The organism is Amycolatopsis sp. NPDC000009 (assembly GCF_055563465.1).
The window spans coordinates 156,384-213,655 of sequence record NZ_JBVHDI010000014.1 but is presented as its reverse complement, the minus strand read 5'-3'; the positions used below and the strand labels follow the sequence as shown (position 1 = coordinate 213,655).

Annotated in this window: 50 protein-coding genes and 1 riboswitch (2 of these 51 cut by a window edge); of the genes, 11 read left to right on the top strand and 39 right to left on the bottom strand. The window is 69.4% G+C overall.

Going from position 1 to position 57,272, the window contains the following annotated elements:
* The 8 genes from lspA to ileS form a co-directional block, all read right to left on the bottom strand.
* On the bottom strand, positions 1–407 hold the 5' portion of the coding sequence (gene lspA / locus ACZ3HL_RS30965) for a signal peptidase II (RefSeq protein WP_034319164.1). The gene continues 157 nt to the left of window position 1, outside the view; 407 of the gene's 564 nt are visible here — the first part of the coding sequence; the start codon lies at positions 405–407; its stop codon lies off the left edge, out of view.
* 24 nt (positions 408–431) lie between these two features.
* The gene (locus ACZ3HL_RS30960; RefSeq protein WP_465535024.1) at positions 432–1,064 is read right to left on the bottom strand and encodes a hypothetical protein; all 633 of its coding nucleotides are present in this window, start codon (positions 1,062–1,064) and stop codon (positions 432–434) included.
* A 19-nt stretch (positions 1,065–1,083) separates the two neighbouring features.
* Positions 1,084–2,439, bottom strand: a complete 1,356-nt coding sequence (locus ACZ3HL_RS30955; protein ID WP_465535023.1) for an aminotransferase class V-fold PLP-dependent enzyme — start codon at positions 2,437–2,439, stop codon at positions 1,084–1,086.
* A gap of 32 nt (positions 2,440–2,471) precedes the next feature.
* A riboswitch (SAM riboswitch) is annotated at positions 2,472–2,586 on the bottom strand.
* A gap of 128 nt (positions 2,587–2,714) precedes the next feature.
* Positions 2,715–3,407: a M23 family metallopeptidase gene (locus ACZ3HL_RS30950; protein ID WP_465535022.1), complete on the bottom strand. Its 693-nt coding sequence runs from the start codon at positions 3,405–3,407 to the stop codon at positions 2,715–2,717.
* Positions 3,408–3,538: 131 nt separating this feature from the next.
* The gene (locus ACZ3HL_RS30945) at positions 3,539–5,017 is read right to left on the bottom strand and encodes a potassium/proton antiporter (RefSeq protein ID WP_465418698.1); all 1,479 of its coding nucleotides are present in this window, start codon (positions 5,015–5,017) and stop codon (positions 3,539–3,541) included.
* 112 nt (positions 5,018–5,129) lie between these two features.
* On the bottom strand, positions 5,130–5,813 hold the full coding sequence (locus ACZ3HL_RS30940) for an ArsR/SmtB family transcription factor (protein ID WP_465535021.1): 684 nt from the start codon (positions 5,811–5,813) through the stop codon (positions 5,130–5,132).
* A 43-nt stretch (positions 5,814–5,856) separates the two neighbouring features.
* Entirely contained in the window at positions 5,857–7,458 is a 1,602-nt protein-coding gene (locus ACZ3HL_RS30935) for a penicillin-binding transpeptidase domain-containing protein (protein ID WP_465535020.1), read from the bottom strand.
* A 206-nt stretch (positions 7,459–7,664) separates the two neighbouring features.
* Positions 7,665–10,826, bottom strand: coding sequence for an isoleucine--tRNA ligase (gene ileS / locus ACZ3HL_RS30930; RefSeq protein WP_465535019.1), 3,162 nt, complete (start codon positions 10,824–10,826; stop codon positions 7,665–7,667).
* 330 nt (positions 10,827–11,156) lie between these two features.
* On the opposite strand from ileS, the gene ACZ3HL_RS30925 reads away from it, so the two are divergent.
* A complete protein-coding gene (locus tag ACZ3HL_RS30925; RefSeq protein WP_465535018.1) occupies positions 11,157–12,806 on the top strand; it encodes a hypothetical protein in 1,650 nt (549 codons plus the stop codon).
* Between the two features lie 209 nt (positions 12,807–13,015).
* Here ACZ3HL_RS30925 and ACZ3HL_RS30920 read toward each other — a convergent pair whose 3' ends face one another.
* Positions 13,016–14,272, bottom strand: a complete 1,257-nt coding sequence (locus ACZ3HL_RS30920) for an HNH endonuclease signature motif containing protein (protein ID WP_465535017.1) — start codon at positions 14,270–14,272, stop codon at positions 13,016–13,018.
* Positions 14,273–14,523: 251 nt separating this feature from the next.
* Between ACZ3HL_RS30920 and ACZ3HL_RS30915 the strand changes: the two genes are divergently transcribed.
* A complete protein-coding gene (locus tag ACZ3HL_RS30915; RefSeq protein ID WP_465535016.1) occupies positions 14,524–16,332 on the top strand; it encodes an FUSC family protein in 1,809 nt (602 codons plus the stop codon).
* On the opposite strand, the gene ACZ3HL_RS30910 is transcribed toward ACZ3HL_RS30915, so the two are convergent.
* From ACZ3HL_RS30910 to ACZ3HL_RS30860, 11 genes are all read right to left on the bottom strand, one after another.
* Positions 16,329–16,895 (bottom strand): hypothetical protein, encoded by a 567-nt coding sequence (locus tag ACZ3HL_RS30910; RefSeq protein WP_465418714.1) that lies wholly within the window; start codon positions 16,893–16,895, stop codon positions 16,329–16,331. The genes ACZ3HL_RS30915 and ACZ3HL_RS30910 overlap by 4 nt on opposite strands.
* Positions 16,896–16,976: 81 nt before the next feature.
* Positions 16,977–17,837 (bottom strand): DivIVA-like cell division protein Wag31, encoded by an 861-nt coding sequence (wag31, locus tag ACZ3HL_RS30905; protein ID WP_063270983.1) that lies wholly within the window; start codon positions 17,835–17,837, stop codon positions 16,977–16,979.
* A gap of 54 nt (positions 17,838–17,891) precedes the next feature.
* Entirely contained in the window at positions 17,892–18,167 is a 276-nt protein-coding gene (locus ACZ3HL_RS30900) for a YggT family protein (protein WP_005155180.1), read from the bottom strand.
* 114 nt (positions 18,168–18,281) lie between these two features.
* Positions 18,282–18,896, bottom strand: a complete 615-nt coding sequence (locus tag ACZ3HL_RS30895; RefSeq protein ID WP_465418717.1) for a cell division protein SepF — start codon at positions 18,894–18,896, stop codon at positions 18,282–18,284.
* An 82-nt stretch (positions 18,897–18,978) separates the two neighbouring features.
* On the bottom strand, positions 18,979–19,710 hold the full coding sequence (locus tag ACZ3HL_RS30890) for a YggS family pyridoxal phosphate-dependent enzyme (RefSeq protein WP_465418719.1): 732 nt from the start codon (positions 19,708–19,710) through the stop codon (positions 18,979–18,981).
* Positions 19,707–20,414 (bottom strand): peptidoglycan editing factor PgeF, encoded by a 708-nt coding sequence (gene pgeF / locus ACZ3HL_RS30885; RefSeq protein ID WP_465418721.1) that lies wholly within the window; start codon positions 20,412–20,414, stop codon positions 19,707–19,709. The genes ACZ3HL_RS30890 and pgeF overlap by 4 nt, the downstream gene beginning before the upstream one ends.
* Positions 20,415–20,490: 76 nt before the next feature.
* Positions 20,491–21,813 (bottom strand): cell division protein FtsZ, encoded by a 1,323-nt coding sequence (gene ftsZ / locus ACZ3HL_RS30880; RefSeq protein WP_126733686.1) that lies wholly within the window; start codon positions 21,811–21,813, stop codon positions 20,491–20,493.
* 250 nt (positions 21,814–22,063) lie between these two features.
* Entirely contained in the window at positions 22,064–22,834 is a 771-nt protein-coding gene (locus ACZ3HL_RS30875; protein WP_465535015.1) for an anti-sigma factor, read from the bottom strand.
* Positions 22,831–23,439: an ECF RNA polymerase sigma factor SigK gene (gene sigK, locus ACZ3HL_RS30870; protein WP_465535014.1), complete on the bottom strand. Its 609-nt coding sequence runs from the start codon at positions 23,437–23,439 to the stop codon at positions 22,831–22,833. Before sigK ends, ACZ3HL_RS30875 begins: the two co-directional genes overlap by 4 nt.
* Positions 23,432–24,160 (bottom strand): DUF1365 domain-containing protein, encoded by a 729-nt coding sequence (locus ACZ3HL_RS30865; RefSeq protein ID WP_465535036.1) that lies wholly within the window; start codon positions 24,158–24,160, stop codon positions 23,432–23,434. The genes sigK and ACZ3HL_RS30865 overlap by 8 nt, the downstream gene beginning before the upstream one ends.
* A 5-nt stretch (positions 24,161–24,165) precedes the next feature.
* Positions 24,166–25,443, bottom strand: a complete 1,278-nt coding sequence (locus ACZ3HL_RS30860; RefSeq protein WP_465418728.1) for an NAD(P)/FAD-dependent oxidoreductase — start codon at positions 25,441–25,443, stop codon at positions 24,166–24,168.
* A gap of 87 nt (positions 25,444–25,530) precedes the next feature.
* Between ACZ3HL_RS30860 and ACZ3HL_RS30855 the strand changes: the two genes are divergently transcribed.
* Together ACZ3HL_RS30855 and ACZ3HL_RS30850 are read left to right on the top strand one after the other, a co-directional pair.
* Positions 25,531–26,802 carry a class I SAM-dependent methyltransferase gene (locus ACZ3HL_RS30855; protein WP_465535013.1) on the top strand — a complete coding sequence of 424 codons (1,272 nt, stop codon included), beginning with the start codon at positions 25,531–25,533 and terminating at the stop codon, positions 26,800–26,802.
* Positions 26,802–27,587 (top strand): DUF1295 domain-containing protein, encoded by a 786-nt coding sequence (locus tag ACZ3HL_RS30850; RefSeq protein WP_465535012.1) that lies wholly within the window; start codon positions 26,802–26,804, stop codon positions 27,585–27,587. Before ACZ3HL_RS30855 ends, ACZ3HL_RS30850 begins: the two co-directional genes overlap by 1 nt.
* On the opposite strand, the gene ACZ3HL_RS30845 is transcribed toward ACZ3HL_RS30850, so the two are convergent.
* Entirely contained in the window at positions 27,574–28,083 is a 510-nt protein-coding gene (locus ACZ3HL_RS30845; protein ID WP_465535011.1) for a DinB family protein, read from the bottom strand. The genes ACZ3HL_RS30850 and ACZ3HL_RS30845 overlap by 14 nt on opposite strands.
* Before the next feature lie 221 nt (positions 28,084–28,304).
* On the opposite strand from ACZ3HL_RS30845, the gene ACZ3HL_RS30840 reads away from it, so the two are divergent.
* Positions 28,305–29,612: a wax ester/triacylglycerol synthase family O-acyltransferase gene (locus ACZ3HL_RS30840; RefSeq protein ID WP_465535010.1), complete on the top strand. Its 1,308-nt coding sequence runs from the start codon at positions 28,305–28,307 to the stop codon at positions 29,610–29,612.
* 69 nt (positions 29,613–29,681) lie between these two features.
* On the opposite strand, the gene ACZ3HL_RS30835 is transcribed toward ACZ3HL_RS30840, so the two are convergent.
* From ACZ3HL_RS30835 to gltB, 5 genes are all read right to left on the bottom strand, one after another.
* Positions 29,682–31,073, bottom strand: a complete 1,392-nt coding sequence (locus tag ACZ3HL_RS30835; RefSeq protein ID WP_034319228.1) for a class II 3-deoxy-7-phosphoheptulonate synthase — start codon at positions 31,071–31,073, stop codon at positions 29,682–29,684.
* Between the two features lie 79 nt (positions 31,074–31,152).
* Positions 31,153–32,085: a trypsin-like serine peptidase gene (locus ACZ3HL_RS30830; protein ID WP_465535009.1), complete on the bottom strand. Its 933-nt coding sequence runs from the start codon at positions 32,083–32,085 to the stop codon at positions 31,153–31,155.
* 128 nt (positions 32,086–32,213) lie between these two features.
* On the bottom strand, positions 32,214–33,605 hold the full coding sequence (locus ACZ3HL_RS30825) for an alpha/beta hydrolase (protein ID WP_465535008.1): 1,392 nt from the start codon (positions 33,603–33,605) through the stop codon (positions 32,214–32,216).
* Between the two features lie 353 nt (positions 33,606–33,958).
* Positions 33,959–35,467, bottom strand: coding sequence for a glutamate synthase subunit beta (locus ACZ3HL_RS30820; RefSeq protein WP_465418743.1), 1,509 nt, complete (start codon positions 35,465–35,467; stop codon positions 33,959–33,961).
* Entirely contained in the window at positions 35,460–40,028 is a 4,569-nt protein-coding gene (gene gltB, locus ACZ3HL_RS30815) for a glutamate synthase large subunit (protein WP_465535007.1), read from the bottom strand. The genes ACZ3HL_RS30820 and gltB overlap by 8 nt, the downstream gene beginning before the upstream one ends.
* A 327-nt stretch (positions 40,029–40,355) precedes the next feature.
* On the opposite strand from gltB, the gene ACZ3HL_RS30810 reads away from it, so the two are divergent.
* The gene (locus ACZ3HL_RS30810) at positions 40,356–41,141 is read left to right on the top strand and encodes an SDR family oxidoreductase (protein WP_465535006.1); all 786 of its coding nucleotides are present in this window, start codon (positions 40,356–40,358) and stop codon (positions 41,139–41,141) included.
* 8 nt (positions 41,142–41,149) lie between these two features.
* Positions 41,150–42,214: an NAD(P)H-dependent amine dehydrogenase family protein gene (locus ACZ3HL_RS30805; protein ID WP_465535005.1), complete on the top strand. Its 1,065-nt coding sequence runs from the start codon at positions 41,150–41,152 to the stop codon at positions 42,212–42,214.
* Between the two features lie 64 nt (positions 42,215–42,278).
* On the opposite strand, the gene lgt is transcribed toward ACZ3HL_RS30805, so the two are convergent.
* From lgt to ACZ3HL_RS30790, 3 genes are read right to left on the bottom strand one after another with little or no spacing between them, the layout of a single operon-like run.
* Positions 42,279–43,307, bottom strand: coding sequence for a prolipoprotein diacylglyceryl transferase (lgt, locus tag ACZ3HL_RS30800; RefSeq protein WP_465535004.1), 1,029 nt, complete (start codon positions 43,305–43,307; stop codon positions 42,279–42,281).
* Between the two features lie 29 nt (positions 43,308–43,336).
* Positions 43,337–44,506, bottom strand: a complete 1,170-nt coding sequence (locus ACZ3HL_RS30795) for a M20 metallopeptidase family protein (RefSeq protein ID WP_465535003.1) — start codon at positions 44,504–44,506, stop codon at positions 43,337–43,339.
* Positions 44,503–45,645, bottom strand: a complete 1,143-nt coding sequence (locus tag ACZ3HL_RS30790) for an amidohydrolase family protein (RefSeq protein WP_465418757.1) — start codon at positions 45,643–45,645, stop codon at positions 44,503–44,505. Before ACZ3HL_RS30790 ends, ACZ3HL_RS30795 begins: the two co-directional genes overlap by 4 nt.
* Before the next feature lie 96 nt (positions 45,646–45,741).
* Between ACZ3HL_RS30790 and ACZ3HL_RS30785 the strand changes: the two genes are divergently transcribed.
* Positions 45,742–47,115, top strand: a complete 1,374-nt coding sequence (locus ACZ3HL_RS30785) for a type I glutamate--ammonia ligase (protein ID WP_465535002.1) — start codon at positions 45,742–45,744, stop codon at positions 47,113–47,115.
* A 22-nt stretch (positions 47,116–47,137) separates the two neighbouring features.
* On the opposite strand, the gene trpA is transcribed toward ACZ3HL_RS30785, so the two are convergent.
* The 5 genes from trpA to ACZ3HL_RS30760 form a co-directional block, all read right to left on the bottom strand.
* Positions 47,138–47,929, bottom strand: a complete 792-nt coding sequence (gene trpA, locus ACZ3HL_RS30780) for a tryptophan synthase subunit alpha (RefSeq protein WP_465535001.1) — start codon at positions 47,927–47,929, stop codon at positions 47,138–47,140.
* Positions 47,926–49,155 (bottom strand): tryptophan synthase subunit beta, encoded by a 1,230-nt coding sequence (gene trpB, locus ACZ3HL_RS30775; protein WP_465535000.1) that lies wholly within the window; start codon positions 49,153–49,155, stop codon positions 47,926–47,928. Before trpB ends, trpA begins: the two co-directional genes overlap by 4 nt.
* Entirely contained in the window at positions 49,152–49,961 is an 810-nt protein-coding gene (trpC, locus tag ACZ3HL_RS30770; protein WP_465534999.1) for an indole-3-glycerol phosphate synthase TrpC, read from the bottom strand. Before trpC ends, trpB begins: the two co-directional genes overlap by 4 nt.
* A gap of 192 nt (positions 49,962–50,153) precedes the next feature.
* On the bottom strand, positions 50,154–50,711 hold the full coding sequence (locus ACZ3HL_RS30765) for a Trp biosynthesis-associated membrane protein (RefSeq protein WP_465534998.1): 558 nt from the start codon (positions 50,709–50,711) through the stop codon (positions 50,154–50,156).
* Positions 50,704–52,266 (bottom strand): anthranilate synthase component I, encoded by a 1,563-nt coding sequence (locus ACZ3HL_RS30760; protein WP_465534997.1) that lies wholly within the window; start codon positions 52,264–52,266, stop codon positions 50,704–50,706. Before ACZ3HL_RS30760 ends, ACZ3HL_RS30765 begins: the two co-directional genes overlap by 8 nt.
* A 95-nt stretch (positions 52,267–52,361) precedes the next feature.
* Between ACZ3HL_RS30760 and ACZ3HL_RS30755 the strand changes: the two genes are divergently transcribed.
* A complete protein-coding gene (locus tag ACZ3HL_RS30755; protein WP_465418772.1) occupies positions 52,362–52,967 on the top strand; it encodes a TetR/AcrR family transcriptional regulator in 606 nt (201 codons plus the stop codon).
* Between the two features lie 377 nt (positions 52,968–53,344).
* On the opposite strand, the gene ACZ3HL_RS30750 is transcribed toward ACZ3HL_RS30755, so the two are convergent.
* Genes ACZ3HL_RS30750 through hisF form a run of 5 tightly spaced genes read right to left on the bottom strand, consistent with a single transcriptional unit; the run spans position 53,345 to position 56,103 of the window.
* Complete coding sequence (locus ACZ3HL_RS30750; protein WP_465534996.1) at positions 53,345–54,181, bottom strand: hypothetical protein; 837 nt, start codon at positions 54,179–54,181, stop codon at positions 53,345–53,347.
* A gap of 51 nt (positions 54,182–54,232) precedes the next feature.
* Positions 54,233–54,595, bottom strand: coding sequence for a DUF1304 domain-containing protein (locus ACZ3HL_RS30745; protein WP_465418776.1), 363 nt, complete (start codon positions 54,593–54,595; stop codon positions 54,233–54,235).
* Positions 54,592–54,954, bottom strand: a complete 363-nt coding sequence (gene hisI, locus ACZ3HL_RS30740) for a phosphoribosyl-AMP cyclohydrolase (RefSeq protein ID WP_034319286.1) — start codon at positions 54,952–54,954, stop codon at positions 54,592–54,594. The genes ACZ3HL_RS30745 and hisI overlap by 4 nt, the downstream gene beginning before the upstream one ends.
* Complete coding sequence (locus tag ACZ3HL_RS30735) at positions 54,944–55,333, bottom strand: hypothetical protein (RefSeq protein ID WP_465534995.1); 390 nt, start codon at positions 55,331–55,333, stop codon at positions 54,944–54,946. Before ACZ3HL_RS30735 ends, hisI begins: the two co-directional genes overlap by 11 nt.
* On the bottom strand, positions 55,330–56,103 hold the full coding sequence (hisF, locus tag ACZ3HL_RS30730; RefSeq protein ID WP_016335963.1) for an imidazole glycerol phosphate synthase subunit HisF: 774 nt from the start codon (positions 56,101–56,103) through the stop codon (positions 55,330–55,332). The genes ACZ3HL_RS30735 and hisF overlap by 4 nt, the downstream gene beginning before the upstream one ends.
* Positions 56,104–56,142: 39 nt before the next feature.
* Here hisF and ACZ3HL_RS30725 point away from each other — a divergent pair, with 39 nt between their 5' ends.
* Positions 56,143–56,769 (top strand): TetR/AcrR family transcriptional regulator, encoded by a 627-nt coding sequence (locus ACZ3HL_RS30725; RefSeq protein WP_465418780.1) that lies wholly within the window; start codon positions 56,143–56,145, stop codon positions 56,767–56,769.
* 27 nt (positions 56,770–56,796) lie between these two features.
* A protein-coding gene (locus tag ACZ3HL_RS30720) for a SigE family RNA polymerase sigma factor (protein WP_465534994.1) crosses the window boundary here: on the top strand, positions 56,797–57,272 show its 5' portion. 34 nt of this gene lie beyond the right edge of the window; 476 of the gene's 510 nt are visible here — the first part of the coding sequence; the start codon lies at positions 56,797–56,799; the stop codon falls past the right edge of the window.

Here is a 57,272-nt window from a genome sequence, read left to right as displayed (position 1 = left end):
ATCATGTCGACCACGTGTCCCTGCAGCGGCCCGGGCGCACGGAAGATCCGGTCGGTCAGGTTGCCGAGCGCGCCGGCCAGCACCAGGCCGAGGCCGATCGCCCAGCCGACCGAGCGCAGCCGCCGGGACAGCCAGACGATGGCGATCACGACGGCGATCGCGACCAGCGCGAGCACCCAGGTCAGCCCGGTCGCCATCGAGAAGGCGGCACCGGGGTTGCGCACCAGCTGGAAGTACACGAGCCCGCCGAGGAACTCGACCGGTTGCTTGCCCTCCAGCGTGGACACGGCGATCTGCTTCGTGAGGAGGTCGATCCCCCACAGCACCGCGGCGACGGCGAACACCACGGCGACGCGCTTCTTGGGCAGCGGTGGCGACGGTGGCGCCGTTTCGGGCTCTGTACTCACTCCCCCATTGTCCACTGAGCGTGTTCAGGACTCCTCGGCGGCCGTCTTCGGCCTGCTCAGCAGCGCCGCGAACGCCCCGGCGAGCACGACCAGCGACGAAAGCACCAGCGCGAGCTGTCCTCGCGCGAGCACGACCGCGCAGAGCGCGAACGCCGCGGCCACGACGAGCACCAGCACACTGCGCTCCAGCCACGCGAGCCCCGCCAGGCCGAGCGTCAGCAGGATCGCGCTCCGGGTGTCGCCGTCGAGAGCGAATTCCCAGTAGCCGACCAGATCCGCCAGCACGATGGCGACCAGTCCGCCGAGCGCGATCGCGGCGACCTTCCACCAGCGCATGGCCTTCGTCCGGATGGCATAGAACAGCACCGTGCCGAGGTAGACCGCCAGGACGGCGAACAGCCAGCCGTCGTTCCGGCCGGCGATGTCGAACGACGCGTCCAGTGCGGCCACGTTCGCGCGGCTCATTTCGACCCCGTACAAGCCCGCGTATTTGCCATCACCGACGCCATACAGATCCTGGGTCAGGAACTGCTGGGCACCGGCGGGCGCGTAGGCGAACCAGCCCCCGGACCACATCCCGCCGAAGGCCACCACGATCAGCTGAGCGAAACCCAGCAACGCCAGCGGAAACCAGTAACGCGGTCGTTCGTTCCCCATGCCGGGTGAGGGTAGTGGGTCAGGAGCAGAACGGGGGAAGCTCCCGCGGGTCGTTCTCCGGCACCCAGCGGCCCTCCGGCTTCTCGTACTGCCAGCGCGCGCCGCGGGCGACGATCTGGCGCAACGCCAGGACGATCCGGTCCACGTGCTCGGTGGTGCTGCCGAGGCCGAGGCTGACCCGCACGGCCTGCTGCCCCGTGGAACCGGCCACGGCGATCAGCCGCTTCGTCGCCACATGCGCGCAGAACGCGCCGTCCCGCACGCCGATTCCGTACTCCGCGGACAACACCGCGGCGAGCCAGCCCGGGTCGAAACCGTCGACGACGAAGCTGAGCGTGCCGACCCGGTCGACCGGCGCGTCGAACAGCCGCAGTTCGGCGAATCCGGGGATGGCGGCGAGACCGCGACGCAGGCGCGTCAGCAGTTCCTCCTCGTGGGCGACGATGCCGTCCCAGTTCGCGGCCAGGGTCTCGCAGGCGACACCGAGCGCGTGGACGCCGACGGTGTTGGGCGACCCGGCTTCGTGCCGCTCGGGACCGGAATTCCAGACCACGCCGAGGTTCTCGGAGTCACGGTTGACGAGCTTCGTCGCGCCGCCACCGGCGAGGTACGGCTGAGCCGCGCGCAGCCAGTCGGCGCGGCCGATCAGCGCGCCGGCCCCGAAAGGGGCGTACAGCTTGTGTCCCGAGATCGCCACGTAGTCGACGTCCAGTTCGCGAATCGAGATCTTCCGGTGCGGCGCGAGCTGCGCCGCGTCCAGCGCGATCCGGGCGCCGTGCCGCCGCGCGACGGCCGCGATCTCCTTGACCGGCAACAGTTCCCCGGTCACGTTGGACGCACCGGTGAGCACCACCAGCCGCGGTCCCTGCGGGCAGTCCGCGAGCGCTTCGTCCACAGCGGACACCGCGGCGAGCCGGGTCCGAGGGGTTTCGATCCGGCGGACGTTCGGCCCCTTCCACGGCAGCAGCGCGGCGTGGTGCTCGGTGTCGAACACGACGACAGCCGTGTGCTTCGGCAGGCTGCGCGCGAGAAGGTTGAAGGAATCGGTGGTGTTGCGGGTGAACACGACGGTGTCGGTCGACCGCGCGTCGACGAAGTCACGCAGGATTCCGCGCGTGCGCTCGTAAAGCTTGGTCGAGACCTGCGACGCGAACCCGGCGCCGCGGTGCACGCTGGCGTACCAGGGCAGGAATTCGTCGACCGCGGCACGCACCTTGTCCAGACAGGGGGCGCTCGCCGCGTGATCGAGATTGGCGTAGCCGATGTCGCCGCCGGTGACCAGCGGAACCCGCAGATCGGCGCACGCGACCGCCGGGATTTCGTACGTGACAACGGTTTCAGCGGGGGTGTTCGTGCGTTCGAGAGCGAGAGTCATCGTCATCCTCCGGGCCAGGGGACCCGGCGAGGATCCCGCGCTTGCCCGTCGCACCACGCGACGAGCCAGGTCCTCACCCGGGGCACCCCACCGCGGAAGGAGGGTTGCCGGTCAGCTAGCCGGGGCTTGACGCTGACACTCGTGACCTACGGACGAAGTTAGCGGATGAGCGGCCGATCGAGCCAGCCCTCGTCCGCATCTTGAGACGCCGCTCACGTGCTCCGCAAGCGGGAAGAACCGCTGCCCGGCGCCGCGCCGCGCCGGGCAACGGCAGGTCAGACCCGGAAACGGCCGGGCAGCGGGACGGTCGCGCGGGAGGAGACCTCGGTCGCGGTGCCGGAGTACTGATCGGTGCCCGCGGTGAACTGCCAGCCGCCGAAGGTCTTGCCGTCGACGGCTTCGCCGTAGGCCTCGGCGACCTTGGTCGAGACGTCGTCGTAGGACAGGCCGTTCCAGTTGCCCGCGCCGACGCCGAAGTCGCGCGAGTCGCCGCCCTGCGCGGCGGCCGTGGGCAGGGTCCACAGGGTGAAGTGCACGTGGGCGCCGGTGCTGCTGCCACCACAGGGCAGCGCGTTGCCGGTCCGGCCGAGTGCGTCGCCAGGGGCGACCTTCTGGCCGTCGGTGACCGAAATGTTCTCCAGGTGGTAGTACCCGGTCCGCCAGCCGCCGTCGTGGTCGACGGTCACCCAGTCGCCGCCGGAGCAGTGCTGGATCCGCACCGTGCCCGCAAGCGGGGCGCGGACGGTCTTGTCACCCGGGCTGAAGTCGATGGCGTTCTTCACCCCGGACGTGCCGTTGTCCGAGTGGATCCCCGCCGAGTACACCGATTGGCCCGTCTCGAACGGGAGTCCGAACGTGGGGAAAGCACCGGCCGAGGGCGCGGCGGTCGCCGTCGGGGCGGCGAGAACCACTCCGACGAGTGCCACAGTGGCCCCCAGGCCAGCGAACCGCACAGGAAGTTTCGTCACCTTGCGTACTCCTTACCCCGTGACACTCACCCATTCGATGGAGTCGATTGCGGGGAAAGTAATCCAAAAGGAGTACGGATGGGAAGAATTTTCTGAGATCAACCGACGAACAGCTGGTGCCGGTTCGTGACCTACTGGCCGGATTCGCCCTTCCACCTGGCAAGGCGGCCCGCGCGGTCGACCGCCCGCAGGCGTCGTTCGGCCGCGTCACGGGCTTCGGCGGTGGTCACGACGAGTAACTGGTCGCGCTCCTGAAGCCTGGTGTTCTTGTTCGGCGTGAAGCCGGCGCCGTCACGGACGAGAAGACTGATCGTCGCCCCCACCGGCAGCCGCAGTTCGGCCAGGTACACGCCGTGCATCTTCGATCCCGCGTGGATGCGGACCTGCAGGAGTTCCGCGCCCATCTCGTCGAGCGGCGCGGAGTCGACGTCGATCTCGTGCGCCTCGGCGTGCTGGGCGAGCCCGAGCACTCTCGCGAGCGGGGTCAGCGTCGCTCCTTGGAGCAGCGTCAGCACGATGACCAGCACGAACACCGCGTCGACCAGCTTCTGAGCGCCCGGCACCCCGGACGACAGCGGGATGAGCGCGAGCACGATCGGGACCGCTCCGCGCAGCCCGGCCCAGGACAGGAACACCTGTTCTCGCCAGGGGATCTTGAACGGCAGCGCCGACAGCAGCACCGACAGCGGGCGGGCGAGCAGCAGCACGACCGCACCCGCCACCAGGCCCTGGACCAGGCTTTCGAAGATCCTGCTCGGCGAGGCGAACAGGCCGAGCAGCACGAACAGGCCGATCTGCGCGAGCCACCCGAGCCCCTCGGCGAACGACAGCGTGTCCGACCGGTGCGGCAGCTTCGAGTTCCCCAGCACCAGGGCCGCGACGTAGGTGGCGAGCAGGCCCGACGCGTGGGCGAGCTGCCCGCTCGAATACGCCACGACGCAGACCGCGACCGTGGCCAGCGGGTACAGACCGGTGGCGGGAAGCGCCGCCCGGCGCAGCGCGAACGCGCCGCCCCAGCCGAAGGCCAGCCCGATCACCAGCCCGGCGGCGAGTTCGTAGACCACCAGCAGCGGCAGCGACCAGTCGATGGTCGTGCCCTCGGCGAGGACGACGACGGCGATGTAGGCCGGGGCGTCGTTGATGCCCGACTCGATCTCCAGCGCGCCGACGAGCCGCTTGCCGATTCCCGCGGATCTCAGCACCGAGAAGACCGCGGCGGCGTCGGTCGTGGCCAGTACCGCGCCCCACAGCAACGCCATCCGCCAGTCCAGGCCCAGTAACCAGTGCAGGGCGGCACCGGTGACCGCGATGCTCACCACCACGGCCACTGTGGACAGTGCGATTCCGATGCCCAGCGACGGTTTCACGGCCGCCCAGCGGGTGGTGAGGCCACCTTCGGACAGGATCATCACCAGCGCGGCGAGGCCGAGCGACTGGGTGAGCTCGGGGTTGTCGTACTGGATGCCGAACCCGGTTTCGCCGAGCAGGACCCCTATCCCCAGGTACAGCAGCAGCGAAGGGAGGCCGACCCGGATCGACACCCGGACGGCGATCACGGCGACGAGCAGCACGGCGCCACCGGTGCCGAGGATGAGCGGGAGTTGCTCCATGTCGCCTCCCGTTCCGGTCGCCGTGAGGGCTCCAGAATAGTGAGGCGGTGATCGTCACACGTTCGTGTACCGGTCGGAAAGCACCCGGACAACCTGTGTTACAGACTGTCCATTAGGGACTCCGCAGGGCTACCAGGTCGACGCCGAGTTCCGCGAACGGCTTTTCCGCCGCGGGCAGGACCTTCACCGCGCGGTTGCCTTCACAGGACAACCAGCCGGCGCTCACTCCGTGAGACAGTAACGCCGCAGGAACGCGGCCCGCCAAATGATCACGCCGGACCGTCCAATCCAGACAGTCGCGCAGCATCGGGCGGCGGCCGCCGTCGACCTCCACCCCGAGCGCGCCGAGCACCTCGCGCCCGCGACCGGTCAACGTCAGGCCGTCTGCCTCGGCGATCAGCCCGGTGGCGAGCATCCCGTCTCGCAGCGCGACGCCGACCGTCCCGGCGAGGTGGTCGTAGCAGGTCCTGGCGAACTCGAGCCGCTTCACCCGCACCGACGACCGCAGCCCCTTCACCGGCCGATGTTCGGCGTGTTGCGCCAGATGCTCGATCAGCTCCGCCACCCGGGGGTCGGCTATCCGGACGTAACTGTGCCTCCCCTGTTTGACCCGCACGACGAACCCCGCGTCGGCCAGCTTCGTGACGTGCTCGCTCGCCGTCGACGCGGCCACCTCGGCCGCGCCCGCCAGCTCGGTCACCGTCCAGGCGCGCCCGTCGAGCAGCGCGAGGCACATCGACGCGCGGCTCGGATCGGCGAGCACGGCCGCGACCTCGGCCAGGGCGATCGTCTCCATGCGTCCACCGTAGAAGACCCACGGTTCGGCGACCGCCGAACCGTCAGCCTGCCAGGAACTTCGCCGCCAGCTGCACCGCGGGTTTGGAGTCGTTGGAACCTTCGAGCATGACGGCGAAAGCCACGTCCCCGCGATAGCCGACGAACCAGCCGTTGGCGTCCGCACCCGAGCCGAACTGCGCCGTCCCTGTCTTGCCGAAGACGGCTCCGCTGCCCTTCAGCGCCTTCGCGGTCCCGGTCGTGCAGACCTCGCGCATCATCGCGCGGACCTGGTTCAGCACCGCCGCCGGCGGAGCCTGGTATCCGGCGTTGACCTTGGTCTCCAGCCCCTGCCACAGCTTCGGCACCACCGGCTTCCCCGTCGCGACCGTCGCGGCCATGAGCGCCGCGCCCAGCGGGCTGACCTGCACCCTGCCCTGGCCGATCCCGGCCTCGACCTGTTCGTCACCGCTGCTCGACGGCTCCACCTTCCCGGCCTCCGTCGTCAGTCCCGGGATCTCGAAATCGGCGTTGAGGCCGAGCTGGCTCGCGGCCTTCGCGAGGCCGTCCGCGGGCAGTTGCCCGGCGAGCCGCCCGAAGGTCGTGTTGCACGACGCGGCGAACGCCGTTTTCAGCGAGACGGTGCCCAGGTCGAACCCGTTGTCGTTCTTGAGCGTGCGTGTCCCGATCTGCTCACTGCCCGGGCAGGCCACCGGGGAGTCGGCGGAGACCCCGCCCTGCTGCAGCGCCGCGGTCGCCGTGGCGATCTTGAAGGCCGAACCCGGCGAGTACAGGCCGTTGAGCGCGTCCGGCCTGCTCCCGGCGGCGCCGTTCTGCGCGACCGCCAGGAGTTCGCCCGAGGTCTTCATCGCGACGATGATCGCCGGCCCCCCGAATCCGTCGACAGCCTTCTGAGCGGCGTTCTGGGACGCCACGCTCAGGGTCGAAACCAGCGGTTTGCCGGTGTCGGCGGCCTGTCCGAAAAGCGTCTCGACCGGTTTGCCGGAGACGTCGACGCGCGACACGGTGACGGTCGCCCCGGTCCCGCTGTTCTCGCCGGAGGCCACCTTGGACAACGCTCCCTGCAGGATCGGCGCGACACCCGTCGCGTCACCGCCGACCAGTGCCTTGCCGTCGCGGTCGGCCACGACCGGTTTGGCCGAAACGGGGGCGACGGAAAGCCGCTGCCCGGCTTCGAGCTTCGGATGGATCACCGACATCGCCCAGCGGACGACCCATTTCCCGGCGTTGCGCACCAGGTCCAGCTTGCCTTCGTATTTCCAGACGCTGCCGCCGCCGAAAGTCCACGCGGCGTGGAAGGTGGCCGACGTCGAAGGCGCGTCACCCGGCGTCGTCGGGACCTCGCCGAGGGACGTCTTGACCGAGGCCCCGTCGAGGGCGTTTCGCGTCCCGGTGAGTGCGCTCGTGGCCGCCGCCGGATCGTCGACCGGGGCGGTGGTGAGGTCTCCCATGTCGAACAACCGCAGAAACCGGCCGGCGACCTGGGCGGGGCTGTCCTGCGCGTTCGCGGTGGACTCCCCCGGCCCGCCCCCGGAGGCCGCGGGCGCCCGGTCCTCCTTGACCAGCAGCACCACCGCGGCCACCACGATGGCGACGACGGTCAGTGCGGCACCGATCAGGATGCCTCTTTTCCGGGCAGGACTCATGGATTCGCTCTCCCCCATACGGCGCGCCCCTCGCGCGCCCCGGGCGCCAGCCTGCCGATTTCCCCCGCGCAAGGCGCGTTTCGGACGGGAAAGCGGCTATACCGAATCCGTTTCGTGATCCCGGTGATCGGGACCTCACGACTGCGATGAATGGCCCCTTGATCGCGAATTTCGCGATCAAGGGGCCATTCATGTCACTTGCGGAGTCAGGCCTTGGTGACCGCCACAGTCACCTTGGTGCCCTCACCGACCGTTCCGGCCGAGCCGTCGGCGACGTTGCCGTAGGCCACCGAAGTCGCCAACGTCTCCGAAGCGATGAACTCCTCGTGCGTCTTCGCGGCCGTGACCACGTCTTCCGGCGCGTCGACCGTCAGCGCGATGCGGTCGGCGACGTCGAGCCCGGCGTCGCGGCGGGCCTGCTGCACGACCCGGACCAGGTCACGGGCGAGGCCCTCGGCCGCCAGCTCGTCGGTCACCTCGGTGTCGAGCAGCACCAGCCCTGCGCCGCCGGGCAGTTCCGCCGCCGCGCCGCCGCCCTTGGCGACCAGACGCCGGTCGTACTCGCCTTCGACGAGCTCGATCCCGGCCGCCACGACGGCACCGCTCTCCGACGTCGTCCACTCACCGGCCTTGACGGCCTTGATCACCGTCTGGACGTCCTTGCCCAGCCGCGGCCCGGCCGCACGGGCGTTCACCGCGACCTCGAAACCGCCGTGCGCGGCGACGTCCGTGGTCAGCTCGACGGATTTGACGTTGACCTCGTCGCGCAGGATGTCGGTGAAGTCGCGCAGCGAGTCCGCCTCGTGCGCGGCGACGACCAGCTTGGCCAGCGGCAGCCGCACCCGCAGCTTGTTCGACTTCCGCAGCGAGAGCGCCGAGGACGCCACCTGGCGCACCCGGTCCATCGCCGTCACCAGCGCCGCGTCGGCGGGCAGGTCGAGCGCGTTCGGCCAGTCGGTCAGGTGCACCGAACGGCCGCCGGTCAGCCCACGCCAGACCACCTCGGTGGTCAGCGGCAGCAGCGGCGCCACCACCCGCGACGTCACCTCCAGCACGGTGTGCAGGGTGTCGATCGCGTCCTGCTCGCCCGCCCAGAACCGGTCGCGCGACCGGCGCACGTACCAGTTCGTCAGCACCTCGAGGAAGTCACGGACGGTCGCGCACGCGCCGGCGACGTCGTAGGTGTCGAGCGCGTGCTCGACGTCGGTCACCAGTTCGTGCGTCTTCGCCAGCACGTACCGGTCGAGGATGTGCTTCGAATCCGTGCGCCACTGGCCTTCCACGCCCTCGGCGTTCGCGTAGAGCGCGAGGAAGTAGTACGAGTTCCACAGCGGCAGCACGGCCTGGCGGACGGCGTCGCGGATGCCCTTGTCGGTGACGACCAGGTTCCCGCCGCGCAGGATCGGGCTCGCCATCAGGTACCAGCGCATCGCGTCGGAGCCGTCGCGGTCGAAGACCTCGTTGACGTCCGGGTAGTTGCGCAGCGACTTGGACATCTTCTGGCCGTCCGAGCCGAGCACGATCCCGTGCGAGATGCAGGTGCGGAACGCCGGCCGGTCGAACAGCGCCGTCGCCAGCACGTGCAGCACGTAGAACCACCCGCGGGTCTGCCCGATGTACTCGACGATGAAGTCGCCCGGGTAGTGGTGCTCGAACCACTCGGTGTTCTCGAACGGATAGTGCACCTGCGCGTAGGGCATCGAACCCGAGTCGAACCAGACGTCCAGGACGTCCTCGATCCGGCGCATGGTGGACTTCCCGGTCGGGTCGTCCGGGTTGGGCCGGGTCAGCTCGTCGATGAACGGCCGGTGCAGGTTCTCCAGTCGCACGCCGAAGTCACGCTCGATCTCGTCGAGCGAGCCGTAGACGTCCGTGCGCGGGTACGCCGGGTCGTCGGACTGCCACACCGGGATCGGCGTGCCGAAGTACCGGTTGCGGGAGACCGACCAGTCGCGGGCGTTCTCCAGCCACTTGCCGAACTGGCCGTCCTTGACGTTCTCCGGGTACCAGGTGATCTGCTGGTTCAGCTCGACCATCCGGTCCTTGAACTCGGTCACCGCGACGAACCACGACGAGACGGCGCGGTAGATCAGCGGGTTGCGGCAGCGCCAGCAGTGCGGGTACGGGTGCTCGTAGGTCTCGTGGCGCAGCAGTACCGCGCCCTGACGGCCCGCGGAACCGGTGCCGTTCTTGAGGTCCTTGATGATGTTCGGGTTGGCGTCGAAGACCTGCTGGCCCTCGTAGTCCGAGACGGTCGCGTCGAACTTGCCCTGCGCGTCCACCGGGGTGACCGGGACGATGCCGGCCGCGTCGGTGACGACCTTGTCCTCTTCACCGTAGGCGGGCGCGATGTGGACGACACCGGTGCCGTCCTCGGTGGTGACGTAGTCCGCGGACAGCACGCGGTGCGCGTTCTCGTGTCCGGCGAAGTACGGGAACGGTGGGGCGTAACGGGTTCCGAGCAGCTCGGTACCGGTGTAGTGCCCGACGACCGTCGGTTCCTCACCGAGCTCACGGGCGTACGCGGCGACGCGTGCTTCGGCGAGCAGGAACCGCTTGCCGTCGCTTTCCACCACGACGTAACGCACGTCCGGGTGCACCGCGGTCGCGAGGTTGGACGGCAGCGTCCACGGGGTCGTGGTCCAGATCAGCAGGTAGGTGCCGTCGAGCTCGTTGTCGTTGCCCTCCAAGCGGAAACCGACCGTGACGGCCGGGTCCTGACGGCTGGCGTAGACGTCGTCGTCCATGCGCAGCTCGTGGTTGGACAGCGGGGTCTCGTCGCGCCAGCAGTAGGGCAGGACGCGGTAGCCCTCGTAGACCAGGCCCTTGTCCCACAGCTGCTTGAACGCCCAGATGACCGACTCCATGTAGGACGGGTCGAGCGTCTTGTAGTCGTTGTCGAAGTCGACCCAGCGGGCCTGGCGGGTGACGTAGTCCTGCCATTCACCGGTGTAGCGCAGCACGGACTCGCGGCACGCCTCGTTGAAGACGTCGATGCCCATCGCGTCGATCTCGGACTTCTCGGTGATCCCGAGCTGACGCATGGCCTCGAGCTCGGCGGGCAGACCGTGGGTGTCCCAGCCGAAGCGGCGCTCGACGCGCTTGCCCTTCATCGTCTGGTAACGCGGCACCAGGTCCTTCACGTACCCGGTGAGCAGGTGACCGTAGTGCGGGAGACCGTTGGCGAACGGCGGGCCGTCGTAGAAGACGTACTCGTTCGACCCGTTGACGCCGGGGTCACGGGCGTCGATCGAAGCCTGGAAGGTCCGATCGGATTCCCAGTACGCGAGGACGCGCTTTTCCGACTCGGGGAACGAAGGCTGAGACGGGACGCCGGTCTCGCCGTCCACCTGTGCCTTGGGATACATCTTCGGTGCTCCTCGCGGTTCGTCTCGTACGGGCTCGCGCCCACACGGGGACGAGACGGCCGTTTCCGGCGCGTTCCGCGGTACCACCCCGCTTGCCCGGCCGGTGGTGTTCCGGCTGGGCCGCTCATTCGACGGCTGTGACGGGCCGTACCCGTCCGGTTCTACTGAGGGCGTGTGCCCTGTTCTTCCGGAGGCTCCCCGGTGATGGCCGGATCGGTGCCAGTTCAGTCAAGGGTAGCGCGCGGGGGCAACCGGGTTGTCCGGGGTGGGTGGAAACCCGGAGGCGGCGGGCGGGCACCGGGATTAGGCTCCCGTCCGAGGGGGAGGGTGATGGACACCGAAGAACAGCTGTGGCGCCAGATCCGCGTCACCGACCGGATGTGGGAGGGCCCGGGGCAGATCGCCGCGCTCGAGAAGGTGACGCGGCGCGTGGACGCGCTGGGGCTGAGCGCCCATCGGAACGAGGCGCGCGTCCGGCTCGCCACCGCGTACCTGCTCGGCGGCGAGCCCGCGAAGGCGTTCGAGCCCCTCTCCCTGTGTCTGGATTCCGGCGATCCCGAGCTCAGGCCGGTGTTCGACTACCTGGTCGAGGCGTTCGCCGAAGACCCGCGCGTTCCGCTCGCGGACACCCTCGCCGCGCTCGACGACGGTGAACGGCTCTTCGGCCCGATGCCCGACAACCGCCTGATCATCGCGTCGCATCTCGGCACCGAGGCGGACGTCCGGTACGAGGCCCCCGCGGAAAGCTCGCGGTGCGGCCAGTGCGACACCGGCTTGAGGATCGACCACCTGCTCCGGATCGGCCGCATCGACGACGCCGTCGAACTCTTCTCCGACGACGACCACTGCTCCCGGCAGCCGCATGCGATGCTCGCGGCACTGATGCTCCCGTTCGCCCGGGCCGGACGGCTCGACGACGCGGTGGAAGCGTTCCGGAGATCCTATTCGGCCTTCTGGACCGAGTCCGCGGAGCTCGGCTCGCTGGCCCGGCACGTCGAGTTCTGCGCATACACGGGAAATCACGCTTCGGCCCGGAAATTGGTCGACCGGCACGGCGGGTGGCGATCGACGCCCTCCGGGACGATGGCGTTCCACGCCGCGGCGGCCTTGGTGACAGAATCCCACGCGTCCCTGGCGCTGGAGATCGCCGCCCGGTTCGACGCCCGCAACGGGAACTCCGTGCAGAGCGAGCGGATCCGGGCGTTGCTCGCCGCGGCTCCGGCGCCGGTCTCAGTGGACCTGGGTTCCGCGTTGCTCCCCGGCACCAGGCAGGTCGGGTCGCGGCTCGTGATCTATCCGACGACCGTGGAGGAACTGGCTTCCCAGGCCGAACGCGGCGAAGACGATCCGGAGCTCGCGGCCATCATGTGGGAACGGTTCGACGAGCTCCTGCCGAATCCCGAAGGTGAACTGCTCGCGCGCCGTCTCGCCGGTTCCGGTGTACTTGCCGGAGCCGGCGACCGATCCGGCTCGCCGACCGATCCCGCGGCGCGTGCGTTTCGCCGCGCCGCGCTGTCCCTCGAAGAGGATCCCTTGCGAGCCCTGACGTTCGCGCGCGAGGCCATCGACCTCTTCCTGCCGAAGTTCGACTACGTGAACGCCGCTCGCGCCCGGCTGATGGCGGTGTGGATCCTGGCGTTCACAGGCGAGCCGAAGGCCGCCCTCGACCTGATCGGCGAGTGCGACATCACCGGCGGCAACCCCGAGGTGCAAGCCGAGGTGCTGTACACCCACGGAAAGCTCTCGCAGGCGTTCGGCGATCTCGACGAGGCGGTGTTCCGGCTCCTCATGGCCGCCGAAAGCTTCGAGTCCGCCGAGAACCCCGACGCGCTCGGCTGGACCCGCGCCGATCTCGCGGAGCTCTTCCTGACGATGAACCGTTTCGAAGACGCCGCCGACGCCGCCGAAGAGGCCGTCCGGCTGACTCCCACAGCGCGGGCCCTGGCATTGCGGGATCGGGCCTATCTTTTGCGCGCCTAGGGTTCTTCATCGGAGGTGGAGGATGATTTTGGCGCGGTGACAGGCGGCTCGTTCGGCGTAGTGGTCGCCAGGCCTCGGAATTGTTCGAGCCTGTTGAAGCATCGTTCGACGACGTTGCGGAGTTTGCAGAGGGCGGCAGGTTCCATACCGTTGCGGCACATCACACCTCAGCGCAGCCGTGTAGGTCGTTATACGGTCGGCAGGTCGGCCTATGTCCTGAGGTGCATGGTGTTCCGCCTCGGTGCCCCGGTGGGGTCGAGATAGGCGGGCGGGGTGAATTCCGGAAGTCCGTCTTGGGCGATCTGGACTTTCCATTCGCTGTGGTGGATCAACCGGTGGTGTTTGGTGCAGAGCAGCACGAGGTTGTCGATTTTGGTTTCGCCGTGGTGGCGCCAGAAAACAATGTGATGGGCGGTGCAGCGGGGCACGGGCATGTCACAGCCGGGGAAGGCGCATCCGCCGTCACGAAGGGTGAGTGCGTATTTCTGGGCTAGGGACACGGTGCGTTTCGATCGGCCGATGTCGAGGGGTTCTCCGGCGGTGCCGAGGACGCCGGGGCGGACTCGTGCGTCGCAGGCGAGGATGCGGGCGTCGGTGGCGCTGATCGGCCCGACCAGATCCAGGTGGGCTTCACCGATATCGCGGATCAGGTCGTCGTAGGACATGGTGACCAAAATGTGGGTGGCCTCGCCGGCTTGGCCGGGAAGGTTGCGGCTGGTGGTCTTCAACCGCACATAGTCGGTGAAGGCATCCCCGTAGCGCTCATCCTGGCTGCGGGAGTCCCGCACCCCGTCGATCGCCTTGTGCGGTTTCGCCATCGGATCCAGATCAGACTTCAACCGCGCATAGGTTTCCAAATCGAGGCGCGCTTTCAGGCCGAGGGTGCCGTCGCGGTGCTTGACGAACCGCAACTCCGGGCGGGTGTCTTTCGGGTCCTCGTTCCGCGGCTCTTTCCCGTCGGGGTCGAGTTCGTCCAGCAGGCGGCGCCCGGCGCGCATGATCTGGCGGGGTCCGGCGTGGCGAGCCAGTGCGACCAGGATCTTCTCCCCGGCCCGCACCTCCTCCTCCGGCACGCTGGACGGGATCCGCGCGAGCGTCTTGATGATCGCGTCGATCTGCGACCCGCCGATCGCGCCCTCCGCGGCGGCTTCAGCCGTCAACGGCGCCAACGGTGGCTCGGGATCCCCACCGATAGCCGGGCCGGGATGCAGCGCCAGCACCCGGTCGGCACGAACGCCGGCTTCCTTGTCCGACACCAGGAAGTCCTCGACAATCAGCCCCGCCAACGTCGAATGACCCGAACACCCGCGCACCCCGCGACGATTGATTTCCGCGAGGATCGCATTCTGCTCCGCATCCGCTTGGCGCTTCAGGACTTCCAGTTCCTGTTTGCGGGCATGCAACGTCGCGGTGTCGGCGCGCCACCACTCGGTGGACGTCCCCTGAGGTGCATCGTTGCTGGCCACGACACCGACATTACTCCGAATCGAACACCTGCGCTAGCTCGAACGGCCCAACGGGGAAAATTGCCGAAAAACGGCAACGGCGAAGCAACCTTAAAGCGGCGAAGCACTTTAAAGCTGCGAAGAAGCCATAAGCGCTTAGATAGCTTTAGAGCGCGAATTCCGCGCGCGGCCACCACCCCACCACCCAGGCCCCGAGTTGCCGCCCCCGCCACCGCCTCTAGGTTGACGGGTATGCCGATCTGCGGGGCCCGATGAAAGGGCCCGGACTCCTCCTCGTCCTGCTGGTCGTCCTCGGCGGCGTCAGTGGGCTCGGATTCCTCCTGGGACTGGGCAACGCGGCCGTCCTGGCGGCCCTCACCGCGCTCTTCTGTCTCATGGCGGCGGCCGGCGGGCCGCTTTGGGCGGATCTGCGGTTGCTGGCGTGGTTCGCGCCCGCGCTGATCCTCGCGGTCGGAGTGCCGCGGTTGCTGGGCGAGGTGTCGCAGTGGGCGGCGATCGGGCTGCTGGTGGCGATCGTGGTCGTCGCCGGGCTGATGCCCGTGCTCGGGGCCCGGTTCGTCACGGTCGGGCTGGGGCTCGGGATGGCGTCGCTGTTCGGGTACGGCTTCCAGCTGACGGGGACGGCGTCGGCGGGGCAGATCCTGGGCGCGCCCGCGCTCGCGGTGGGCGTCGTGATCCTGTTGCGGGCGTTGATGGGCGCGAAGGATCCGGCCAAGCCGACCCGTGACGCGCTGGCCGACGCGCTCGCGACCGGCGCGTCCGAAACGCAGGAACGCGCGGCGAGGCTTTGGCTCGCGGACCGGCCTCGTCGCTGGACCGGCCGGGTCCTCGGTGGCATGTTCCGCTACCGCGCGGCCATCGGGTTACTGGAGATCCGCGGGAAACGGCTCGGCAGCGAAGAAATCGGCGAAACGCTCGACGCCGCCAGAGAGGAAGCCGCCAGGCTCGCCGACGCCGTCCGGAGCCCGGCGGCACCGGGAGAAGTCGAACCGGTGCGACGCAAGGAACCCGCCGGATTACCGGGCGCCACGGCGAGGCTCGTCACCGCGCTCTGGGAGGCGCTCGAAACCATCCGGGCCGCGGCGGCCGGACGCGACGAGTCGCGTGTGGACGTTCCGAAAGGACTCCGCAAAGAACTGCGCCGGATCGAGTTGAGTGGCGCGTTCTCGTGGCGGTCGGCGCAGTTCCGGCACGCGCTCCGCTGCGGGCTCGGGGTCGGGCTGGCGCTGGTGGTCGCGAGTTTCCGGCCAGGCGACCCGCTCACCGTGTCGTTCCTGCTCGGCACTTTCGCCATCATGCAACCGGAATGGCGGGACAGCCTCGGCAAGGCCTGGCAGCGGATCGGTGGCTCGCTCGGCGGCGCCGTCGTGCTCACTCTCGTTCTTTGGCTTCTGCCACAAGGGTTTCTGCTGCCGATCGGGCTCGTCGCGCTACTCGGCGGATTCTCGGACATGCGGACGCGTCCGGCGATCTTCAACGGCTGCATGGTCCTGATGTCGGTCGGCATGAACGCGACCACCAGACATCTCGACCCGCGTTACGTACTCGTCGAGTACCTGCTCCTGATGGTCCTCGCCGCCGCCATCGCCCTGCTGTTCGGTTTCGCCGCGATCCCCGGCGTGCCGAAACCCGGTCCGGCGCAACGGTTCGAGAGCGCCGTCGCCGCCACTCGCGCACTACTCGGCTCGGTCGCGCGGAAACTGCGCGGCGAGGACGTCGACCCGCGGACGCTCGGCCGCGAGTTCCGCGCGGCCACGGTCGCGCACCAGGGTCTGCTCGCCGCGGAACCGGGCACCAAGGAACCCGCCCCCGGCCAGCGGGAGGCGATGGAGAACGCGGCCGAAGCCTTGCGGGGTCTGTCCGTCACGGCGTCGTCGCTATTGCTGCGGCCGGGTTCGGCCGGAGTCGCGGACGCCGTCGGCGAGGCGGCCCGCACCCTCGGGACCGATGAGACAGCGGAGATCCCGGTGCCGCGCGACGCGGACGAGGAACAACGCTTGGTGCTCGACATGATCGCCGCCGACGTCGTGGTGGTCGGCGAAGCGGCCCAGAAGCTCTAAGCCTTCTCGCGGTGCTGTCCGGCGACCACGGCGTCGGGCGTGCACAGCGCGCACGGCGTGAACCCGAGCTGCCGCGCCTCACCGATGCCGAGCGGGATCGTGTCCCGGGTTTCGAGCCACGTGCAAGAGGTCACGTGATAGCGCGGGTACTCGTCGACGACGACTACTTCGACCTCGAGTTCGGAGACGACCGCCACGTCCTCGGGATCGCTCTTCTCCTCGCCGGGGTCGCCTTCAGCTCGAGGCTCTGGCGTGTCCTCCGCGTCGCCCAGTTCACCGGCCGCGGGCATCAGGACGGTCTGCTCGGCGTCCTCGGGTTTCTTTTCCGCACCCTCAGCGGGTTCGTCCTCTTCGGACTCGTCGGACGAGGACGTGTCTTCGGGCGCTTCTTCAGCAGGGGCCGCACGCTTCTTCCGGCGGCGCAGCAGGTCGAAAAGGAGCAGCAACCCCGCGACGACGGAGACACCGATGGAAATCCAAGCCCACAGGGAGTTCGCGGTGATGAGCGCCGCGACGAGCAGCCCCAGAGCCGCCAGTACCAGTACCAGGACGATGTAGAGCACGGTGAATTACAACACGAGGGCCAAGCGAAACGGCCCCGACCCTCCGGAGAGTGCCGAGGCCGTTCCACTGGGTAGAAAGAATCAGCCCGCTTCGGCCCGGGGACCGAACGAGTAGCCCTGTCCGCCACCGGAGGACGAAGACTGCCCCGAGCTCGACGAGGACGCCGACGCGGGAGCGGCCGAACCACGGTCGTCGAGCTCACGCAGCTGGGACTCGAGGAACCCGCGCAGCCTCGTGCGGTACTCCCGCTCGATCGTGCGCAGCTCTTCGATCTTCTTGCCCAGCGAGCCCTTCTCCGCGTTCATGTTGTTCATGGTCTCGGTGTACTTGCGCTGAGCCTCGCGCTCCATGGTCGTCGCCTTGTCGCGCGCCTGGCGCTCCAGGGTCTCGGCACGGGTTCGCGCGTCGTTCAGCATCGTCTCGGCGCGCGTGCGCGCCTCGTTCACCATCGAGTCCGACTTGGACCGCGCGTCCGACAGCAGCTGCTCGGACTTGGTCCGGGCTTCGGCGAGCATGCCGTCCGACTCGGTCTTGGCCTCGGCGGTGAGCCGGTCGGCCATTTCCTGCGCCAGCCCGAGCACCTTCGCGGCCTGGACGTTGGGCTCCCCGTTGTCCGGCACCATCGAGTGGGCCTGGGTCTGCTCCATCGCCGACTGCGGCGGCGGCACCGGCGCCAGGCGGCGCGACGGCTCGTCGCGTACCTGCGGCGGCGGGCCGACGGCGCCGGCCTTGGCGTTCTCGAGCTCACCACGGGTGGTCTCGAGCTCGTTGTCGAGCTGCTCGACCTGCTGCCGCAGCTCGTTGTTGTCCTCGATCAACCGGGCAAGCTCGGTCTCCACCAGGTCGAGGAACGCGTCCACCTCGTCCTCGTTGTAGCCCCTTTTGCCAATGGGCGGCTTGCTGAACGCGACGTTATGCACGTCAGCGGGGGTCAACGACATCAGATCACCTCACGCACTCCATGGCCTGCAGGTCCACCGGGGCTTCCCCGAAAATCACCCTGGCGTTGCCAGCTGCATCGCGAAGAACACAACCAACAGCAGCACCATAATCGATAAGTCCAGTCCGACGCCGCCGATTCGTACGGTCGGGATGATTCGTCTGAACAGACGAACCGGTGGGTCGGTCACTGTGTAGATGGTCTCGAGCGTTACCGCAACCCCTCCGGCAGGACGCCACTCGCGAGCGAAAGCACGCACGAGTTCGACGACGATCCGTGCCGTCAGCAGGAGCCAGAAGGCGAACAGCACGTACCAGACGACCAGCAACACAGCATTCACGTAACCACTCTGCCATGCCTCGCGTCAAAAGACGCAGTTGACGGGCCGCGGATGGCGATGAGTCGACAAAATCACATCCGGCTGCGCTCAGCGGTCACCGGGTGATCAGCCGCGCAGGAACAATCCGCCTTCGGCGATCCGCCGGCGGTCCTCCGCGGTGACATCCACATCGGGCGGTGAGAGAAGGAACACCTTGTTGGTGACCTTGTCCATCGATCCGCGCAACGCGAAAGCGAGCCCCGCGGCGAAGTCGACGAGACGCTTCGCGTCCGCGTTCTCCATCTCCGTGAGGTTCATGATCACCGGGATACCCTCCCGGTAGTGCTCCCCGATCGCCCGCGCTTCCGCGTAGCTCGTCGGGTGCAGCGTCGTGATCCGGCTCAACGGGTCACGCACCGGCGGACGCACCGGCTCGGTGACCGGCCGCAGCCGCGCGACCGGCTCCGGCTGGCGGTCCATGGCCAGCGCTCCGTGGACGGCAGGCTCCGGGCTGGCCACGGAGCGTGACCGAGGCCGGGGCGCAGGCTCGTCATACGTGTCATCGACGTCCCGGTAGCGTCCACCCCGCGACCGGGCCGGTGGCTCGTCGTCGTAGTCGTACTCGTCGTCGGCATAGTCCTTGGAGGCGTAGCCTCGCCGGTAGTCGTCCTCGACGTCGTAGCCGTCTTCGTCCGCGGGCACCATCCCGAAGTAGGCCTTCAGCTTCTGCAGCGCGCTCATGCCTCTCCCTAGCCTTAGCCGCGTCCCGCACCGTACTCCCCCGCCCTCGCCGCCACTCCCCGTAACGACGAGACGGTATTCCCTAGGGCGAGGCTAAACCGCGCCCACCGAGCAACGCGGTTCCGACACGCACACAGGTCGAGCCGTGCGTGATCGCCTGCTCGAGATCATTGCTCATTCCGGCGGAGATCTCACGGGCATTTGGGTGTTCTTCCCGTAGACGCTCCGACGCACGAGCGAGTTTCCCGAACGCCTCCGCGGGATCAATACCCAGCGGCGCCACCGCCATAAGCCCTCGGAGGCGAATATCACCCACATGGGCTATCCGCTCCGCCAAATGGCTCACTTCGCTCAACCGAATGCCCCCGCGCTTCGGATCGTCATCGAGACTTACTTGAATGAGGACGTCCAACGGGTGCTCGCGTTGCCCGGAATCGAGCGCCGACTTGGTCGCCTTCGCGAGCGCTTCGGCGAGGCGCTCGGAGTCGACGGACTGGACCTCGTCCGCCCAGCGCACGACGGATTTGGCCTTGTTCCGCTGGAGACTGCCGACCATATGCCAGCGGATCCGGGCGTCCGGGCGCAGACCGGCGACCTCTTCGGCCTTCGCGCCCGCCTCCTGATCGCGGTTCTCGGCGAGGTCGAGTGCGCCGAGGTCGGCGAGCAGCGCGGCGTCGAGCGCCGGGAAGGTCTTGGTGACCGCGAGCAGTTTGACCTCGTCGCGAGCCCGGCCGGCGGCCTCGCACGCGGCGGCCATCCGCTTTTCCACTTCGGCGAGGGAGGCGGCGAGTTCCCCCTTGCGGGTGTCACTCACGACGCGTCCAGCCACGTGATGCCCGCGATCCGGCCCGTGGTGCCGTCGCGACGGAAGCTGAAGAGGGTCTTGTCTTCGTTGGTACAGCGCGGATCGACGCCGATCTTGCCGACGCCGAGGTCGGCCAGCTGCCGCCAGAGCCCGGCGCGCAGGTCGAGCCCCGGCGTGCCCTTGCGGGTTTTGCAGGCACTGCCCGGCACATGCTTTTCGACGTCGGCGGCCATGTCGGCGGGCACTTCGTAGCAGTCGCCGCAGATCGCGGGACCGAGCAGCGCTTCGGTGCGGGCGGGTTCGGCGCCGAGCGAACGCATCGCCTCGACCGCGGCGGGGACGACACCGACCCTGGCGCCGACGCGGCCAGCGTGGACGGCGGCGACGACACCGGCTTCGGCGTCGGCCAGCAGAAGCGGTACGCAGTCGGCGACGAGCACCACGAGCGCGAGGCCAGGCTCGGCGGTCACGAGCGCGTCGGTCGCTTCGGCGGCGGAGGTCTCCGAACCGTCGACGACGGTGGCCGTCCGGCCGTGGACCTGCTCCATCCACGCCAGCCTGTCCTCGGTGAGACCGAGTTCGGTGGCGAGACGCTTGCGGTTGGCGTAGACGTCGCCCGCGTCGTCACCGACGTGATCACCGAGGTTGAAGGTGTCGTAAGGCGGCCGGGAAGCCCCGCCCGCCCTTGTCGTGACAACCCGCCGTACGCGCACGCGTTTCCTCCTAGACCTGAGTGAAGGCCCCCTCGACTGTAGTCAAGGAGGCCTTCACGGAACGTACTGGCGAGAACTACCGCCGCATGAACGGGGGAACGTCGACCTCGTCGTCCGACGGGTCGTCGTGCACCGGGGTGGCGCGGCCGGGCAGGCTGCCGTGGTTCGAGTTCGACCCGATCGGCGAGTAGCCGCGCGAACCGCCGCCGGGCTGCGGGAGCCCGCCGGTCATCGAGCCGTTGCCCTCGTTACGGGCGGACGGCATCGGCGTGTGGGTGCGCGGCGGCGCGACCGGGTAGCCGTTCGAACCGGTCGACGGCACCGGCGTGGCACCCGAAGGCGGGCTCTGCACCGGGGTCGCCCCGCCGCCGTTGACCTGACCGGCCTGCGCGGACGCGGTCGAGTTCGAGCGGGAGCCGAACGCCGGCGGGTCGAGCTTCTTGTGGGTCGGGGTGCCCGCGTCGAAACCGGCCGCGATCACGGTGACCCGGACCTCGTCGCCGAGCGAGTCGTCGATGATCGTCCCGAAGATGATGTTGGCGTCGGGGTGCGCGGATTCCTGCACCAGCGAAGCGGCCTCGTTGATCTCGAACAGGCCGAGGTCCGAGCCGCCCGCGATCGACAGCAGCGCGCCGTGCGCCCCGTCCATCGACGCTTCCAGCAGCGGCGAGTTGATCGCCTTCTCCGCCGCCTGGATCGCCCGGCCCTCGCCGCGCGCCGAGCCGATGCCCATCAGCGCGGAGCCCGCGCCGGACATGACGCTCTTGACGTCGGCGAAGTCCAGGTTGATCAGACCCGGCGTGGTGATCAGGTCGGTGATGCCCTGGACACCCGAAAGCAGGACCTCGTCCGCCGAGCGGAAGGCGTCCATCAGCGAGACGCCGATGTCGCCCAGCTGCAGCAGCCGGTCGTTCGGGATGACGATGAGGGTGTCGCATTCGTTGCGCAGCTGCTGGATGCCCTCTTCGGCCTGCTTGCTGCGGCGCTTGCCCTCGAAGGTGAACGGGCGGGTGACGACGCCGATGGTCAGCGCGCCGAGCTTGCGGGCGATCTGGGCGACGACCGGCGCGCCACCGGTGCCGGTGCCACCGCCCTCGCCCGCGGTCACGAACACCATGTCGGCGCCCTTGATGACCTCTTCGATCTCTTCGCGGTGGTCCTCGGCGGCCTTCTGCCCCACCTCGGGGGCGGCGCCGGCACCGAGGCCGCGGGTCAGTTCCCGGCCGATGTCGAGCTTGACGTCGGCGTCGGACATGAGCAGTGCCTGAGCGTCGGTGTTCACCGCGATGAACTCGACACCCTTGAGGCCGACCTCGATCATGCGGTTCACGGCGTTCACTCCGCCGCCGCCGATACCGACGACCTTGATCACCGCAAGGTAGTTGTGCGGGGGCGTCATCGGAGCCGCCTTCCTGATCGTGTGTGCTCGTGCTGCCCGCCGGTCGCTGAGCCTGTCCCGAACCCTCGAGCTGAAGTTCAGATTGAGAGTTATGTCAACTGCCGACGTTGAAGCAGGACGGTATGCACCAGGCTGGCTCGAATCCAGTAGCCACGCCGTGTGTCGCAAAGGTGTTTTGCCACAACATGTTCGCGGGCGCAAGAGCGAGACCCGGTCGCGGCGGCGAACGGCGGCCTGGTAAAGGCGAAGATCAGGTCGGCATGGACATGACCATGACGACGTCCTTCGACGGCGTCCCGGTCGGTGATCCGCCCGCCTGTTCGACGCTGAGCGCGAACTTCTCGGCGCCGCCGATTCCTTCGGCGACCAGCAGCGCACCGTCCTGACCACCGGGAATGAGCCCGGCGGGTTTGGGCGCGGTGCCCGGGTACATCAACCAGGCCTGGTAGGTCCGGCCCGGTTCGTTCTTCGGCAGTTGCGTCGCCATGAACACCAGCCGGTCCTTCGCGCGCGACATCATCACGGTCCCGCCGCCGCCCGCCGAGGTCTCGGCGTGCCCGGTCCGGAGGTCGGCGGCCGAAAGGACGTCGGCGACCGGGGCGTACCGGTCCGCGTACTCCGCCGCCCGCTCCCGCGCGGCGGTCAGCTGCGAGTGGTTGTCGTAGGCGATCCCGCCGAACACGGCGGTGCCAGCCAGCCCGACGACCGCGGCCGCGACCGCGGCGATCGCCCAGCGCGGGGCGCGACGCCGGTCCTTGACGCGCTCCCCGCCGCCGAACCGCGTCATCGGCGGCTGCTGCCTGGTCGCCATCGCCTCGGCGAGCACGCGGCGTTTGAGTTCGGGCGGCGGGTCCTCGGCCAGGGCGGCACCGAGCCGGGTCGCGGTCATCTGCAGTTCGAGGACCTCTTGCGCGCACGACGCGCATTCGGCGAGGTGCCGCTGGAACTGGGCACGCTCCACATCGGACAGCGCGTCGACGGCGTAGGCGCCGGTGAGCGTGTGCATCTCGGGCATGGTCATGCCGTCACCCCCAAACAGTCCCGGAGCCTGATCAGGCCGTCCCGGAGCCGGGTCTTGATGGTTCCGTGCGGGGTCTGCAGCACCTCTGAGACCTCGCGATAGGTATAACCCTGGTAGTAGGCGAGCAGCACGGATTCCCGTTGCAACTCGGTCAAGCTCGTGAGACAGCGGCGTACCTGCGACTGTTCCCATCGGGCGGCGACCGCCTCGGCCACCTCGTCGAAGGGCCGGGCGCGGGCGGCCTCGAAGGTCGCCTTGACCTCGCGATCCGAACTGGCGCGCGCCGAGCGGACGCGGTCGACGGCACGGCGGTGCGCGAGCGTCATGGCCCAGTTCAGCGCGCTCCCCCGCTCCGGGGAGTAGCGCGTGGCCGTCCGCCACAGCTCCACCATGACCTCCTGCGTGACCTCTTCGGACTGCGCGGCGTCACGGAGGATCCGGCGCACGAGACCGAGGACCGGGCCGGCGAGTTGGTCGTACAACGCGTCGAAGGCGCGCTCGTCGCCCTTCGCGACCCGGACGAGCAGATCCTCGGCCGTCGGACCGGCCGGTTCGCCTTCATGGGGTACGGGCGCCATCCGGCGCGGGCGTGCCGATTCATCCATCAAGCGTGCCTCCGGCCGTCTGCGGCGTCCGCTGGGTGATCGGAGCCTTCTTCAACCACAGTTTGACGCCATGCCGCCGGATCAGCGCGGAGACCCGGTGCGGCATGAGCGGACGGGTGACGAGCATGTGCGTCAGCCACTTGGCGGTGGCGGGCCGCCGCACACCGCGCAGCGACGCGGTCAGCGGCGTCCGCCCGTCACGACGGAGGGCGATCTTGACCGAGAGCAGCGACTCCGGCCGCGGCACCTCCATCCGGTACTCGCCGTCCATCGGCTGGAACGGCGAGACGTAGAACTCCTTGTCCGCGAAGGCGTTCCCGTCGGCGTCGGGTCGCAGGAGGTACGCGTGCCTGCCGCCGTAGGTGTTGTGGACCTCGGCGACGACGCATTCGAGCGCCCCGTCGGGCCGGTGGCACCAGTACAGGGTGATCGGGTTGAAGTTGTGGCCGAGCATCCGTGCCCCGGCCAGCATCAGCACCCGGCCGCCGCGCAGGTCGACGTCGCGCGCCGCGAGCCAGCGGTCCAATTTGGACCTGATGCTGGAGGTGTCCTCGGGTGCGAAGTGGTCTCGCGAATCGAAGCGGGCGAAGGGGCGCAGCCACCACGGGAGCTTCGGTGGCACGTCGAGGTCGACGAACCACAGGTAGATCCGGTGGGCGAACGACATCGGCGGGTCGTCGCGCCGGACATGCGCCACCGTGGAGTCGTAGAGCACGGCCATGACGGTCACCAGCGCACCCCGAAATTCTCGGCCGCGCGCACGCCGGACGCGCAGCCGTCCTCGTGGAACCCCCAGCCGTGATACGCGCCGGCGAAGGCGACCGTGTCGTCGCCGAGCTCGGCCAGGCGACGCTGGGCGGCCACGGATTCCGGGGTGTAGACGGGGTGCTCGTAGGTCATCTTGGCCAGCACCGAACCGGCTTCGGGCACGGTGCCCGGGTTGAGCGTGACGACGTAGCCGGTCGGTTCGTCGAGCCGCATCAGGCGGTTCATGTCGTAGGACACCTGGACCGCGCCGTGGCCGGCACCGCAGAACGGGGTGGCGTAGTTCCAGCCCGCGCGCGCCGAATCCGCCGTCGGGAGCACGCCGGTGTCGGTGTGCAGCCACGCCTCGTTGCTGGAGTACCGGAACGAGCCGAGGACCTCGCGCTCGGCCTCGGTCGGCGAGGAGAGCAGCTTCAGCGCCTGGTCCGCGTGCGTGGCCAGGACGACCTTGTCGAGCCGGTGCCGCGTGTCGGCGTCGTCGCGGACCTCGATGCCCCGGGCCGTGCGCTTCACCGAACGGACCGGCGTCGACAGGTGTACGGCCGTCAGCTGCTTGGCGGCCAGTTGGACGTACTCGCGCGAGCCGCCGACGACGGTGCGCCACCTCGGTGACCCGCCGACCGACAGCATCCCGTGGTTGCGCAGGAACTCGAACAGGTACCGTGCGGGGTACCTCAGCGTGTCGGTGCGGTCGGCGGACCAGACGGTCGAGACGACCGGGAGCATGAAGTGGTCGACGAAGTACTTCGTGTACCCGCCGATCGCGAGGAAGGCGCCGAGGGTGACGTCTCCGGCCTCGGGCGCTTCGAGGACGCGCTTCGCGTGCCGGTGGAAGCGTTTGACGTCGGCGAGCATCCGCAGGTAGCGGCCCCGTGCGACGTTGCGCGGCTGCGCGAACAGCCCCGTCAGACCCTTGGCGCCGGCGTACTGGAGACCGCAGCCGTCACAGCGGATGCTCATCGACATCTCGGTGTCGCGGGTGGCGACGCCCAGTTCGGCGAAGAGGCGGAGCAGGTTCGGATAGGTACGCTCGTTGTGCACGATGAACCCGGAGTCGACGCCGACGGTGCCGCCGTGCGCGCTCGGGACGTCGTGGGTGTGCGCGTGCCCGCCCAGCCTGTCGTCGGCTTCGAACAGCAGTACCTCGTAGCGGCGTTGCAGCAGGTACGCGGCCGTGAGACCGGCCACGCCACTGCCGATGACCCCGATGCGTCGACCTTTGGTTTGCACGTGAAGCATTCGGAGCCGGATCGGGCGAGGATTGGATCTCGTGAACCGGCGCGGCATCCGACCCATCCCTTTCCGGTCCGGGAGCGAATGACGACTATGCCGAACAGTCCCGCGTCCCGCCTAGTCCCGTTCGCCGAGCGGCTCCTCGGCGGCTCCCTTCCGGTCGGCCTGCGTACCTGGGATGGCGTACGCGCCGGTCCGCCGGATGCCCCGACCGTGGTTCTCCGCAACCGCCGTGCCCTCCGCCGTCTCCTCTACTCACCCGGCGAATTGGGTCTGGCCAGGGCGTACGTCTCAGGTGATCTCGACGTCGAAGGCGACCTCGCCGACGGATTCCGCCGGATCTGGGCACTGACCCGATCGGGTGCCGCGCGTGGCGCGAAGCTCGGCCCGCGCGAATGGGCCGAAGCGCTGCGGATCGCGGTGGGCCTCGGCGTCGTCGGGCCGCCGCCCAGACCACCCGCCGAGGAAGCCCGGCTGTCCGGGAAGCTGCACAGCCTCCTCCGGGACAAGTCGGCCATCGCGCACCACTACGACCTCGGCAACGCCTTCTACCAGCTGTTGCTCGACGAATCGATGGCCTACTCGACCGGGTACTGGACCTCCGACGAGGAGGGTTACGGCGTCGAGCAGGCCCAATGGGACAAACTCGAGCTGATCTGCCGGAAGCTCGGCCTGCGGCCAGGGATGCGGCTGCTCGACGTCGGCTGCGGCTGGGGCTCGCTGCTGGTGCACGCCGCGAAGCACCACGGCGTCCAAGCCGTCGGGATCACGCTGTCGGCGGAGCAACGGCAACACGTCCGCGGCCGGCTCGCCCAGCACGATCTGGAGGAACGGGTCGAGGTCCGGCGGCAGGACTACCGCGAGCTGGCCGACGAGCCGTTCGACGCGGTCGCCACCATAGAGATGGGTGAGCACGTCGGCGAGGAGAACTACCCCGAGTACACGCGGACGCTGTACCGGATGCTCAAGCCCACCGGACGGCTGGTCCTGCAGCAGATGTCCCGTGGCGCGGTGGCCCCCGGCGGCGGCGCGTTCATCGAGCGCTACATCGCCCCCGACATGACGATGCGGCCGTTGAGCCGCACACTCGGGCATCTGGAGGCCGCCGGGTTCGAGATCCGCGACGTCCACGCGCTGCGCGAGCACTACGTGCGTACGGTCCGGGCATGGGAAAAGACGCTCGAAGGCAATTGGGACGACGTCGTGGCACTGATCGGTGAATCCGGTGCGCGGGTCTGGCGGCTGTACCTGGTCGGCGGGGCGCTCGCGTTCGAGGAGAACCGGATGGGCGTCGACCAGATCCTGGCGGTCCGTTCATCCGACGAGGGCTTGAGCGCGATGCCCGCCACCCGGGAGTGGTCCTGATGCCTCTCGGTGGGACTCTCGCGATCACGGCGGGCGCGACGCTGCTGGCCTTCGTCGTCACCTTCGGCATCGCGCGGTGGCGGAAGCGGTACGACACCGTCGACACGCTGTGGGGGCCGGGCTTCGCGCTCGTCGCGCTGGTCGCGGCGCCCCTCGGGGACGGGTCGGTCGCGCTGCGCGTGGTCACCGCGCTACTGACCGCGGTCTGGGGCGTGCGCCTCGGCGTCCACCTCCACCTGCGCAATCACAAGCTGCCCGAAGACCCGCGCTACGTGCGGATGGCCGAGAACGCCGGGGAGAATCCGGCGCTCAAGCTGTTCGTCCGCGTGTACCTGGTGCAGGCCGTGGTGCTCTGGTTCGTCTCCCTGCCGGTCCAGTTCGCGATGTACGGCGGCACCTTCGGGGTGACGGCGTGGCTCGGCGTCGCGGTGTGGCTGGTCGGTTTCGGGTTCGAAACGATCGGCGACGAGCAGCTGCGGCGCTTCAAGGCCGACCCGGGCAACAAGGGGAAGGTGCTCGACAGCGGGCTGTGGCGCTACACCCGGCATCCGAACTACTTCGGCGACGCGTGCGTGTGGTGGGGCCTGTATCTGCTGGCGTGTTCGAGCTGGGTGGGGGCGGCGACGATCCTGTCGCCGATCGCGATGACGTACACGCTGGCCAGGGGGACCGGAAAACCTTTGCTGGAGAAGGGTTTGCGGCGTTCACGGCCGGGATACGCGGCGTACGTCGAGCGGACCAGCGGGTTCTTCCCGCTGCCCCCGCGCCGCGTCACTCCCCGGTGAGACCGTCCGTCAGTTCGCGCAACAGGTCGAGGTGGCCGGCGTGCCTGCCGGTCTCCTCGATCATGTGCGCGACCACGAACCGGACGTTGACCTTGCGATCGCCGCGGAAGGGGACCTCGTCGTCCAGCCCCATCGCCTCGACGATCTTGCGGCTCCGCTCGCACTCGGCCTCGTAGGCGGCGAGCAACTGCTCGATCGGGGTCTGCATGGCGACCCGGAATTCGGCGTCCGGATCGGCTTCCAGTGCCTCCTTCCAGACGTCCTCCTGCCCGTTGAGCACCACGTTGAACCAGTACTGCTCGACGAGGGTCAGATGCCCGAGGAGACCGGCGACGGTGGTCAGTTCGCTGGGGACGAGCGGCCGCCTGGCCTGCTCGTCGGTGAGGCCGGAGCACTTCCACACGACAGTGGCGCGGAGGAAGTCGAGGAAGCCGTTCAGCTGTGTGCGCTCGTCGCCGGTGAGCGGCGGTTCGGGGCGCTTCGGTTCGTCGGTCATGGTGGTGCAGTCTGCCGGTTTCCTCGGATGATCCGCTAACGAGTTACCCCGGGACGCACTGTCCACCATCTGTCGCAGAGCCGTGGTCCATGTCCGAACGCGATCCCATCGTTCGAGTGAAACCAGCGGTAGTTAGCGCCGAGGAAACATGACGACCACCCGCCCGTCATGTCAGGCTGGTGCAGTTGTGCCCATCGCCGGAGTACCGAGAAAGGTCACTGATGTCAGGCCTGCAGCTGAGCGCACTCGATGTCGCTTTCCTTTGCCTGGAAAGCGAAACGACGCCCATGCACATGGGGGCGGTGGTCACCTTCCGCCCGCACGGGCAGGTGCACGCGCGCGAGCTGACCGCGCTGCTCGCCGAACGGGCGGCCCGGCTCCCCAAGCTGCGTCAGCGACCTCGCACCGCGCTGTTCCCGCCCGGCGCCGCCACCTGGGCCGAGGACCCGGATTTCCTTGCCAGTGAACATATTTCACATCACCACCTGAGCTCCCTGTACGAGCCGGACCCGCTCTCCGCCTACGCCTCGCACTGGATGGGACGGCCGCTCGACACCGGAAAACCCTTGTGGGACTTGCATCTCGTCACCGGCCTGCCGGACGGCGAGTTCGCGTTGCTGCTGAAACTGCACCACGCCCTCACCGACGGGGCGGGCGCGTACGCCGTCGCCGTCGGCCTGCTCGACGCACTCCCCCGTGCACCGAGGCGTCCGCACAGCGGGACCGGGCCGCCCGCGCCTCGCTCCCCTGTGGACGCCGTCAAGGAAGCCGTCGGTTCGACGCTGGCCCAGGCAGGCATCGCCTCTTCGGTCGTCCGCGCGACCCGTTCGCCGCTGTCGCCGATCAGCGCGCCGCCGTCGACCGAACGACGGCTCGGTCTCGTCCGGCTGGACACCGCCGAGATCCGGCGGATCCGCCGGGCCCACGGCGGGACCGCCAACGACGTCGTGCTGGCGATCCTCAGCGGCGCGCTGCGCGACTGGATGATCAACCGCGGCCAGCGTGCCGACGACCGGACGCTGCGGGCGCTCATCCCGGTCAGCGTGCGCGGGCGCTCCGCCGAGCAGCTCGGCGGGAACAAGCTGTCCGGTTATCTCTGCGAGCTGCCGGTCGGCCTCGACGATCCGGTCGAGCGGCTCCTGGCCGTCCAGCGCGAAATGGGCCGGAACAAGGCGGCGGGCCCGGCCCGGGGCGCGGGCGCGTTCCCGCTGCTCGCCGACCGGATGCCGCCGATGCTGCACCGGCTCGGCTCGAAGGCCGCCGGGCTGGCCGCGCCGCTGCTGTTCGACCTCGTGATCACCACGGTGCCGGTGCCGCCCAACCGGCTCACCCTCGACGGGGCGAAGGTCTCCGGCGTGTACCCGTTCGTGCCGCTGGCGCCGCGGCAGGCGATCGGGATCGCGGTGGCGACCTATCGCGACTCGGTCCACATCGGACTTCAGGCGAACGGGGCGGCGGTCTCCGACGTGGGTTCGCTGCGGGACGGCGTGCTCAAGTCGGCCTCGCGCCTGCTCGACACTGTTCACTGAAGCGCGTGAAGGCCCCCTTCCCTCGGCTGAGCCGAGGGAAGGGGGCCTTCACGCGCTAGGTCGAGCCGGTCAGCCGCGCAGCATCTCCGCGACCAGGAACGCCAGCTCCAGCGACTGCTGAGTGTTCAGGCGCGGGTCGCACGCGGTCTCGTAGCGGCCGGAGAGGTCCAGATCCGAGATCTCCTGCGCGCCGCCGAGGCATTCGGTGACGTCCTCGCCGGTCAGCTCGACGTGGATGCCGCCCGGGTACGTGCCGAGCTTGCGGTGCACCTCGAAGAAGCCCTGCACCTCGTCGACGATCCGGTCGAAGTGCCGGGTCTTGTAGCCCGTCGACGACTCGTGCGTGTTGCCGTGCATCGGGTCGCACTGCCAGATGACCTTGTGCCCGGACGCCTCGACCTTCTCGACGATGGCGGGCAGCACCTCGCGCACCTTGCCGTTGCCCATCCGGGCGATCAGCGTCAGCCGTCCGGGCTCGTTGCGGGGGTCGAGCCGGCGGACGTACTCGACGGCCTGCTCGGGCGTGGTCGTCGGGCCGATCTTGAGGCCGATCGGGTTGGCCAGCAGTTCGGCGAAGGCGATGTGCGCGCCGTCGAGCTGCCTGGTCCGCTCGCCCACCCACAGGAAGTGCGACGACAGGTTGTACAGCTTGGGGTTCGCCGCGTCCGCGCGGTCCATCCGCAGCATGGAGCGCTCGTAGTCCAGCAGCAGCGCTTCGTGGCTGGCGAAGATCTCGGTGGACTGGAGCGAGGTGTCGGTGACGCCGCAGGCCGACATGAACCGCAGGCCGCGGTCGATCTCCGAGGCCAGCGCCTCGTAGCGCTCGCTGGCGGGCGAGGACTTCACGAAGTCCTTGTTCCAGTCGTGCACCTGGTGCAGGTCCGCCATGCCGGCGCCGGTGAGCGCGCGGACGAGGTTCATCGCGGCGCCCGCGTTCGCGTAGGCGCGGATCATCCGGCCGGGGTCGGGCACGCGGAGTTCCGGCTTGGCGACGAGCGAGTTGATGATGTCGCCGCGGTACACCGGCAGGCCGAGCGCGTCGGTCGACGCCGAACGCGGCTTCGCGTACTGGCCGGCGATCCGGCCGACCTTCACCACCGGCAGGCTCGCGCCGTAGGTGAGGACGACGGCCATCTGCAGCAGGGTGCGCAGATTGGCGCGGATGTGCGGCTCGGTGTTCGACTCGAACGTCTCCGCGCAGTCACCACCCTGGAGCAGGAACGCCTCGCCGCGGGCGACCATGGCGAGCCGGTCGGAGAGGCGGTCGATCTCGGCGGGGACGGTGATCGGCGGCACGCTCTCCAGCACGCCGCGCACGCGCTTCGTCAGCTCGGCGTCCGGCCATTCGGGCTGCTGCGCGGCGGGCCGGGAAAGCGCGTCGTCGAGCCGGTCACGCAGCTCGGGCGGCAGAGGAGGCAGTTCGGGGAGCGTGTCGACGGGAACGTCCACTGTCCAGTTCACAGGCACCAGGATATGCCGCGCCGAAAGCCGCCCGCCCACCGGGACGAAACTCCCAAGGAGTGGGCGGGCGGCGGGTTGATCAGGCGGCCTGCGCCTTGTTGTAGAGATTCTGCGCGTCCGTGCCGAAGTACGGACCGAACATGTAACCGGGCAGGAAGTTGTAGCCGAAGCTGTTCACCGAGGCCTGGACACCCGCGCCGGTCGCCTCGCTGAAGTTGAGGAACCACGGGCCGCCGCTCGAACCGCCGGTCATGTTGCAGCTCATGCCGTGGTCCTTGGTGAGCAGGAAGTCGGTGAACGTGCTCCCGCTGCAGTAGATCAGCTTCGACCCGTCGTACGGCGCCGCCGCCGGGTACCCGAACGTGTACATCGACTGGTTGCGCGCCTGGTTGAACGCGATCCCCTGCGCGCCGACGACGTCGGTCAGCTTCTGCCCGTTGAGCGGGTTGACCACGGCCGCGCCGATGTCGTAGTTCATGTCCTCGCTCGCTTCCCACTGCGGAGTGGTCAGCGTGCTCTTCGCGGCCCAGGTTCCGTAGGGCGTGTTGCCGTTGTTGTAGCCGGGCGCGAAGGTCCAGTTGGTGTGCCAGGCGCCCTGGTACTTCACGCAGTGCCCGGCGGTGATCACGACGCTGCCGTTCGTGCTGGTGACCGCGTCACCGGAACACGACGCGTTCCGGCCGCCCATGGTGAAGAACACCCGGCCCGCGGTCTGGACGACCTTGCCCGCCCCGGTCCAGGCGCCCCCGCCGTTGGGGATGCTCTGGATGATCGTGCTCGTGCCCTTCGCGACGTCCTTCGGCGTGAAGGCGGGCGCCTGGACCAGCTGTTCGATCGGCACCGCCGACCGCATCCGCTCGGGTGTCCAGTAGGCCGCCACCGTCCGCGCGTCGGTCGCTGCCTGATGGTGGACCGGTCCGGCGTGCGCGGGACTCGCGACGGCGGTCAGCCCCGTCACCGCCAGCCCGACGAGCGCCGCCAGGATCCCCGTCCGGGAAGCCGTCCTCTTCATGGCGTACCACCTTTCGCCACCGGTGAATTGCCGTATGACTTGCACGACATTTCGAAAGTATTTGTCCTGCTACCAGGCGTACAAGCGGCCGTTCGGCCGCATCCGTGGCGGTGGATGGGCCGTTCGGTCTAGCGGCAGTGCGTATCGGCGACCGGGCGGACGCCGTCGCGCAGATACCGGACGACGAAGTCGTCGCCGCAGGCGTTGCCCATGGTGAAGACGCCGTGCCCGCCGGCGTCCACGGTGACGAACTTCGCCCGTGCGCCCAGCGCCGACCGCATCTCGCGGGCGCCGGCGAGCGGGGTCGCCGGGTCGCGGAGGTTCTGCACCAGCAGGATGTTCGACGGTCCGCGGTCGTGGATCCGCACCGGCGGCTCCCGGCGTTCGACCGGCCAGAACGCGCAAGGCGTGATGTTGGCGGCGGCGGGGCCGAACATCGGATGCGTCACGCGGGCCCGTTCGACCGCCTTTTGGTAGTAGCGAACGCTTTCCGGCCAGTCCGAGTCGTTGCAGAGCACCTGCAGCTGAAGCGCGGCGTGATTGTCGGTGTCGAGAGGCCCGCCCTGCGCCTTCGCGGCCGGAGCGGCCCATCGCTCGGCGAGACCGGGGAAGTTCGCGTCGTCGTACAGCGCTCCCCAGGTGTCGCTTCGGATCCCTGGGCGCTTTTCGACCAGCTGAAGGAACTTCGCCGTCACCTCGGCCGGGGTCCGCCCGAGGTGGTAGATGTCGTCGCGCGCCGCCGCCCACGCCGTGAAGTCGCCGAAACGATCGTCGAAACCGTCCGCGAAGCGCTGATGTGCCCGGACGTCCAGCCCGTCGGGACCGAGCAGGCTGTCCAGCACGATCCTGTCCGTGCGCGCGGGGAACATCGACGCGTAGGCGGCGCCGAGATAGCTCCCGTACGAGACGCCGTAGTACGAGATCTTCCGCTCCCCCAGCGCCTGGCGGATCCGGTCCATGTCGCGCGCGGTATTGGTGGTGGTCATCTGCGGCAGGAGATCCGCGGTCTTCGACTCGGCGCACTGCTTCGCCACCACGCGGGACTTCGCCGCCTTCTCGGCGACATCACGCGGACCCTCCGCGTACGGGCCGACGAGGATGAACCGCTGTTCCTCGCTCAGGTCACAGGTCACCGGCGTGCTGTAGGTGGTCCCGCGCGGGTCGAATCCGATGACGTCGTAACTGTCGAGCAGGCCGGACTGCCCCTGCCGCTGCGCGAGTTGCGTGGGCATCGCCAGGCCGGGGCTCCCCGGGCCACCGGGATTCATCAGCAGCACGCCGCGCCGCTTCGGCGACTTACTCGCTTTGCGGGAGACGGTGAGTTCGATGGTCCGGCCGCCGGGGTCTGCGTAGTCCAACGGCACCTTGAGTTTCGCGCATTCCAGCCCCTCGGTCGGTGAGGGTGTCACGCCGTAGTCCGGGCACGGCGACGTCCATTTCAGTGCCGGAGCCGCCTCGGCGGTCGCCGGAACGGCTACGGCCAAGGGGAGGAAAGCCAGTATCGCCAACGTTTTTCTCATGCGGAGAGCGTGGCGTGACCGGCCGCCCTACCGCGTCGGACCGGAGCATGACCCGGACCCTCCACCTTCGGGAGGAGCGGGGCCTGACGTTGGTCTTGGGCCTCGTGAGGGGTAAGGACGGTTCTGGCCGAGGGTGTCTCAGGTACCTACTGGCTCCGGCCGCCCTGATGCCGGGCCCGGCCACGGCCGACGTTGCGAAAGCCACTTTCGCAACGTTGAAGGTTGCGAAAGTGGCTTTCGCAACCCGCCGGCCGAGCCCAGCACCCAGCAGAGCCCCGGTAACGAGTGGGTCTGGTCTCGTGAGTGTTTAGGACGGTTCTAACCGTCCTAAACACTCACGAGACCGACGTTCGTCAGACCACCGCGAGCGGCAACGCGGTCGGGTGCACCGGAGCGGGCAGGTCCGAAGCGCCGGTGAGGTACGCGTCGACGGCGCTCGCCACCGAACGTCCCTCCGCGATCGCCCACACCACCAGCGAGGCACCGCGGTGCGCGTCGCCGCAGACGAACACGCCGGGCGATTCGGTCTGCCAGTCCGCGCCGCACGAGAGCGTGCCGCGTTTGGTCAGCGAGAGCCCGAGCCCGTCCAGCAGCGGCATGTGCTCGACACCCTCGAACCCGATCGCGAGCAGCACGAGGTCGGCGGGCAGCTCCTCGACCTCGTCGTTGACCGGGGTCACCATCCGCTTGCCGGTCTCCGGGTCCTTGACCACCCGGACCTGCCGGAGTTCGACGGCGCGCACGTTGCCCTCGTCGTCACCGATGAACCGGGTGACCGCGACGGCGAACTTGCGCTCGCCCGCCTCTTCGTGCGCGGGGTAGGTGCGCAGGATGTACGGCCACGTCGGCCACGGCGAGCGGTCGTCGTCCCTTGTGGACGGTGGCGTCGGGTACTGGTCCAGCTGGGTCACCGAAAGCGCGCCCTGACGGGTCGCGGTGCCGTACGAGTCGGCCCCGGTGTCACCGCCGCCGATGATGACCACGTGCTTACCCGCCGCGTCCACAGTGGACGGTCCGTCGCCCTCGACGTACTTGTTGGCCGGGACCAGATGCTCCATCGCCAGGTGGATCCCGGCCAGCTCGCGGCCGGGCGTGGTCGTGTCGTCGCGACCGCGCAGCGCGCCCACGGCGAGGACCACCGCGTCGTACTCCGCCCGCAGTTCCTCCACGGTCAGGTCGACGCCGACCTCGCAGCCGGTGACGAACTTCGTGCCCTCCTTGCGGAGTTGGGCGAGCCGCCGGTCGAGGACCTTCTTCTCCATCTTGAACTCGGGGATGCCGTACCGCAGCAGGCCGCCGAGCCGGTCGTCCCGTTCGTAGACGGTCACTTCGTGGCCGGCGCGGGTCAGCTGCTGCGCGGCCGCGAGCCCGGCGGGGCCGGAGCCGACGACCGCGACCCGCTGCCCCGACGACACGGCCGAGACCTGCGGCTGCACGTAGCCCGCTTCCCAGGACTGGTCCGCGATCGTCTGCTCGACCCGCTTGATCGACACCGGACCGCCGGACAGCGGCGAGACCGACAGGACGCACCCCGCCTCGCACGGCGCGGGGCACAGCTTCCCGGTGAACTCGGGGAAGTTGTTGGTGGCGTGGAGCCGGTCGCTCGCCGCGGCCCAGTCACCGCGGCGCACGAGGTCGTTCCACTCCGGGATCAGGTTGCCCAGCGGACAACCGGAACCACTGGAGTGACAGAACGGGATGCCGCAGTCCATGCACCGCGAAGCCTGCTTGCGCACCTGTTCGTTGCGCTCGGCAGGCTCCACCTCGGCGTACACCTCGCCCCAGGTGGCGAGACGCTCCTCTTTGGACTTCTTCTTCGGCTCTTCACGGTCGTACTTCAGGAAACCCGTCGGATCAGCCACGAGCGGCCTCCATGATCGCTTCGTCGACGTCGCGGCCCGCGGCACGCGCCGCCTTCGCCGCGTCAAGGACACGCTGGTAGTCGCGGGGCATCACCTTGGTGAACGCCGCCGAGCGACGCGGCCAGTCGCCGAGCAGCGACGCGGCCACGGCCGAACGTGTGAGGTCGTAGTGCTTCTGCACGGTCTTCTTGAGCCAGGCGAGGTCCTCGGACGACGGCGTCTGGAGGTTCACCATCTCCTCGTTGACCTTGCCGCGGTCCAGGTCGAGCACGTAGGCCTCGCCGCCGGACATCCCCGCCGCGAGGTTGCGCCCGGTCGGGCCGAGCACCACGGCCTGTCCGCCGGTCATGTACTCGAAGGCGTGGTCGCCGACGCCCTCGGCGACGACCACGGCACCGGAGTTGCGCACGCAGAACCGTTCGCCGACCTGGCCACGCAGGAACATCTCGCCGCCGGTGGCGCCGTACGCGAGCGTGTTCCCGGCGATGGTCTGGCCCTCCGCGGCGAACTTCGCGTCCGGATGCGGGCGCACGATGATCCGCCCGCCCGAAAGACCCTTGCCGACGTAGTCGTTCGCGTCGCCGACCATGTCGAGCGTGATGCCGCGCGGCAGGAACGCGCCGAGCGACTGCCCGGCGGAACCGGTCAGCAGCACGTGGATCGTGTCCTCGGGCAGGCCCTCGCCGCCGTAGCGGCGGGTGATCTCGGAACCGAGCAGCGTGCCGACGGTCCGGTTCACGTTCCGCACCGGCAGTTCGAGCCGCACCGGATGCGCGTCCTCCAGCGCCGCCTCGGCGAGCTGGATCAGCGTCCGGTCGAGCGCGTGCTCCAGGCCGTGGTCCTGCGTGCGCGTGCGCCGCTTCGCCCCGCCGTAAGGCGTTTCGGTCGGCATCTCGAAGATCGGCGCGAGGTCGAGACCGGAGGCCTTCCAATGCTCGACCGCCTCGTCGGTGTTCAGCATCTCGGCGTGCCCGATGGCCTCGTCGAGCGTGCGGAAACCGAGTGCCGCCAGCGTTTCCCGGACCTCTTCGGCGACGAACCGGAAGTAGTTCACGACGTGGTCGGCCTGACCGGTGTACCGCTTGCGCAGATCCGGGCTCTGGGTCGCGACGCCGACCGGGCAGGTGTCGAGGTGGCAGACGCGCATCATGACGCAGCCCTCGACGATCAGCGGCGCCGTCGCGAAGCCGTACTCCTCCGCGCCGAGCAGCGCGGCGATGACGACGTCCTTGCCGGTCTTCATCGCGCCGTCGACCTGCACGGTGATCCGGTCGCGCAAACCGTTGAGCAGCAACGTCTGCTGCGTCTCGGCGAGCCCGATCTCCCAAGGGGTGCCCGCGTGCTTGAGGGAGTTCATCGGGGAGGCGCCGGTGCCGCCGTCGTGGCCGGAGATGAGCACGACGTCCGCGTGCGCCTTGGACACGCCTGCCGCGACCGTGCCGACGCCGAGCGAGGACACCAGCTTCACGTGGATGCGGGCGTTCTCGTTGGCGTTCTTGAGGTCGTGGATCAGCTGCGCCAGATCCTCGATCGAGTAGATGTCGTGGTGCGGCGGCGGCGAGATCAGCCCGACGCCCGGCGTCGAATGCCGCGTGCGCGCGATCCACGGGTACACCTTGTTCGGCGGCAGCTGCCCGCCCTCGCCCGGTTTCGCGCCCTGCGCCATCTTGATCTGGATGTCGTCGGCGTTGACCAGGTACTCGCTCGTCACACCGAACCGGCCGCTCGCGACCTGCTTGATCGCGCTGCGGCGCGCCGGGTCGTAGAGCCGCTCGGGGTCTTCGCCGCCCTCACCGGTGTTCGACCGGCCACCAATGCGGTTCATCGCGATGGCGAGCGTTTCGTGTGCCTCGGCCGAGATCGAGCCGTAGGACATCGCGCCGGTGTTGAAGCGTTTGAAGATCGCCTCGACGGGCTCGACCTCGTCCAGCGGGACGGGCTCGCGAGCGCCTTCGCGGAAGGAGAACAGCCCGCGCAGCGCGCCGCCCTGACGGTACAGGCGGTGCACCTCGTCGGAGTACTTCTTGTACACCTCTTCCCGGCCGGTCTTCGTCGCGTGCTGCAACAGGAAGACGGTCTCCGGGGTGAACAGGTGCAGTTCGCCCTCGCGGCGGTACGCGTACTCGCCGCCGGTCTCGAGTCCATGGTGGACCCGATCGGTCGGGTTGTCCGGGTACGCCCGGCGGTGCCGCGTGGCGACCTCTTCGGCGAGCACGGTCAGCCCGACGCCGCCGAGCTTCGACGACGTCCCGGTGAAGTACTCGTCGAGCAGATCCTGGGCCAGGCCGAAGGATTCGAAGACCTGCGCCGCGGTGTACGCGCCGACGGTCGAGATGCCCATCTTCGACATGATCTTCAGGACGCCCTTCACGAGCGCCTTGACGTAGTTGCGGATCGCCTTGGCGGGCTCGATACCGGTGACCGCGCCGGTCGAGATCATGTCCTCGATGGTCTCGAAGGCCAGGTACGGGTTCACCGCCGCGGCGCCGTAGCCGAGCAGCAGCGCGATGTGGTGGACCTCGCGGGCGTCGCCGGTCTCGACGACCAGCGCGACGCGGAGCCGCTCCTTGGTGCGCACCAGATGGTGGTGCACCGCGGACACGAGCAGCAGCGACGGGATGGGCGCCATCCGGTGGTCGGAATCGCGATCGGACAGTACGAGCGTGCGCGCGCCCGCCTCGATCGCCTCGGATGCCTCGCGCCGGACCCGCTCGATCGCGGACGCCAGCGCGTCGGCCCCACCATCCACTTCGTACAGTCCGGAAAGGACACTGCACGCGAAGCCGGGAAGGTCGCCGTCGTCGTTGATGTGGATCAGCTTGGCGAGTTCGTCGTTGTCGATCACCGGATACGGCAGCTGCACGTGACGGCAGGAGGCCGGGCCGGGGGCGAGCAGGTTGCGCTCGGGGCCCATGATCCGGCTCATCGAGGTGACGAGCTCTTCGCGGATCGCGTCCAGCGGCGGGTTGGTGACCTGCGCGAAGTTCTGCTTGAAGTAGTCGTAGAGCAGCCGGGAACGCTGCGACAGCACCGCGGGCGGGGTGTCGGAACCCATCGAGCCGATCGGCTCGGCCGCCTTGACCGCCATCGGCGCGAGGAGGATCTTCAGCTCTTCTTCGGTGTAGCCGAAGGAAAGCTGCCGCCGCAGCACGGAATCGTGGCTCTGCACGATGTGGTCGCGGTCCGGGAGGTCGGCGATCTGCAGGAGACCGGCGTGCAGCCAGCCCTCGTACGGGAGTTCCTTGGCCAGCTCCGACTTGACCTCTTCGTCGTCGACGATCCGGCCCGCTTCGGTGTCCACCAGGAACATGCGGCCGGGCTTGAGCCGCCCCTTGGCCACGACGTCCGCGGGGGCCACGTCGAGCACCCCGGCCTCACTGGCCAGCACGACACGGTCGTCCGCGGTGCGCCACCATCGGGCTGGCCGCAGGCCGTTGCGGTCGAGCACCGCGCCGACGAGGGTGCCGTCGGTGAAGGTGACACAGGCCGGGCCGTCCCACGGCTCCATGAGGCTGGCGTGGAACTGGTAGAACGCACGACGCTGTGCGTTCATCCCGGCGTGGTTCTCCCACGCTTCGGGGATCATCATCAGGACCGCGTGCGGCAGCGACCGCCCGCCGAGGTGCAGCAGCTCCAGCACCTCGTCGAAGGAGGCGGAGTCCGACGCGTCGGCCGAGCAGATCGGGTACAGGCGGGTGAGGTCGCCGGGGATGAGATCCGATTCGAGCAGCGCCTCACGGGCGCGCATGCGGTTGCGGTTGCCCCGGATGGTGTTGATCTCGCCGTTGTGCGCGACGAACCGGAACGGATGCGCCAGCGGCCACGACGGGAAGGTGTTGGTGGAGAACCGGGAGTGCACGAGCGCGATGGCGCTGGTGAGCCGGGTGTCGGTCAGATCGGCGAAGAAGAGCGGGAGCTGTTCGGGGGTCAGCATTCCCTTGTAGACGATGGTCCGCGAGGACAGCGACGGGAAGTAGGTGCCGCAGCCCGCGGTCACGCTCTCGTTCTCGACGCGCTTGCGGAGGCAGAAGGCCAGGCGGTCCAGCTCGAGCCCGGCGGGACATCGACCGTCGGTCTCGGCGCCCGCGACGAACAGCATCGCGAAATGCGGCATCACCGAACGCGCCGTCGGGCCGATGTCGGCACGGTCGGCGTCGACCGGGACCTCGCGCCAGCCGAGGACGTCGAGGCCCTCTTCGCCGGCGATCCGCTCGATCAGGGCGATGGCCTTGGTCCGCTCCTCGAGGTCCGAGGGCAGGAACCCGATCCCGGTCGCGTAGGTCTGCTGACCGTCTGCGTCCGCCTCGGGCAGGGTGAAGTCCACTTCGGCCCGCAGCAGCTCGTCCGGGAGCTGCAGCAGGATGCCCGCGCCGTCACCACTGGTCGGCTCCGCTCCGGCGGCGCCGCGGTGGTCGAGGTTCGTCAGCGCGGACAGGCCGTCGGTGACGATGCCGTGCGAACGCCGCCCGCGGACGTCGGCCACCATGGCCACACCGCAGGAGTCCTGTTCGGATTCGGGATCGTAGAGACCCTGTTTGCCTGGAATGGCGGAGAAGATCATGAAGGGACCTCCTTCGTCGTCTGTGCTCAGCGGCCGGGCGGGGCCGGCCGGGGGAATGCGCACGGGACGACGATGGCCCGTTCGTTAGCGCGACTTTAACACCTGTGAAACACGTCGGCATCAGTTCGGCGGGCGCGAAAGCCCGCCGATGGGTAACGATCTGGACGCCCGGAACGACACAGTTCTTGATGAGGTCACAGTAGTTCGTTCCGCTAAGTATATGTCCCGTTCCGGGATGTCACGAGACTCGGTGAGGCGACCCTAGTCACTCCAGGCGCCCGGCGCGAGCCCAGGACACCGGAAATAGAACGTGTTACAGTTCCGCGCATGATCCTGGACCGTTTCCGGCTCACCGACCAGGTCGCCGTGGTCACCGGCGCCGGACGCGGGATCGGCGCGGCGACGGCCATGGCCCTCGCCGAAGCCGGTGCCGACGTGGTGATCTCGTCCCGCACCGAAGCCCAGCTCGACGAGGTGGCGGCCCTGGTCGCCGCCACCGGCCGACGCGCGCACGTGGTGCCCGCCGATCTCAGCGACCCGGCGGCCGCGGGCGAGCTGGCGCGGATCGCGACGGCGGAGTTCGGACGGCTGGACCTGGTGGTCAACAACGTCGGCGGCACCTATCCCCGGCCGCTGCTGGAAACCAGCGCCGGCTTCCTCGAAGAAGCCTTTCGCTTCAACGTTTCCACCGCGCACGCGCTGACCGTGGCGGCGGCACCGTCCTTACTGGAGTCGGGCGGGTCGGTCGTCAACATCTCGTCGGTCATGGGCCGCGTGACCGGCCGGGGCTTCGCCGCATACGGGACGGCGAAGGCCGCGCTGGCGCACTACACCCGGCTCGCGGCGGCCGATCTCGCGCCGAAGGTGCGGGTGAACGCGATCTCGGTCGGCTCGGTGGCGACCTCCGCGCTCGAAGTGGTGGTGGGCAACGACGAACTGCGCGGCCGGATGGAGGCCGCCACTCCCCTGCGCCGGATCGGCGAAACCGAGGACATCGCGGCCACCGTCGTGTTCCTGGCGTCGGGCGCGGGCCGGTACGTCACCGGCAAGATCATCGAAGTCGACGGTGGATTGCAGGCTCCGAACCTGGAACTTGGTCTGCCCGATCTGTAGGAGGCGCCGTGCGCGTGGTCCAGTGGAGTACCGGGAACGTCGGCCGCCACGCGCTGGCCGGGATCGACGCCCGCCCCGATCTCGAGCTCGCCGGGGTCTGGGTTTCGAGCGAGGCCAAGGCGGGCGTGGACGCCGGGGAGCTGGCCGGGCTCGGGCGCCCGCTCGGTGTCGCGGCCACCACCGACGCGGACGCGCTCATCGCGCTGAAGCCGGATTGCGTGCTCTACACGGCGATGGCCGACGACCGGCTGCCCGAGGCCGTCGAAGACCTGAAACGCTTCCTGCGCGCGGGGATCAACGTGGTCTCCAGCAGCCCGGTGTTCCTTCAGTACCCCGAAGGTGTCGTCCCGCCGGAGATGATCGAGCCGATCCGGGAGGCTGCCCGCGAAGGCGGAGCCTCACTGTGGGTCAACGGCGTCGACCCCGGCTTCGCCAACGACTGGCTGCCGCTGGTGCTCACCGGCGTATGCGAACGGATCGACGAGGTTCGCTGCCTGGAGATCCTCGACTACTCGACGTACAACCAGGCCAAAGTGCTGTTCGACATCATGGGCTTCGGCCGGGAGATGGACGATCTGCCGCTGTTGCTGCAGCCCGGCGTGCTGTCGCTGGCCTGGGGCAGCGTCGTGCGGCAGCTCGCGGCCGGGCTGGACGTCGAGCTCGACGGCGTCGAGGAGGTCTACGAACGGCTCCCGGCTCCCGAGACGTTCGAGATCGCTTCGGGAACGATCAAAGAGGGCACGGCGGCGGCGCTGCGGTTCGAAGTGCGCGGCATGCGCGGCGGACGGGCGGTCTGCGTGCTGGAGCACATCACGCGCCTGCGCGGCGACCTCGGGCCGGACTGGCCGCAGCCGAGCGGGCAGGGCTGCTACCGAGTCCAGGTGACCGGGGAGCCTCAGTATGAACTGGACCTGCGGTTGGTCGGCACCGACGGTGACCACAACACCGCCGGGCTGAAGGCGACCGCGATGCGGCTGGTGAACGCGATCCCGGCGGTGGTGGCGGCTCCGCCCGGGCTGCTGACGGCGCTGGACCTGCCTTTGGTGACCGGGCGGGGCCTGGTCTCTCCCTGAAGTCCGTGAAGGCCTCCTTGCCTACCCTGAGGGTAGTGAAGGAGGCCTTCACGGACTTGCGGCGCTACTTCTCGGGGTCCGGCTTCGGGTCCTCGGTCGCCTTGTCGACGGCGGAGTCCCGGACGGTGTCCGGAGCCGCGGCGACCTCCGCGTGCGACTCAGCGGAGGCCGAGTCGGAGTCGGCGTCCTCCCGCGGAACGTCCTTGCTCCACAGCGTTTCCGGCGCTTCCCGCGGCCCCCGTTTGGCGGCGAGGACGAAGTACGCGATCGCCGCGGCGAACAGCAGGATCGAGGTCCACACGTTGACCCGCAGGCCGAGGATGTGGTTCGCGGTGTCCGTCCGCATCATCTCGATCCAGAACCGGCCCGCGGTGTACCCGGCGACGTACAGCGCGAACACGCGGCCGTGGCCGAGGCGGAACTTCTTGTCCGCCCAGATGACCAGCAGCGCGACACCGAGGTTCCAGAGCAGCTCGTAGAGGAACGTCGGATGCACCGGGCTGTCCGGCAGCGGGACGTGCCCGAGCGCGACGCCGTTCAGGAAGTCGTCCGGGTTGGCCGGGTTGTAGCGCTGGTAGATCTCCAGGCCCCACGGCAGGTCGGTGTGCGCGCCGTAGAGCTCCTGGTTGAAGTAGTTGCCGAGCCTGCCGATCGCCTGCGCGATCACGATCCCCGGCGCGAGCGCGTCGGCCATCGCGGGCAGCGGGATCCCCTTGCGGCGGCAGGCGATCAGCGCGCCGACCGCGCCCAGCGCGATGGCACCCCAGATCCCCAGGCCGCCGTCCCAGATCTTCAGCGCGTTGAGCGGGTTCTTGCCCTCGCCGAAGTACAGCTGGTTGTCGGTGACGACGTGGTACAACCGCCCGCCGACCAGGCCGAACGGCACCGCGAAGACCGCGATGTCGATGACCGTGCCCTTCGTGCCGCCGCGGTTCGCCCAGCGCCGCTCACCCAGCCAGATCGCCACGATGATGCCGGCGATGATGCAGAGCGCGTAGGCCCGGATCGGGACCGGCCCGATATGCCAGACGCCCTGGTCGGGACTGGGGATGGTCGCGAGGAACGCTGCCGAGGCGGTATTCACGTCGGCCACCGTAGCGCTTCATCCACTTCTTGGGGGCGTCAGCCCTCGACGGCGGCCAAATAGCCCGCGATCAGCGCCGACGCGACGTGCCCGATGGCGGCGTCGGGCGGCAGGAACAGCTCGTCGTGCAGGCTGGGCGCGCCCGCGGTGTCGCCGAGGCCGACGAACATCATCAGCCCGCGCGTCATCCCGCAGTAGTGCGCGAAGTCGTCGGCGCCGAACGACCGGAAGTCGGTGTCCACACCCGCCCCCGTCCGGACGAACCGCCGGTGCGCGCGCTGGGTGAGCCCGGCGTCGTTGTGCAGCACCGGTTCGCACGGGCTGATCTCCAGTTCCGCCCGGCAGCCGTGCGCCTTCGCGGTGCCGTGGACGACCTCGGCGAGCCCCTCCAGGGCGAGGTCGCGGTCTTCGGCGCGCATCAGCCGCAACGAGCCCGACAGGCGGGCCTCGTTCGGCACGACGTTCGCCGTCGTCCCGGCTTCGATCCGCCCGACCGAGCAGACCGCGCCGAACACCGGGTCGACCCGGCGGCTCGCGAGCTGCTGCAGGCTCACCACGATCTGGCTGAGCGCGAGGATCGGGTCCCGCAGCAGATGCGGATACCCGGCGTGCCCGCCCTGGCCGCGGACGACGACGTCGAATTCGTCGGTGGAGGCGTTGACCGGTCCCGGCACCGCCGAAACCACGCCCGCCGCGAGCCTGGGCTGCACATGCGCGCCGATGACGGATTCGACGCCGTACTCGGTGAGCACGCCCGACTCGACGATGTCCAGCGCGCCGGACGGCGACGTCTCCTCTCGCGGCTGCAGGAGCGCGAGGAGCGGCCGCGGCACCCCGACGACGGCGGCCGCGCGGCAGGTGGCGACGAGCGCGGCCATGTGGACGTCATGTCCGCATGCGTGCATCAGCGACGTCTCGGAGGCCCACGGGATCCCGGTGCGCTCGGTGACCGGCAGCGCGTCCAGTTCGGTGCGCAGCGCCACGGCCGGTCCCGCCCCGGTGCCGGGGAGCAGCACGGCGCGCCCGGTCTTGGCGACCGGGACCCCTTCGTCGACGCCCAGCGCCTCGACGACGACCCGCGCGGTGTCCTCCTCGTCGCCCGACGCGCGTGGATCGGCGTGCACCCGGTGCCGCAGCTCGATCGCGGACGGCAGTTCCGCCTCGACGGCGGCCTCCCAGCGGTCCTGCAGTTCGTCCAGTTCCGTCATGTCCCCTCCAGCCCGTACACCCGTTCGGCGTTGCGGTGCCCGACCAGCGCCGCTATCCGATGCGCGTCCACTTCGGACAGTACGTCCGAAGTGAGCCCCGCGTACAGGAAGTCGGACAGTCCTTGCCGGAACAGCGCGGTGCCGAGGTGGTACAGCTCGGCGAGCCCGAACGCGTCCGTGGAGAACAGCAGCTTCCCGAACGGCACCATCTCCATTGTCTCCGCGATGATCGCCGGCGCACGATGACCGGCGTTGTGCGTCGCGAGTCCCACGTCGATGAACACGTGCTCGAAGACCTGCGCCAGATACGCGGCGTTCCGGTGGAAGGGATAGTTGTGCAGCAGCATGATCGGGACCCCGTGTGACCGGGTGGCCCGCAGCAGCCCGGTGAGCAGCAGCGGATCGCAGCGGTGCAGGTCCACGTCGGAGTCGCCGAAGCCGACGTGGAACTGGATCGGCAGGGCCAGGTCGATCCCGGTCCAGATCAGGAACCGGTGCAGCACCTCGTCCGCGAGCCGGACCGGTTCCCCCGCCTCGATCCGCGCGAGCCAGCGGCCCGCCGCTTCGGCCACTTCGGCGTCCGCCGGCCGCTCCCCCGCCAGGTCGAGGCCGACGCGGTAGGCGGCGATGGACTTGAACCCGACCGCGGTCGTCGCGCGTCTCGCCAGCTCCGCGGCGAAGTCCGACGCGAATCCGGCCGCGGTCGTGGCGCCGATCACCGTTTCGGCGACCTGTTCGAGCCGGACGATGTCCCGTGCGCGGGCGCCGGACAGGGCGGCGAACTGCTCGGTGGTGGTCAGCGTGTCCGGCAGGAATCCGCCGTCGAGCAGGAATTCGGTCGTGCCGGTGGCGCGCAGGAACCGCGCGTTGACCTCGGTGGCTCCCAGCTCGGCGCGGCGGGCCAGATAGACCTCGGCCGGAACGTGCGGCGGCAGGTCGAGCACCGGGGCGCAGCGGGCCCGGACCGCGAGCCCGATCAGCGAGTCGAACAGGGTCGTGCCCAGTGACGAGACGGTGTCGGCCTCGGTGAGCAGCTGTTCGAACTCGATCCGGCCCAGATCACCGGTGACGACGCCGTGGCAGTGGTGATCCACCAGCCTCGTCCTGGCGACGAACGGCAGGATCGGGGTTGCCGGCATGGGCGCGTCCCTTCTCGTGATCGACGAGTGCGGCCTCACCCTATGACCGGATCCGGGCGTGGCAAGGGCCTCCGATCGAGGCCAGGATGAGGAACCATGGTGAACCGGGAAGCACTGACCGCCCGCGCGACCGCCCTCACCGGGGAGCTCCGGGCCCGTGGGGTCGAGCTCGTCGCGCTGACCTTCGTGGACAACGCCGGGATCGCGCGGGTCAAGGCGGTGCCGCTGCGGAAGCTGCCGTCGGCGGCCGCGTGGGGCGTCGGCGCTTCGAAATCCTTCGACTTCTTCGGCTCGGACGACGTCATCACCGGCGGTGAGCATTCCCTCGGCCCGGTCGGCGACCTGCGGCTGCATCCGGACCTCGACGCGCTGACCGTGCTCGCCGGGCAGCCCGGCTGGGCCTGGGCCCCGGTGACGAAACTCGACCAGGAGGGCGAGCCGCATCCGCAGGATCCGCGCGCCCTCCTGGCGACGGCGGTGGACCGGCTCGCCGCCCGCGGGCTCCGGGCGCGGATGAGCTTCGAAATCGAATGGGTGATCACCGGCGCCGCCACCCCGGACGATCCGGCCTCGGCCACCGCGGGCCCGGCGTACGGCTACGCGAGACTTTCCGAGCACGCGGACTATCTCCGCGCCCTGGTGTCCACTTTGGACCAGCAAGGGGCCGGGGTCGAGCAGATCCATCCCGAGTACGCCGACGGTCAGTTCGAGCTGTCGGTCGCCGCGGCCGACCCGGTGCGCGCGGCCGACGTCGCCGTCCTGACGAAGGAGACGATCCGCGCGCTCAGCCACCGGCACGGGCTGAAGGCGTCCTTCACCCCGAAGTTCGCGCCCGCCGGCGTCGGCAACGGCGGACATGTGCACCTGAGCGTCTGGGACGGCGCACGGAACCTTTTCTCAAGCGGGGAAAGGGTTTTCGGGCTGACGCCTGCCGCAGAGTCGTTCAGCGCGGGCATCCTGCGGCGGCTGCCCGCGCTGCTCGCGATCGGGGCGCCGTCGGTCGTCAGCTATCTACGGTTGGAGCCGCACCACTGGGCGGGCGTGTACACCGCGTGGGGGCTGGAGAACCGGGAGACGCCGCTGCGGCTGGTGCGCGGCGTCGACGGCAACCGTGACTCGGCGGCGAACCTCGAGGTCAAATGCTTCGACCTGACCGCGAATCCGTATCTGCTGGCGGCCGCCCTGCTGTTCGCCGGGATGGCCGGAGCCGACGAGGAGGCGGCGCTACCGGAGCCGCTCGACGTCGATCCCGGGACCTTGACCGAGGAGGAACGCGCCGCCCGCGGGATCGAGCGCCTGCCTCTGCGGCTGGAGGAGGCCGTCGCGGCGTTCGAGGCGGACAAGGACCTGGCGGCCGCGTTCGGCGCGCCTCTGGCGGCGACGATCGTAGACGTGCGGCGGGCGGAGATCGAGCGGTTCGCGCACGCGAGCCCGGAGGAGATCACCGCGGCGCAGCGGTGGCGGCACTGAGGCCACCGCCGCGCCTTCGGGATCAAGCGGGGGCGACGGTCTTCCGCACACCCGCGGCCAGTTCGGCCGAAAGCTCGCGGACCGCGTCGGTCCCGCTCGCCGCGGCCGTCACCAGCGCGGAGCCGACGATGACGCCGTCCGCGAACCCGGCGACCTGCGCCGCCTGCTCGCCGGACCGGACGCCGATCCCGACGCCGATCGGCAGTTCCGTATGCGCGCGGGTCCGCTCGACCAGGTCTTCGGCGTGCACGCCGACCTGGTCACGGGCACCCGTCACACCCATCACGGCGGTGGCGTACACGAAGCCCGAAGCGGCCGCGACGGTCTTCGCGATCCGTTCCTCCGACGAGGACGGCGCGACCAGGAAGATCCGGTCCAGACCATGCTGTTCGGAGGCGGCCATCCACTCGTCGGCCTCGTCCGGGATCAGGTCCGGGGTGATCATCCCGAGCCCGCCCGCGGCGGCGAGGTCCCGCGCGAAGCGGTCGACGCCGTAACGGTGCACCGGGTTCCAGTACGTCATCACGACGGCCTTGCCGCCACGCGACGACACCGACTCGACGACCTCGAACAGATGCTTGAGCTTGAAGCCGCCCGAGAGCGCGCTCACCGACGCGGCCTGGATGGTCGGGCCGTCCATGACCGGGTCCGAGTAGGGCACGCCCACCTCGACCAGGTCTGCGCCGCCGTCGACCACCGCGGCCAGCAGGTCCTTCGACCCGTCGACCGTCGGGAAGCCTGCCGGGAGATACCCGATCAGCGCTCCGCGACCCTCCGCCCGGGTCTTCGCGAAGATGTCGTCCAGCGCGCTCATGCGTTCTCCACCAGGCCGAAGTACTTCGCGGCCGTGTCCATGTCCTTGTCGCCGCGACCGGACAGGTTCACGATGATCAGCCCCTCGGGACCGAGCTCACGGCCCAGCACCAGCGCGCCGGCCAGCGCGTGCGCCGACTCGATCGCCGGGATGATGCCTTCGGTGCGCGAAAGCAGCTTGAACGCGTCCATCGCCTCGGCGTCGGTCACCGGCCGGTACTCGGCGCGGCCGCTGTCCTTGAGCCACGAGTGCTCCGGGCCGACGCCCGGGTAGTCCAGCCCCGCGGAGATCGAGTGCGACTCGACGGTCTGGCCGTCCTCGTCCTGCAGCAGGTACGTCATCGCGCCGTGCAGGTTGCCCGGGGTGCCCTTGGTCAGCGTGGCGCCGTGGCGGTTGCCCTCGACACCTTCGCCGCCCGGCTCCAGACCGACGAGCCGGACGTCCGGATCGTCGATGAAGCCGTGGAAGATGCCGATCGCGTTCGACCCGCCGCCGACGCAGGCCGCGACGGCGTCCGGCAGGCGTCCGGCCTGCTCCAGGATCTGGGCGCGGGCCTCCTCGCCGATGATCTTGTGGAAGTTCCGCACCATCATCGGGAACGGGTACGGGCCGGCCGCCGTGCCGAACAGGTAGTGCGTGTCCTCGGCGTTGGCGACCCAGTCGCGCAGGGCCTCGTTGATCGCGTCCTTGAGCGTGCGCGAACCGGTCTTCACCGGGACGACCTCGGCGCCGAGCAGCTTCATGCGGGCGACGTTCAGCGCCTGCCGCTCGGTGTCGACCTCGCCCATGTAGACGATGCATTCCAGGTCCAGCAGCGCGCAGGCGGTGGCGGTGGCCACGCCGTGCTGCCCGGCCCCGGTCTCGGCGATGACCCGCTTCTTGCCCATCCGCTTGGTGAGCAACGCCTGGCCCAGCACGTTGTTGATCTTGTGCGAACCGGTGTGGTTCAGATCCTCGCGTTTGAGGAAGATCCGGGCGCCGCCGGCGTGCTCGCCGAAGCGCTTGGCCTCGGTGAGCAGCGACGGACGGCCGGCGTAGTCCCGCAGCAGACGCCGGAACTCGTTGACGAAGTCCGGGTCGTTCCGCGCCTTGTCGTACTCGGCCGCGACCTCGTCGACGACGCCGATCAGGGCCTCGGGCATGAACCGGCCGCCGTACGGGCCGTAGTAGCCCCTGCCGTCCGGATCGTGCTCGCCGTGCGGTGTCTCGGTGTACTCCACGCTCATCGAGAAGGCCTCGGGCAGGCAGGGTGCGATCCGGCGGTGACGAGCTTGACCAGTGCGCCCTTCGGGTCACCCGAAGCGACGAGCCCTTCGCCCACGAGGACGGCGTCGGCGCCGTGACCCGCGTAGGACATCAGGTCACCGGGGCCGCGCACGCCGGACTCGGCGATCTTGAAGACGTCCATCGGCAGGCCGGGGGCCAGCCGCGAGAAGACGTCCCGGTCGACCTCGAGGGTGTGCAGGTTGCGGGCGTTGACGCCGATCACCTTCGCGCCGGCTTCGAGGGCCCTGTCGGCCTCTTCGGCGTTGTGGATCTCGACCAGCGCGGTCATCCCGAGGGATTCGACCCGGTCCAGCAACGCGATCAGGGCGTTCTGCTCCAGGGCCGCCACGATCAGCAGGACCATGTCCGCGCCGTGCAGCCGCGCCTCGTGGACCTGGTACGGGCTGACGATGAAGTCCTTGCGCAGCACCGGGATGTCGACCGCGGCGCGGACCGCGTCGAGGTCGGCGAGCGAACCGCCGAACCGGCGCTGCTCGGTCAGCACGCTGATCACCCTGGCGCCGCCGTCGGCGTAGTCCTTCGCCAGCGCGGCCGGGTCCGGGATCTCGGCCAGGTCGCCCTTGGACGGGCTGCGCCGCTTCACCTCGGCGATGACGCCGATCCCGGACTCGCGCAGGGCCGCGAGCACGTCACGTGGGGGCGCGACCTGGGTCGCACGCTTCTTCACTTCGTCGAACGGCAGAACCGCCTCGCGCTCGGCGAGATCGGCACGGACGCCGGCGACGATGTCTTCGAGCACGCTCACCGGAGTCCCTCACCGGCCGTCGTACTCACTGATTCCTTCGCAAGGTCGCTCACAAAAACCTTCCCCTTCCCGCCGAAACGATGCTAACCCCCGCACGGATACGGCCTGGTTCCGGGTATGTCCGTTACTCCGAATGCCAACCGTGTCATCTTTCGCGGCGTAGATCTCGGAAACGCGCGTTTTCCGCGGCCATCACCGGGTCGCGGTGGGATCTTCGCCTTCGGACAGCGCCTCCCACAGCTCGGTCTCCGGATCCTTGGCAGCCTTCTTCTTCGCCCCCGGCGCCGAGTACTTCGCGCTGAGGCGAGGCATCCGGCCCGCGCCCTTGATGGCTGCCAACCCGCCCGCCGTCACGAGAATTCCCCCGAGGATCGCGAGACCGCGGGCTCCCAGCATCTGAGCGACGGGCAGACCGTCGGCGAAGCCGCTGAACGAGCCGCCCGCCACGCCGATCCAGACCGCGGCGACACCGGCCACGGCGAGTACCACGCCGAGCACCCGGCGTGGCCAGCCGCCGGTGGCGATCAGCCCCGCCGTGCCGGCGAGCGCCAGCAACGCGAGGGGAACCAGCGCGACCGCACGCTGTGAACCGGTTTCCGTGTACAGCACCGTGCCGCGCACGCCTCCGTCGCGGAACTCCGCGAACCACACGAGCTGCGAAGAACCCCACAGCGCGACCGCGCCCAGCAGCAGCCCGACCACGGCGATCCACAGTGGACGCTTGGCCTTCTTCGCCGGGGCCTCAGACACGAGTGCTGTCACCCGCCGGGTCGAGCTCGTCCGCCGCGATCATCGTCTGGGCCGCCGCGACGGCGGAGAGCACGGTGCGGGCCTTGTTGAGCGACTCGTTGTCCTCGTAGTCGGCCACCGAATCCGCGACGACTCCCCCGCCGGCCTGGACGTAGGCGGTGCCGTCCTTCATCAAGGCGGTGCGGATCGCGATCGCGGTGTCGGCGTCCCCGGCGAAGTCGAGATACCCGACGACACCGCCGTAGAGCGCCCTGCGGGTCGGCTCCAGTTCCTCGATCAGCTGCATCGCGCGGACCTTCGGCGCGCCGGAGAGCGTCCCCGCCGGGAAACAGGCGGTGACGGCGTCGAAAGCCGTCTTGTCGTCGAGGAGTTCCCCGGTGACGGTCGAGACGATGTGCATGACGTGGCTGTAGCGCTCGACGTCGAAGAAGTCGACGACGCGCACGGTGCCGGGCTTGCAGACCTTGCCGAGGTCGTTGCGGCCGAGGTCGACGAGCATCAGGTGCTCGGCGCGTTCCTTCTCGTCCGCCAGCAGGTCCTTGGCCAGCTGAGCGTCCTCCTCCGGGTCGGCGCCGCGCCAGCGGGTGCCCGCGATCGGATGCGTGGTCGCGCGGCCGTCCCGCACGGTGACCAGCGATTCCGGGCTGGACCCGACGATGTCGAAACCGTCCAGGCGCAGCAGGTACATGTACGGGCTCGGGTTGGACGTGCGCAGGACCCGGTAGACGTCCAGCGCGTCGGCCTGGGTCTCGATCTCGAAGCGTTGCGACGGCACGATCTGGAACGCTTCGCCCGCCCTGATCGCCTCGACGGCCTTCTCGACGGCCGCGTGGAAGTCCGGCTTGGAGCGACGGCGGGTGAATTCGGGCGCGGGACGGTCGAAGACGGCGGCCGTGGCCGGGGCCGCGACGTGCAGCTGCTTGGTCATCGCGTTCAGGCGCGCGACGGCGTCGTCGTACGCGGCGTCGACGCGCTCGGCCGAGTCGTCCCAGTTGACCGCGTTGGCGATCAGCGTGACGGTGCCCTCGTGGTGGTCGAAGGCGGCCAGGTCGGTCGCCAGGAGCATGGTGAGCTCGGGGATGTCGAGGTCACGCTCGGCGAGTTCGGGGAGCCGTTCGAGCCAGCGGACGGCGTCGTAGCCGATGTAGCCGACCATGCCACCGGTGAGCGGCGGCATCCCGGGCAGCTGCTCGGTGTGGAGCGCGGCCACGGTCTCCCGCAGCACGGTGAGCGGGTCGCCCTCGGCGGGCAGGCCGACCGGCGGGGTGCCGGTCCACACGGCCTTGCCGTCACGCACGGTCAGCGCGGCGGGGCTGTCGACGCCGATGAACGACCATCGGCTCCACGACGCGCCGTTCTCCGCCGATTCGAAGAGGAACGTCCCCGGCCGGTCGGCGGCGAGCTTGCGGTAGACCCCGATGGGGGTCTCACCGTCGGCGAGCACGCGGCGGACAACGGGGATGACGCGACGGCCCTCGGCGAGCGCGCGGAACTCGTCGCGCGAAGGGCTGACCGAGCCGAGCCCCGACGGGCTGGCGTTAGCGGCGCTGACCATGTCGCTCATTGTGCTGCAACGCCCGTGCGGGCGGGGACGCGGGGATGAATTCAAAGAATGTTGAATTTCGGGCCGGGTCCGTTCATGATGACGCCATGGCTGTTGACGACACTACCGTGCGGCGCCGGGGACGACGGCCCGGCGGACAGGACACGCGCACCGCGCTGCTCGAAGCGGCCAGGGCGGTGTTCGGCGAGAGCGGTTTCGACGGCGCGACGGTTCGTGCGATCGCGACGCGCGCCGGGGTCGACGCGGCGATGGTCAACCACTGGTTCGGCAGCAAGGAGGGCCTCTTCGGGCAAGCCATCCTGAAGCTCCCCTTCGACCCGCGTGAACTCCTCGCCGACCTGAAAGACGGCCCCGACGACGAATTCGGGCAACGGATCGTGCGGACCTTCCTCACCCGGTGGGACGGCGCGGGCGGCGAGGTGTTCCAGGCACTCGTCCGCAGCGTCGCCGGACACGAGCAGGCGGCACAGGTGTTGCGCGGGTTCTTCCAGAACTTCTTCACCAAGGTGATCGGCGACATCGGCTCGGACGCCATCGAACTGCGGACGACCCTGTGCGCTTCCCAGCTGGTCGGCATGGGCATGGTCCGGTACGTCGCGAAATTCGAGCCGATGGCTTCGAGCGAGATCGAGCCGCTGGTGACCGCGATCGCGCCGACGATGCAGCGGTACCTGACCGGGAAGATCGACTGACACTTCGGGCGATCACGCGTGTTCAGAGCCGTAACTCGCGTGATCGAGGGCGGATCTCTCGTGTTTGGAGGCGGATCTCGGAGTTACGGCTCTGATCACGCGAGTTACGGCTCTGATCACGCGAGTTACGGCTTTGATCACGACCACCCCGGCCCGTGCCATGAAAGTGCGGCGGCTCACGCCGTGTCCGGTTCGATCTTCGAGGTGGAGCGCCTTCGACTCCGCCAAAGGCGTGCACCGTCTGCGCGGCGAGGCGTTTGACGTCGTCGCCATCATCCGAAGCGGACAGCGGCCACCCGGCGATCCGCGGGCGCCTTCCCGGAAGGGCACGCTCGGCCGATCTTCCGCTTAGAGCGCGCGAACGATCGCGGCGCTCCTCAGGGCCGCACCGGGACGGGGTAGTGCCCCTCGGCCCGGCCGAACCTGAACAAAATGGTCCGGTTCTGTCCGTCACCGCCGATCCAAACCGGGACGTCGGTCCTCGCGGCGTAGCGGCCACCGTCGCGGAACGAGATCGGAAGGCCTCTCAGCCTGATTGTTTCCTCGTCGGGGAACCGAACGTCGTAGACCACAGCGTCGCGTTCCTCCATCGCCAGGTCGGTCTTCCGCCGCACGGTCACCGTCGCCCGGCGCCAGCCGGAGGCCAGCACAGCCCGGTAACGCAAAACCCAGGCGCGGGCCGCTGCCGCGGTCATGACGACGCCGGTACCGCCGATGACGAGCGACAAACCCGCGACACCTTCGAAATTCTCGCTTCCGGGATCCCACCCCGGGAGATCCGAAGTCAGGAACGTACCGTCCGGAGACCCGGTGGCCAGCGCGATGAAGCCGCTCACGGCCAGGGAAAGCGACAAGACCCCGTAAACACCCAACCGCAAGCACACCGCCCGGACGCCGCGGGTCCCTTCGGCCGGGTCGGAGGCCGTGAAGTCGTCCTCGGAGACAGGCGGGGCGATGGCGGCCGCCTCGGCCACCCGCCTGCCGTAGGTCGCGGCCCGCTGTCCCGCGAAGGCGGCAAGGCCGGTCAGCAGGACCAGGGCGGTGATAACGATGATGCCGTCGCCGCGGGTCAGCCCCGCCGTGCCGGCCCGGATCTGGATGGCGAAGAGCGCGAATTGCGGCCCGCCGATGCCCAGCACCAAGCAGGCTGACAGGTACCACGATCTCCGGCGCCAGAGCTCCCCCACCGGATCTTCCCCAGCTCCCGGCCTCATACAGAGACTTTACCTTCCGGAGGCCATGTCCGGCAGGGACCAAGGTCCCGGTCAGCCCGCGATCAGGACCGCGATCAGCGCCAGCGTGCCAGGCACCACCTGCACGAAGAAGATCTTCTTGCTCGCCGTCGCGGTCCCGTAGAGCCCGGCCACGATCACGCAGGCGAGCCCGAAGATCTTGAACTGCCAGGCGGTGCTGCCGGTCGCGAGCAGGCCCCAGATCAACGCGGCGGCGAGGAATCCGTTGTACAGCCCCTGATTCGCCGCGAGCGCGGAGCTTTCCTTCGCGAATTCCTCGGTGGTGCCGAAGGAGGCGCGGGCACGCGGCGTGGTCCACAGGAACATTTCGAGCACGACGATGTACAGGTGGATCAGGGCGACGATGCCGACCAGCACGTTGGCGACGACGTTCACGGGTTCTCGCTCTCGTCGGCCAGCAGCAGCCGCTCGTCGGTGTCGAAGCAGGTGTGCGTGCCGGTGTGACAGGCCGGACCGGTCTGGTCGACGCGCAGGAGCACGGTATCGCCGTCGCAGTCGATCCGCACCTCGCGCACGTGCTGGACATGGCCGGAGGTCTCGCCCTTGACCCACAGTTCCTTGCGGCTGCGCGAGTAGTAGGTGGCGCGCCGCGTCGTGAGGGTGCGCTCGAGCGCCTCGTCGTCCATCCACGCCATCATCAGGACGTCCGATGTGGAATGTTCGACGACGACGGCGGCGATCAGCCCGTCCGCGTTGCGCTTCAAGCGATCCGAGAGGGCGGGGTCAAGCGTCATTCGTGGCTCCGAGAAGGTGCCGTTTCACCGGCATCGAGTTGAGCAGGACCGCCGTGTAGATGTACCCGGCGAAGAGGAGCCCGGAGACGATCTTCACCCAGAAGAGTTCCGCCGCCAGCATGGACAGCGCGTGCAGCAACCCGAACAGGAAGCTGACGACGAAACCGGCGAACCGCGCCGAAGCCATCTTCAGCACCAGCCCCGCCACGACGAGACCGCCGAGGACCAGCGACGTCCCCGGCAGCAGGAACGTCCGCGCGGTGGCGTACGGCGCGAACATGAGGACCCCGGCCATCGCGAGGTACGCGACGGCGAGCCCGAGCAGCAGCGCGCAGACCACCTTGACCTCGGTGGCGACCTTCCACTTGGCCAGGATCACCGGACCACGACTCCCCCGGCGCGCAGCGCGCTCTTGACCTCGCCGATCTTCAACTGTCCGAAGTGGAACACGCTGGCCGCGAGCACCGCGTCCGCGCCCGCCTCGACGGCGGGCAGGAAGTGCTCGAGCGCGCCGGCGCCACCGCTGGCGATCACCGGGACGCGGACCGCCGCCCGTACCTGGGTCAGGAGTTCGAGGTCGAAGCCGTTCTTGGTGCCGTCGGCGTCCATCGAGTTGAGCAGGATCTCGCCGACGCCGAGTTCCTCGCCACGCGCGGCCCACTCGACGGCGTCGATCCCGGTGCCGCGGCGCCCGCCGTGCGTGGTCACCTCGAAACCGGACGGAGTCGGCTCGGTCCCCTCGGGGACCCGGCGCGCGTCCACCGACAGCACGACGCACTGCGCGCCGAACCGGCGGGACGCCTCGCGCAGGAACTCCGGCCTCGCGATGGCGGCGGTGTTGATGCTCACCTTGTCCGCGCCGGTGCGCAGCAACCGGTTGACGTCGTCGTTCGTGCGCACGCCGCCACCGACGGTGAGCGGGATGAACACCTGCTCCGCGGTCCGGCGAACGACGTCGAAGGTGGTCTCACGGTCCCCGGAGGACGCCGTGACGTCGAGGAACGTGAGCTCGTCCGCGCCCTCGGCGTCGTACAGCCTGGCGAGTTCGACGGGGTCGCCGGCGTCGCGCAGGTCGGCGAAGTTGACGCCCTTCACCACACGGCCCGCGTCGACGTCGAGACACGGGATGACCCTGACTGCGACTGACATGGGGACAAGCGTAGTCAAGAGCCGTTCTAAGCTCGCGGGATGGCACAGGCGGGGCGGCGGCCGGGGCAGACCGAGACGCGGGAGGAGATCCTCGAAGCGGCGAGGCGCAGGTTCGCCGAACAGGGTTACGACGGCGCGACCGTCCGCGCCATCGCGGCCGACGCCGGCGTCAACGCGGCGCTGCTGCACCATTTCTTCGGTACCAAGCAACGGCTCTTCGCCGCGTCGATGAACCTGCCGGTGGACCCTGGCGAGCTGGTCCCCCGCATCCTCGAAGGCCCCGAAGAAGAGATCGGCGAGCGCCTCGTCCGCGCGTTCCTCGGTCTCTGGCAGGCCCCGGACGGCCGGGCGCCGTTCCTGGCGATGATCCGGTCCGCGACCACCAACGAGCAGGTCGCGACCATGATGCGGCAGTTCCTCGAGCGGGCGGTGCTGGCGCGGGTCGCCGAAGCACGCGGCGTGCCGAAGGTGCGGGTGGCCGGGATCGCCGCGCAGATGATCGGGTTCGCGCTGCTGCGCTACGTCATCGGGCTCCCGCCGCTGGTCAACGCCTCGGAGGAGGAGATCGTCGCGATGCTGGCCCCGGTCGCGCAGTACTACCTGACCCCCGGCGCCGAGAAAGTTCGGCATCCGATGCATCACGAAGGTGGTCTCGCGCGTCCCTAGAGCGAGACCACCGGCTGAGGGGGACACGTGCCTGCGACCTTCGACGAGTTCGTCGCGGATCGCCTGGACGGCCTCCTGCGCTACGCGATCGTCCTGACCGACGATCCGTACCTGGCGCAGGACATCGTCCAGGAGGTGCTGCTGCGTGCTCAGGAACGCTGGCCGAAGATCGACTCGCCGCCGACGTACGTCCGCCGGATGGTGACCAACGAGTACCTCTCGTGGCGGAGGCGGCTGGCGGTCCGCCGGGTGACGCCGTCGTCACCGGAAGCACTCGACCTGATGAGCCCGCCGGTCTCCGATCACGCCATCGAGTACGACGAACGCGACGCGATGCTGGACCGGCTCGCGAAGCTCCCGCGCAAACAACGCGCCGCGATCGTGCTCCGCTACTACGAGAACTACTCCGACGAGGAGATCGGCGCGGTCCTCCGCTGCGCGACGTCGACCGTGCGCAGCCAGATCTCGCGCGCGCTCGCGACGCTGCGGGAAACCGAACTGTC

Coding starts and splice junctions, on each gene's coding strand:
- ACZ3HL_RS30960 (WP_465535024.1), bottom strand. CDS start 1,064: ATGGGGAACGAACGACCGCGTTACTGGTTTCCGCTGGCGTTGCTGGGT.
- ACZ3HL_RS30955 (WP_465535023.1), bottom strand. CDS start 2,439: ATGACTCTCGCTCTCGAACGCACGAACACCCCCGCTGAAACCGTTGTC.
- ACZ3HL_RS30945 (WP_465418698.1), bottom strand. CDS start 5,017: ATGGAGCAACTCCCGCTCATCCTCGGCACCGGTGGCGCCGTGCTGCTC.
- ACZ3HL_RS30940 (WP_465535021.1), bottom strand. CDS start 5,813: ATGGAGACGATCGCCCTGGCCGAGGTCGCGGCCGTGCTCGCCGATCCG.
- ACZ3HL_RS30935 (WP_465535020.1), bottom strand. CDS start 7,458: ATGAGTCCTGCCCGGAAAAGAGGCATCCTGATCGGTGCCGCACTGACC.
- ileS (WP_465535019.1), bottom strand. CDS start 10,826: ATGTATCCCAAGGCACAGGTGGACGGCGAGACCGGCGTCCCGTCTCAG.
- ACZ3HL_RS30925 (WP_465535018.1), top strand. CDS start 11,157: ATGGACACCGAAGAACAGCTGTGGCGCCAGATCCGCGTCACCGACCGG.
- ACZ3HL_RS30915 (WP_465535016.1), top strand. CDS start 14,524: ATGAAAGGGCCCGGACTCCTCCTCGTCCTGCTGGTCGTCCTCGGCGGC.
- wag31 (WP_063270983.1), bottom strand. CDS start 17,837: ATGTCGTTGACCCCCGCTGACGTGCATAACGTCGCGTTCAGCAAGCCG.
- ACZ3HL_RS30895 (WP_465418717.1), bottom strand. CDS start 18,896: ATGAGCGCGCTGCAGAAGCTGAAGGCCTACTTCGGGATGGTGCCCGCG.
- ftsZ (WP_126733686.1), bottom strand. CDS start 21,813: ATGACGCCCCCGCACAACTACCTTGCGGTGATCAAGGTCGTCGGTATC.
- ACZ3HL_RS30875 (WP_465535015.1), bottom strand. CDS start 22,834: ATGACCATGCCCGAGATGCACACGCTCACCGGCGCCTACGCCGTCGAC.
- sigK (WP_465535014.1), bottom strand. CDS start 23,439: ATGGATGAATCGGCACGCCCGCGCCGGATGGCGCCCGTACCCCATGAA.
- ACZ3HL_RS30865 (WP_465535036.1), bottom strand. CDS start 24,160: ATGGCCGTGCTCTACGACTCCACGGTGGCGCATGTCCGGCGCGACGAC.
- ACZ3HL_RS30860 (WP_465418728.1), bottom strand. CDS start 25,443: ATGCTTCACGTGCAAACCAAAGGTCGACGCATCGGGGTCATCGGCAGT.
- ACZ3HL_RS30855 (WP_465535013.1), top strand. CDS start 25,531: ATGCCGAACAGTCCCGCGTCCCGCCTAGTCCCGTTCGCCGAGCGGCTC.
- ACZ3HL_RS30850 (WP_465535012.1), top strand. CDS start 26,802: ATGCCTCTCGGTGGGACTCTCGCGATCACGGCGGGCGCGACGCTGCTG.
- ACZ3HL_RS30845 (WP_465535011.1), bottom strand. CDS start 28,083: ATGACCGACGAACCGAAGCGCCCCGAACCGCCGCTCACCGGCGACGAG.
- ACZ3HL_RS30840 (WP_465535010.1), top strand. CDS start 28,305: ATGTCAGGCCTGCAGCTGAGCGCACTCGATGTCGCTTTCCTTTGCCTG.
- ACZ3HL_RS30830 (WP_465535009.1), bottom strand. CDS start 32,085: ATGAAGAGGACGGCTTCCCGGACGGGGATCCTGGCGGCGCTCGTCGGG.
- ACZ3HL_RS30825 (WP_465535008.1), bottom strand. CDS start 33,605: ATGAGAAAAACGTTGGCGATACTGGCTTTCCTCCCCTTGGCCGTAGCC.
- gltB (WP_465535007.1), bottom strand. CDS start 40,028: ATGATCTTCTCCGCCATTCCAGGCAAACAGGGTCTCTACGATCCCGAA.
- ACZ3HL_RS30810 (WP_465535006.1), top strand. CDS start 40,356: ATGATCCTGGACCGTTTCCGGCTCACCGACCAGGTCGCCGTGGTCACC.
- ACZ3HL_RS30795 (WP_465535003.1), bottom strand. CDS start 44,506: ATGACGGAACTGGACGAACTGCAGGACCGCTGGGAGGCCGCCGTCGAG.
- ACZ3HL_RS30790 (WP_465418757.1), bottom strand. CDS start 45,645: ATGCCGGCAACCCCGATCCTGCCGTTCGTCGCCAGGACGAGGCTGGTG.
- ACZ3HL_RS30785 (WP_465535002.1), top strand. CDS start 45,742: ATGGTGAACCGGGAAGCACTGACCGCCCGCGCGACCGCCCTCACCGGG.
- trpA (WP_465535001.1), bottom strand. CDS start 47,929: ATGAGCGCGCTGGACGACATCTTCGCGAAGACCCGGGCGGAGGGTCGC.
- trpB (WP_465535000.1), bottom strand. CDS start 49,155: ATGAGCGTGGAGTACACCGAGACACCGCACGGCGAGCACGATCCGGAC.
- ACZ3HL_RS30760 (WP_465534997.1), bottom strand. CDS start 52,266: ATGGTCAGCGCCGCTAACGCCAGCCCGTCGGGGCTCGGCTCGGTCAGC.
- ACZ3HL_RS30755 (WP_465418772.1), top strand. CDS start 52,362: ATGGCTGTTGACGACACTACCGTGCGGCGCCGGGGACGACGGCCCGGC.
- ACZ3HL_RS30750 (WP_465534996.1), bottom strand. CDS start 54,181: ATGAGGCCGGGAGCTGGGGAAGATCCGGTGGGGGAGCTCTGGCGCCGG.
- hisI (WP_034319286.1), bottom strand. CDS start 54,954: ATGACGCTTGACCCCGCCCTCTCGGATCGCTTGAAGCGCAACGCGGAC.
- hisF (WP_016335963.1), bottom strand. CDS start 56,103: ATGTCAGTCGCAGTCAGGGTCATCCCGTGTCTCGACGTCGACGCGGGC.
- ACZ3HL_RS30725 (WP_465418780.1), top strand. CDS start 56,143: ATGGCACAGGCGGGGCGGCGGCCGGGGCAGACCGAGACGCGGGAGGAG.